Source organism: Azospirillum tabaci (assembly GCF_014596085.1).
In the GTDB taxonomy this organism is placed as follows: Bacteria; Pseudomonadota; Alphaproteobacteria; order Azospirillales; family Azospirillaceae; genus Azospirillum; species Azospirillum tabaci.
In genome coordinates, this window is record NZ_JACCJY010000004.1 from 1 (window position 1) to 56016 (window position 56016).

Below are 56016 nucleotides of genomic sequence, written 5' to 3' on the forward strand. Positions count from 1 at the left end.
CCGCGGCGAGCGCAGCGCGTCGCCGGGAAAGCGCGGGTTGCCCGCCCAGACCAGCCCGACCCGCAGCCCCGGCCCGTCCGCCAGCCGCTCGCTCCAGGCGGCGGCGCGGCGCGGATCAGGCTGCAGATAGGGCACGCGGGCGGGGATCGCCTCCAGGCTTGGACAGAACAGGCCGGCCAAGCTCATCAGCGGGATCTGGACGTCGGTTTCGGGCAGGCCGCTCACCCCTGGAAAGTTGGACGCCCGCGGGATCACCGTCACCCGCACCGGGTCGGTGTTGTGCTCCAGCAGGGACAGCAGCGGTCCGTGGGACTCCAGGAAAACGCGCGCCGGTCCGCTCCGCAGAACCGCGTCGAGGAAGCGGACGAACTGGATGGTGTCGCCCAGACCCTGTTCCGCGTGGATCAGGATGGTCCGCCCCGCCAGATCCGAACCGTCCCAGAGCGGCTGGCGGAAGGGCCGGTGCTGCCCGGCCAGGGCCTCGCTGCGCCAGCGCCATTCGTACTCCGCCCAGCCGGCGGCATAATCGCCCAGGCGCAGCAGCAGATGGGCCAGATTCCAGTGGGCGGCGACCAGTTGCGATGCCACGCGCATGGCGCTGTGAAAAGCCTCTTCCGCTTCCCGCGGGCGGTCGAGCTGCACCAGGGCATCGCCACGGACGAGTTGGGCTTCGGCAAGGTCCGGGGCCAGCCGCAGCGCCCGGTCGGCCAGCCGCAACGCCCGCGCGCTCTCCTCCGCTTGGGTCGACAGCGCGCCGAGGTTGGATAGGGCCGGCGCGTGCGCCGGGTTGCAGGCCAGCGCCGCGCGGCCGGCCGTCATCGCCTCCGCCCGCCGCCCCTGGGCGGCCAGCGCCAGCGCCAGCTTGGCGTGGGTCTCCGCCTCCTGCGGAGCCAGGGCGCGCGCCCGGCGGGCCAGCCGTTCCGCCGCCGCCGCGTCTCCTCCGTCGAGCCGGCACAGCGACAGGTTCCACAACGCCAGGGTCTCGGACGGCAGGACGACGAGGATCCCGCGCAGCAGCCGGGCGGCCTCCGCCGCCTGACCGTCGCGGTAGAGGGCGGCGGCGTGGGCGGAGAGGATCGGCACGCCCACCGCCTCCGCCACCGGACGGGTGAGCCGCGCCACCGCCCGCCCGGTCTCCCCCCGCTCCAGAAGCGCCCGCCCCTCCCGCGCCACCGCCCGGTCGGCGAGGTAGCGCGCCTCCAGGCTGTCGGGTTGGAGCGTCAGGAGGCGTTCCAGCGTCAGCAGCGACTCGCCGTGCCGCCCGACGCTGCGGCAGGCCAGGGCGAACTGGAACAGCGCCGCCGCGTGATCGGGCTGGAGCGCCAGCGTCCGCCGCAGGGCAGCCACCGCCCCTTCCCCATCCTCCAGGATCAGCCGGACGCGGGCGAGGTCGTAGCGCAGGCCCGGGTTGTCGGGATCCAGCCCGATCGCCCCCACGAACAATGCCGCCGCCAGTTTCGGCCGGTCCGTCTGGCCGTAGAGCACGCCCAGCAGATGCAGCGCGGTCGCCTGATGGGGATCGGCGTCGAGGATGCGGCCATAGAGGATCTCGGCCTCGGCCAGACGTCCGGCCTCGTGATGGTCGAAGGCGATGGCCAGGGCTTCCGCGATTGTCGCCATGTTTCCGTGCCGGGCCGTGGGAGGGAGCGAAGGAATGGGAGGGAGCGCAGGGTAGCAGAGCTATGGGAAAAGCGCGCGCAGCCGCTCGGCCACGGCGTCCAGCGGCGCCCGCCAGTCCCCCGCCGCCGTCTGCCGGAACAGGCGGGCGGAGGGGTACCAGGGCGAGTCGTCCCGGCCGACCAGCCAGCGCCAGTCCGGCGCGTGGGACAGCAGCAGCCAGACCGGATGCCCCAGCGCGCCGGCCAGATGGGCGGTGGCGTTGTCGATGGTGACGACGAGGTCCGTGGCGGCGATCTGCGCGGCCAGCCCGTCCAGGTCGTCCTTGCGGTCCAGTCCGGGCGGCAACGCGATGGCAATGCCCTCCGCCGCCAGGGCGGCCACGTCCCCCGCCCAATCGCCGTATTGCAGCACCACCATGTCGGCGCCCACGGCGTGCAGCGTGCGCGCCAGATCGGCCAGCGGCACGTTGCGCAGACGCGCCCATTTCGGGTTGGTGGTGTGCCAGGCGATGCCGACCAGGGGCCGCCGGCCCCTCCGCCGAAGCGCCGGCACCCGCGCCGGATCGGCGGTCAGGATCGGGCGGAGCCGGCGGACATCCTCCTCGGCGCGCAGCAGCAGGCGCGGCAGGCCGCCCGACGGGATCTGCGCGGCAATGTCGGGGGCGGATAGGCGCGGGTCCGGCAGCGGGCCGCGCGGCACCACCTCCACCTCCGGCAGCGAGCGGGCGAACAGCGGCGCCAGCCGGGCGTCGCATTCCAGCAGACAGCCGGCCGACGCCCTCGTTGATGATTGCGTCTCCTCCGTTGACGATTGCGTCAACAACGGGAGCAGAGTGGCGAACATCAGCTCGTCGCCGACCCCCTGCTCGCCCCAGACGAGCAGCCGTCCGCCGCCGAGCGGCTGCCCGGTCCACAGCGGCTGCGGGAAGCGCCCGACGGTGCGGCACCAGGGCTCGGCAGTCCAGCGGTCCTCCCAGGCGTCCCAGCCCTCCGCGAAGCGCCCGAGCGCCAGCAGCGCCGAGGCCCGCGCCAGCCGCGCGTCGGCCAGGGCGGGGTCGCGGGCGAGCGCCGCCTCGGCCTCGGCCAGCGCCGCCTCCGGGTCACCGCAGAGCGTGTGGGCGTCGGAGAGATTGTTGCGGATGGGCGCCGACTCCGGCTGGAGCGCCGCCGCCCGCCGCAGGGCGTCCCGCGCACAGTCCGGATCACCCTGCCCCTTCAGCACGTTGGCCCGGTTGTTCCACAGCGCGGCGTCGGCGGGGTCCAGCGCCAGACCGCGCTCATAGGCGCCGCGGGCGGCGGGCAGCGCGCCGCGGTCCTTCCGCCGCGCGCCCAGCTGGTTCCACAACACCGCCCGCTCCGGGTCGAGCCGCAGGGCACGGCGCAGCTCCCCCTCCCCCGCGTCGGGCCGCAGGGCCAGCGCCCCCAGCAGACCGACGTCGTCCGGCGCCAGCAGCGCGGCGATCCGCCGCTGGACCAGCGCCTCGTCCGCCCGGCCCAGCGCGTCCAACGCCTGGGCGCGGTTGATGCGCGGATCGGTCAGCCCCGGCCGAACGGCCACCGCCGCGCGCAGGGCCTGTTCCGCCGCGGCCGGATCGTTGGCGGCCAGCCGGCGCACCGCGAAATTGTTGAGAAGCGCCACGCGCTCCGGATCGAGGGCGGCGGCGCGGGCCAGCGCCTCCGCCGCCGCGTCGAAGCGGCCCAGCGCCTCCAGCAGGCTGCCGTGGTTGGCGTGCAGGTCGGGCTGGCTTCCGCCCTGGAGGTCGGCTCCGGCGATGGCCTGCTCGACCAGCGCGCAGCCCTCCTCCAGCCGCCCGCATTGGGCAAGGAGCAGGCCGCGCAGATGCAGGGCCGGCGGATGGCCGGGAACGGCGTCGAGGATCTGCCCGTAGACCGAGTCGGCCTCGGCGAAGCGCCCCTCCCGCTGGAGGTCGAAGGCGACCAGCAGGGCTTCCTGCAGCGTGGCCATGGTCCCCCCGTCCGTCCCCCATCGTCCACCCGCGGCACGGTGGCGAAGGCGGGCCGCCGGGTCAAGCCCGCAAAAACCGCGCGCCGGGGGTGCGTCACGGCAACGCCCCGGCTGGCGCAAGCCCAGACCGCGCGCTATGTTGCGCGCCATGACCGATCCGCGCACCCCCTCCGCCCCGTCCCAGCCCGCAGCTCCGGCCCAGGCCACCGGCGTGTCCGCCGGGGCCGAAGGGAACTGGTTCGGCTACCGCCCCGTCGACCCCGACGCCAAGTCCGGCCTCGTCCGCGCCGTCTTCGACAGCGTGGCCGGGCGCTACGACCTGATGAACGACCTGATGTCGGGCGGCATCCACCGGCTGTGGAAGGACACGCTGATGGAGATGGTCGCCCCGCGGGCCGACATGACGCTGCTCGACGTGGCGGGCGGCACCGGCGACATCGCCTTCCGCTTCCTGGAGCGCGGCGGCGGGCGGGCCGTGGTCTGCGACATCACCGAGTCGATGGTCCGGGTCGGGCGCGACCGCTCCTACGACCGGAACCTGCTGACCGGCGTGAACTGGACGGTCGGCGACGCCGAAAGGCTGCCCATCGCCTCCCGTTCGGTGGACGCCTACACCATTGCGTTCGGCCTTCGCAACGTCACGCGCATCGACGCCGCGCTTTCCGAGGCGCGCCGCGTGTTGAAGCCCGGCGGAAAGTTCTTCTGCCTGGAGTTCAGCCACGTGGTCCTTCCGGTCCTGCGCGAGATCTACGACGTCTATTCCTTCCAGGTCCTGCCGCGGCTCGGCCGCATGGTGGCGGGGGACGAGGACAGCTACCGCTATCTGGCGGAGAGCATCCGCCGCTTCCCCGAGCAGCAGGCCCTGGTCAAGCGCATCGAGGCCGCGGGCTTCGGCGCGGTGCGCGTGCGCAACCTGACGGGCGGCATCGCCGCCATCCATTCCGGCTGGCGGATCTGACCGGATGCTGTTCCGGACCGCCCGAAACATCGGCCGCCTCTTCGTGATCGGCCGCACGCTGGCGCGCTACAACGCGCTGCCGGAAACGCTGCCGCAGACCGCCCCCGGCTTCGCGCTGTTCTGGCGCTGGGTCGGCAACGCCAAGGAGCCGGGCCGCGTCGGCCAGCGGCTGGCCCGCGCGCTGGCCGACCTGGGGCCGACCTACATCAAGCTGGGACAGCTGCTGTCCACCCGCTCCGACCTCGTCGGCGAGCGGATGGCGCTCGATCTGGCCGAGCTTCAGGACAAGCTGCCGCCCTTCCCCGGCGCCCAGGCCCGCGCCATCGTCGAGGAGGAGCTGGGCGCTCCGATCGGCAAGCTGTTCCGCAGCTTCGACGAGGTGCCGGTCGCCGCCGCCTCCATCGCGCAGGTGCATTTCGCCGTCACCGCCGACGGGCGGGAGGTCGCGGTGAAGGTTCTGCGGCCGGGCATCGAGAACGCCTTCGAGCGGGACATCGACCTGTTCTACTGGCTGGCCGAGCTGGCCGTCATGGTCATGCCCAAGCTGAAGCGGTTGCGCCCGCGCGAGGTGGTGGACACCTTCGCCCGCACCTCCCGCCTGGAGATGGAGCTGCGGATGGAAGCCGCGGCGGCGTCGGAGCTGGGCAACAATTTCAAGGACGACCCCACCTTCAACGTGCCGGCCATCGACTGGGACCGCACGGCGCGCCGCGTCCTGACGCTGGAGCGCATCCGCGGCTTCAAGGTGGACGAGTCGGAAAGGCTCGACGCCGCCGGCTACGACCGCGACGAGATCCTGGCGAAGGCCTCGGCCAGCTTCTTCAACCAGGTGTTCCGCGACGGCTTCTTCCACGCCGACCTGCATCCCGGCAACCTGTTCGTCACCCAGGACGGCAACATCACCGCCGTCGATTTCGGCATCATGGGCCGGCTGGACCGGGCGACGCGGACCTACCTCGCCGACATGCTCATCGGCTTCCTGACCGGCGACTACCGCCGCGTCGCCGTGGTGCATTTCGAGGCGGGCTACGTCCCCCGCCACCAGTCGATCGAGGTCTTCACCCAGGCCTGCCGCGCCATCGGCGAGCCGTTGCAGAACAAGCCGCTGAGCGAGATCTCCGTCGGCCGGCTGCTCGCCCAGCTCTTCGCGGTGACCGAGCAGTTCGAGATGGAGACCCAGCCGCAGCTCCTTCTGCTTCAGAAGAGCATGCTGACGGCGGAAGGGGTGGGCCGCATCCTGAATCCCGACATCAACATGTGGGAGCTGGCGCGCCCGCTGATTGAGGACTGGATGCGCGAGAACCGCGGGCCGGAGGCCCAGATTCTCGACGATCTGGAGGCCGCGGTGTCGACGTTCCGCCGCCTGCCGCGGCTGGTGAACCAGGCCGAACGCGCCGCCGCCGAGCTGGCCGACGGCGGTCTGCGCCTGCACCCCCACTCGATCAAGCACATGCTCGACCGCTGGGTGGAACGCCGGATCAGCGAGCGCATCGCCCTGTGGATCATCGTCGTCCTGCTGACGGTGATCGCGGTCCGGGTTCTGTAGGGCCTTTTCGGCGGCGCGCGGAAGGGGTGCGACCGCGTGCCCCTCCCCCTTGGGCGTCGTTGACCCCGCCGCCGCCCGGCCGGACACTGGAGGCGTCGCAACCGTTCGCGGAGGGAAGCCATGGCCCGCGACGAATTCCAGGCGCTTCTGACCTACATCCGAACCGACCAGCTTCAGCCGCACCGGCCCCGCTCCGGCCCGCTGGAGTCCCCGCCCCCCGTCGTCACCATCGCCCGCGAGCACGGCACCGGCGGCGAGGCGATCGCGGCGAAGCTCGCCGAGTCGCTGGGGGTGTCCTGCTTCGACAAGGAAATCCTCGACGCCGTGGTGGCCACGGCCACCTCCGATCCCGCGCTGATGCGCCAGCTCGACGAAAAGCTGCCGGGACGGGCGGGAATGTTCCTCTACGCCAGCCTGATGGGGCTGCACGACCCGCTGACCGAGTACCAGCGGCTGCTGACCCGCGTGGTCAACGGCATCGCCTTCCGCGGCGGGGTGATCGTCGGGCGCGGGGCGCATCTGCTGCTGCGCGGGGCGCCGCGCTTCCGCGTCCGCATCGTCGGCTCGGACGAGGTCTGCGCCGCGCGGCTGGCCGGCGGCGATCCCGCCAAGGTCGCCGACGCGCTGCACGAGGTGCAGCGGATCAACGCCGCCCGCGCCAAATATTTCAAGCAGTTCTTCAAGATCTCCAACGCCGATCCGCTGCAGTACGACCTGATCGTCAACACCGACCGCTTCGAGGACCTGAACGCCGTCGTGGAGCTGATCCTGCACGCCTACCGGATCCATGATGGGCATGGGGAGGCTCAGCCGCCCTCTTCGATCCACCAGGACTCGACCAGCGGGCCGTAGAGGGGCGTCACCTCCGGGTGCTTCAGCCGCGACCAGCGGGCCATGCGGTCGGCCGGGCTGTGGAACAGCGGCACCATGTAATGGCCCCACAGCAGCACCCGGTCGAGCGCGCGGACGCGGGCCACGAGGTCGGCGCGCGTCCGCGCCTCGGCGATGGAGGCGGCGATGGCGTCCACCGCCGGGTCGCGGATGCCGGGATAATTGCGGCTGCCCGGCTGGTCCGCCGCCTCGGAGCCGTAATAGTAGAGCTGCTCGTTGCCCGGCGAGAGGCTGGAAATCCACCAGCGCAGGGTCATGTCGAAATCGAAATGATCGAGGCGCGCCTGGTACTGGGCGTTGTCCACCGTGCGCACCGTGGCGGCGATGCCCAGCCGCTCCAGCGAACGGGCGTATTCCAGCGCCACCCGCTCGTCCGCCGGATTGCCCAGCAGGATTTCGAAGGCGAAGGGACGCCCCGCCCCGTCCGTCAGCCGCCCGCCGCTCACCCGCCAGCCGGCCTCTGCCAGCAGGCGCAGCGCCTCGCGCAGATTGCCCCGCGCCCCCGCCGGGCCGCTGCCATCGATGTGCGGCAGGGTGAAGGGCTTGATGAACAGCTCCGGCGGCAGGCGGTCGCGGAAGGGCTCCAGCACCGCCAGTTCCTCCGGCCCCGGGAGACCCTCCGCCGCCAGTTCGGAATTCGGGTAGTAGCTCGCCGTGCGGACCAGCGCGCCGTGGAACAGGGTCTTGCCGATCCAGGCGAAATCGGTGGCGAGGCCGAGCGCCTGCCGCACCCGGATGTCCTGGAACGGGGGACGCCGCGTGTTGAAGATCAGCCCGCGGGCGAACTCCGGACGGCGGTGCGGCAACTCCTCCAGCACGACCCGCCCCGCGCGCAGCGCCGGACCATCGTAGCCGGTGGCCCATTTGGCGGGGTCGGATTCCCGCCGCACGTCGCCCTGCCCGGCCAGGAAGGCCTCCAGAGCCACCGAGTCGTCGCGGTAGTAGGTGAAATCCAGCGTGTCGGCGTTGAACAGCCCGCGCCGCGCCGGCAGGTCCCGCCCCCAGTAATCGGCCACCCGCTCGTAGACGATGCGGCGCCCGGCCTCCGCCTGTTTGATCCGGTAGGGGCCGCTGCCCAGCGGCGGGTCGAGCGTCGTGGCGGCGAAGTCCCGCCCCGCCCACCACGCCTTGGCATGGACCGGCATCAGCCCCATCAGCAGCGGCATCTCGCGGTCGAAACGCCCGTCCGGGCCGGGGGCGAAGGCGAAGCGGACGGTGCGCTCGTCCGGCGCCTCGGCGCTCGCCACCTTGGCGTAATACTGGCGGCGGTTCGGCGTGCCGTGGGCGCGCTGCACCTCCAGCGAGAACAGCACGTCGGCGGCGGTCACCGGGGTCCCGTCGTGCCAGCGCGCGGCGGGGTTCAGGCGGAAGACGGCGGCGCTGCGGTCCTCCGGCACCTCCAGGCTCTCGGCCAGCAGGCCGTAGAGCGAAAAGGGCTCGTCCCACGAACGGGTCAGCATCGTTTCGAAGACGAAACCAAGCCCCAGGGCCGGCACCCCCTTGACCACATGGGGGTTCAGCGTGTCGAAACCGCCGGTCACCGCCTGGCGCAGCGTGCCGCCCTTCGGCGCCGCGGGATTGGCGTAGGCGAAATGCGCGAAGCCCGGCGGATAGGCGGGGTTCCCATGCATGGCGATGGCGTGGACAGCCTTCGCGGGGGTTTCAGCCCGTGCCGCAAGGGGAAAAAAGGCGAGACAGAGCAGCGCAAGAAGGATGAGAGGCATGGCGAAGGCTCGTCCCTTTGCCGCACCTGCGCAAGTGGCTTTGACTTATGCCCGCTTCTGCCTAAACTCCGCGCGCGCGGCGCCGGGAGCTTTGGCCCGCGTCCACAACCAAGCGCAACCCGCTTTTGCAGTCGAAGGATGGTTTTCCATGGATCTCAGCAAGGTTCCGGTCGGCAAGAACGCCCCGTGGGACGTGAACGTGGTCATCGAGATCCCGTTGCGCGGCGAGCCGGTGAAGTACGAGATCGACAAGGAGTCGGGCGCGATGTTCGTCGACCGCTTCCTGCACACCGCCATGTACTACCCCTGCAACTACGGCTTCATCCCGCACACCCTGTCGGGTGACGGCGACCCGGTGGACGTCTGCGTGGTCGGCCGCCATTCGGTCATCCCGGGCGCCGTGCTGCGCTCGCGCCCGATCGGCGTGCTGTTCATGGAGGACGAAGGCGGCGAGGACGAGAAGCTGCTGGCCGTTCCGGTCGACAAGCTGCACCCGTTCTACAGCAACGTGAAGTCCTACAAGGACCTGCCGGAGATCACCACCGAGCAGATCGCCCACTTCTTCCAGCACTACAAGGATCTGGAAAAGGGCAAGTGGGTGAAGATCCTGCGCTGGGGCGACGAGCAGGAAGCCGCCAAGAAGATCCAGGAAGGCATCGAGCGCGCCGCCGCCGCCAACAAGGGCCAGCCCGGCCCGGTGGTCTGACGCGCCTCTCGACTGGACGGGTTGCAAGGGCCGGCTCCGCACCGCGGGGCCGGTCCTGCAACGCGGACCGGCCCCGCTTTCTCCCCTCACCCGATCACGGCAGCGACTTCTCCACCGAGGTCACCGCTTCCTTCAGGATCTCCGCGCTGCGCTTCAGCGCCGCGGTCTCCTCGTCCGACATGTCGGGCATCACCGTCTCCAGGACGCCGCCGGCCCCGATCACCCGCGGCAGCGACAGCGCCACGTCCGGCACCCCCAGCACCTCGTCGTTCAGGATGGAGCAGGTCAGCACCGCGCGCTCGTCCCCGGCGATGGCCGCCACGATGCGCGACAGGCCGCCGCCGATGCCGAAGGCCGTGTGGCCCTTGCCGTCGATGATGCGGTAGGCGGCCCGGCGCACGCCCTCGTCGATGGCGGCGCGGTCCTCCGCCGTCAGGGGGCGCTTCAGCCGCTCGGCGCCACGGTCCACCGGCAGGCAGGCCACGGTGGCGCCGGACCACAGCAGGACTTCCGAATCGCCATGCTCGCCCACCACATGGGCGTGCACCGACTTCGGCGTCACCCCCAGCCGGTCGGCCAGCAGCGCGCGGAACCGCGCGGTGTCGAGAATCGTGCCGGAGCCGATCACCCGCGACGGCGGCAGGCCGGAGATGCGGGTGGCGATCTGCGTCATCACGTCCAGCGGGTTGGTCGCCACCAGCAGGATGGCGTCGGGCGCCGCCGCCAGGACCGCCGGGATGATGGCGCCGAAGACCGCCGCGTTGCGCTCCAGCAGTTGCAGGCGCGTCTCGCCGGGCCGCTGCGCCACGCCGGCAGCCAGAACCACCACGCCGGCCCCGGCCAGCGCCTCATAGCCGCCGTGGCGCACCTGGGCGGCGCGGGCGAAGGGCACGGCGTGGGCGATGTCCTGCGCCTGGGCTGCGGCCAGCTTCTCGTTCATGTCGACCAGCACGACCTCGCTGGCCGCACCGCTCATCACCATGGCGAATCCCGCCGTGGCGCCCACCGCGCCGGCCCCGACGATCCCGACCTTCATGGCTCCCGCTCCCTGATTTTCCGTTGAGGGTCAACAGGGTGGAGCATCGCGCCCGCACGCTCAAGCCCCGATGAGCGGCGGGGATATCCGGTGCGGAAGAGGGGCGCGACAAAGGGCGCCTGTACAAAGGTATGACCAATGTGTATGTTGCACCGCAACATGAGCGGCGATCGGTCGCGTTCCCGTCCTGCGATTGCCTCCTTACCGCTGATTGCAAGTCAACGGCCCCGGTCCGATCTCTAGCGGAATGGCGGCTGTTCGAGCCTTGCTGTGTGAGACGAACTCCGGAACCCGGCCATGACCGTTCGCAACCTCGACCGCCTGTTCAAACCCGCGTCCATCGCTTTGATCGGGGCGACCCGAAAGCCGAACACCATCGGCGCCGTGGTGGCCCGCAACCTGTTCAACGCCGGGTTCGACGGTCCGATCATGCCGGTGACCGGCGAACGCGCGGTCGAGGGGGTGCTGACCTACAAGACGGTGGACGAGCTGCCGATCACGCCGGATCTGGCGGTGATCTGCACCCCCGCCGCCACGGTGCCCGCCACCGTCGACGCGCTGGGCAAGCGCGGGACCAAGGCGGCCATCGTCATCTCCAGCGGCTTTTCCAAGGAGCAGACCCAGACCCTGCGCGAGGCGGCGAAACCCCACCTGATGCGCGTCCTGGGCCCCAACAGCCTGGGCATCATGGTGCCGGGACGCGGGCTGAACGCGAGCTTCGGCCATGTCACGCCGAAGAAGGGCGACGTGGCTCTGGTCGCGCAGTCGTCCATGGTGGTGACCTCGATCGCCGACTGGGCGACGGCGCGGGGGATCGGCTTCTCGCACCTGATCTCCATGGGCGACAAGGCGGACGTCGATTTCGGCGACCTGCTGGACTATCTGGCCGGCGATGCCACCGTGCGCGCCATCCTGCTCTACATCGAGAGCATCAGCGACGCCCGGAAGTTCATGTCGGCGGCGCGCTCCGCCGCCCGCCAGAAGCCGGTGATCGTCATCAAGTCCGGCCGCACCGACGAGGCGCTGGAGGCCTCGACCTCCCACACCGGGGCTCTGGCGGTGTCCGACGCCGTCTATGACGCCGCCTTCCGCCGCGCCGGCATCCTGCGCGTCACCGGGCTGGACGAGCTGTTCGACGCGGTGGGCACGCTGGGCACCGGGGCGCCGATCACCGGCGACCGGCTGGCCATCCTGACCAACGGCGGCGGGATGGGCGTGATGGCGACCGACAGCCTGATCCTGTCCGGCGGGCGGCTGGCCCAGTTCGCGCCGGAGACGATGGACGCGCTGGAGAAGGCGCTGGGCGCCGGCAGCGCCCGCAACCCGCTGCGCATCGGCGGCGACGCCCCGCCCAAACGCTACGCCGACGCGCTGAACGCGCTGATGGCCGACCCCAACAACGACGCCGTGCTGGTGCTGAACTGCCCGACCGCGGTGACCGACGGGCTGGCCGCGGCGCAGGCGGTGGTCGACACCATGATCGCCAACAAGACGCGCAAGCACCCGGTGCTGACGAGCTGGCTGGGCGACAACACCGCGGCGGAGGCGCGCAAGCTGTTCGCCGCCAACCGCGTCCCCACCTACGACACGCCCAGCCACGCGGTGCGCGCCTTCCTGCATCTGGTGGAATACCGCCGGAACCAGGAGCTGCTGATGGAGACGCCGCCGTCGGTGCCGGAGGACTTCCAGCCTGACGGCATCACGGTGCGCAAGATCATCTCGCGCGCCATCGCCGAGAAGCGCGACTGGCTGAGCGAGTATGAGGCCAAGCGCGTGCTCGCCGCCTACGGAGTCCCGGTGGTGGACACCCGCCGCGCCGACACGCCGGACGAGGCCGCCCACTGCGCCGAAATGATCGGCGGGCCGCTGGCGCTGAAGATCCTGTCGCCGGACATCACCCACAAGTCGGACGTCGGCGGCGTCGCCCTGCACCTGACCGAGCCGGCGGAGGTCAAGGCCGAGGCCGAGGCCATGCTGGCCCGCGTGCGCGAGGCCGTTCCCGACGCCCGCATCGAGGGCTTCACCGTCCAGGAGATGGCGGTGCGCGCCGACGCCTACGAGCTGATCGTCGGCATGACCGAGAACGAGCTGTTCGGCCCCGTCCTGCTGTTCGGCGAGGGCGGCATCGGGGTGGAGGTGGTGGAGGACTATGCGCTGGCATTGCCGCCGCTGAACATGAAGCTGGCGACGGAGCTGATGGGCCGCACCCGCATCTGGCGCCAGTTGCAGGGCTACCGCTCGCGCGCCGCGGTCGATCTGGAAGCGGTGGCGCTGACGCTGAACAAGATCTCGCAGCTCATCGTCGACTTTCCGGAAATCGCCGAGCTGGACGTCAACCCGCTGCTCGCCGACGCGGAGGGCGTGCTGGCGCTCGACGCCCGCATCAAAGTCGGCGTCCCGGCCCTGCCCGGCGCCAAGCGTCTGGCCATCCGCCCCTACCCCAAGGGGCTGGAGGACCGCATCACCATCAAGGACGGCCGCCAGTTCCTCGTCCGCCCCATCCTGCCGGAGGACGAACCGCTGGTGCACCACATGGTGGCCAATCAGACGCAGGAGGATCTGCGGCTGCGCTTCTTCGCGCCGCTGAAGCGGCTGTCGCACCAGGCCGCCGCCCGCCTGACCCAGATCGACTATGACCGCGAGATGGGTCTGGTCGCCGTCGGGCCGGACCCGGAGACCGGCGACACCATCATGTACGGCGTGGTGCGCATCACCGCCGACCCCGACAACCTGCGCGCCGAATACGCCGTGATGGTGCGGTCGGACATGAAGGGCCAAGGGCTGGGCTACCAGCTGATGAACAAGATCCTGGACTACGCCCGCTCCCGTGGGATCAAGGAGGTCTACGGCGAGGTCCTGCGCGAGAACACCAACATGCTGGGCATGTGCCGCGCCCTGGGCTTCATCCGCAAGGAGAACCTGGACGAGCCCGGCGTGGTGGAGGTGCGGATCGAGCTGGGCGGCGGGCTGGCTGCGGAGTAACCGCGGCTCCCCCTTGGATGGCGCCCCCGTCCGACGCGCACACACTTCTCGCGGCCAACATGGTCGTCGAGTTCGGGAAACGTCTCCGCCGGCCCTGCCGGGCGCGGGTCGAGGCCGGCATCCGCCTGCCCGATCGTGACGATGCCTGGTTCCAGGTCGATGTTGCCGTTCCGGGTGGACCAACGTCGAGCAAGCCGGGAACGATGGCCGCGACGTCATCGGAGGCGGAACGCTGCGCTTCCCCTCGGTCGGGATCGAGATTCCCGTGGCCGTGCTGTATGAGGGCGTCCTGTAGACGCCCTCTCCGCACACAGCGTTACAGCAGCGTTTCCAGGACGCGGTCGGGCGGGGCGTGGCCGTCCGCGAAGGTCTTGATGTTGATGATGACCTTCTCGCCCATGTCGATCCGGCCCTCGATGGTGGCGGAGCCCATGTGCGGCAGCAGGACCACGTTGTCGAGCCGCAGCAGCTTGGGGTTCACCGCCGGCTCATGCTCGAACACGTCCAGGCCGGCACCGGCGATCTCGCCCTTCGACAGCATCCGGGTCAGCGCCGTCTCGTCGATCACCTCGCCGCGCGAGGTGTTGACGATGAAGCAATGCGGGCGCAGCAGCTTCAGCCGCCGCTCCGACAGCAGATGGTAGGTGGCCGGGGTGTGCGGGCAGTTGATGGACACCACGTCCATGCGCGCCAGCATCTGGTCCAGGCTCTCCCAATAGGTCGCCTCAAGCTCCTGCTCGACGTCCGGATAGACGCGGCGGCGGTTGTGGTAATGGATCGACATGCCGAAGGCCCGCGCCCGTCGCGCCAGCGCCTGCCCGATGCGGCCCATGCCGAGGATGCCCAGCCGCTTGCCCTGGATGCGGTGGCCGAGCATTGTCGTCGGCCCCCAGCCCTTCCACTGGCCGGAGCGGACCAGCCGCTCGCCTTCCGCCACCCGGCGGCCGACCGCCAGAAGCAGGGCCATCGTCATGTCCGCCGTGTCTTCGGTCAGGACGCCCGGCGTGTTGGTGACGCTGATGCCGCGTTCCCGCGCCGCCTTCAGGTCGATGTGGTCCACGCCGGTCCCGAAGGAGGCGATGAGGCGGAGCTGCGGCCCGGCCTTCTCGATCACCTCGCGGTCGATCCGGTCGGTGACGGTGGGGACCATCACATCGGCCGCCTGCGCCACCTCGATGAGTTGCGCGTGGGTCAAGGGTTCGTCGTCGGAGTTCAGCCGGGCGTCGAACAGCTCCATCATCCGCGTCTCGATGACGTCGGGCAATTTCCGGGTGACGACGACGAGCGGCTTCTTCTTTTCGGTCATTGGACGGTGCCTCCCCCATTCCGGGCCGACGCTTGTCCTATCAAGCGGCTGGGAAGCTGTCCAGATGGCAGTGACGATTCGGCGCGGCGGTCAGCCTCATGAACAGACCCGCCATGTGACAAGAACCGACGCCGTGCGCCCGCCCGCGCCTAGCGCTTGCCCCCGGCGGCTACCCCTAATTATAGTGCCTCCGACTTAAATCCATCCGATCTCACAGCACGGGGCTGCCGGTGTTGCCGTTGCCGACGACGTCTGCCATCCGCCGCGCTCTCGCCGTTCTGGCGCTGGCCGTCGCAGCCTTGGCGCCGGTCACGCCGTCCACCGCCGACGCCTCGGAAGGCGGGCGGCGCGAGAAGGACCCGACCCACGCGTCGGGCCTGCCGATCCCCCGTTTCGTGTCGCTGCGCTCGGGCGAGGTGAACGCGCGCACCGGCCCCAACGTGCGCTACCCCATCGAATGGGTGTTCACCCGCAAGGAAATGCCGGTGGAGATCACCCAGGAATTCGACACTTGGCGCCGCATCCGCGACTGGGAAGGCAGCGAGGGCTGGGTGCACCAGAGCATGCTGTCGGGCAAACGCAGCGTCGTCATCACCGGCGACATCCGCACCGTCCGCAAGGAACCCCACAGTGACGCCGCCGTCGTGGCCCGCGCCCAGCCGGGCGTGATCGGCTGGCTGCGCAAGTGCAAGGGCGAGTGGTGCGAGGTGGACCTGAAGGGCTATCGCGGCTGGATGACCCGCGGGGAGTTCTGGGGCGCCTACAAGGACGAGACGTTCGAATAACGGGCGGGCAACAGCGCCCTTTACCCGAAATCCCCCGCAAGCTCCGCCCGCACCGCCTCCGGCATCACCGCCATGTGGCCGTACCGGGGATGGCCGATGCCGAGGATCACCTCCGTCCCGGGAGTGCGGAAGGCGGCGATCTGCTCCGGCGTGAAGTCGAAATGCACGAAATGGACGGCGGACGCCTTGCCAGCCTCGTTCGTGCGTTCCACGTCCTCCTCCGGACGGGCCGCGACCGTGTGGCCGGCGAAGCGCAGCGTCACCGTCCGCTCCACCCCGCCCAGCCGGCCAAGCTCGGCGGCGCGCCGCACCGGGTCGGCGATCTCGAACATCACCGTGGCGACCAGTTCCTCCCCCTTGGGGATCAGGCCGTTGTAGGCGCGAAGCTCGCCGTCGATCTGCGCCTCGCCGCCCCGCTCGATGAAGAGCATCTCGTGGACCTGCTGCCACATCGTCTCGTAATTCTCGAAATGGACGAGGGCGTAGGGGCCGACCGCGACGCGGCGTTTCCTCTTCACGGCGACCAGCGCGCTGCGGCGGGCGGCGCGTTCAAGGGCGTAGCGGTCCAGGGGGAGGATGTCGGCGCGGGTGATCTCGGTCCGGCGCACCGTCATGACGACAGCTGGTCCAGCATCCTCTGGAACCGCCCGGCGTGGCTCCGCTCGGCCTTGGCCAGCGTTTCGAACCAGTCCGCGACCTCCTCGAAGCCTTCCTCGCGGGCGGTGCGGGCCATGCCCGGGTACATGTCCGTGTATTCGTGGGTCTCGCCGGCGATGGCGGCCTTCAGGTTGCTCACCGTGTCGCCGATGGGCAGGCCGGTGATCGGATCGCCGGCCTCCTCCAGAAACTCCAGATGGCCGTGGGCGTGGCCGGTTTCGCCCTCCGCGGTGGAACGGAAGACCGCGGCGACCTCGTTGTGACCCTCCACGTCGGCCTTCTGGGCAAAATACAGGTAACGGCGGTTGGCCTGGCTCTCACCCGCGAAGGCCGCCTTGAGGTTCTGCTCGGTCTTCGTGCCCTTCAGCGACATGGCGGCGTTCTCCAGACGGGGTTCTGTCCGGCCCGGCCGCGCGCGGGCGTGGGGCCTCCGGCGGCCGAGCCTCGGCTACGGCTTATGCCATTGCTCCCAAAACGCGTCAATGTTCCGGAAATTCTCCGAAGACCCGGTTGGGAGACGGATTTTTTCCAGCAGCAGCCGTCGGCCGCATGGCCCTCAGCGGTCGTCGCCGCCCTGGTCCGCGCTCAGCCGGACGATCACGTCCACCCGCGCGATGCGCGTGCCCGGCGGGGCCGGCGGCAGATGCTGCACCACCACGTCGTCACCGGGGATGTCCTCCAGCCGGCCCGTTCCTTCCAGGAAGAAATGGTGATGGTCGCTGATGTTGGTGTCGAAGTAGGACTTGCCCGCCTCCACCACCACCTCGCGCAGCAGGCCGGCGGCGGTGAACTGGTTCAGCGTGTTGTAGACCGTGGCCAGCGACACCCGCAGGTCCGCCCCCATCGCCTCAGTGTGGAGTTGCTCGGCGGTGACGTGGCGGTGTTCCCCTTCGAACAGCAGGCGGGCCAGCCCCAGACGCTGGCGCGTCGGGCGGAAACCTGCCGTCTGCAGGCGGTCGAGGGCGCGCTTGAAGGGTCGGGTGCCAGTCATCGTCGTCTGTTCGCCGTGGTTCAGGTCACAAAGTCGAAACGCGAAACGGACCGCGGCGATCCGCCGCAGCCCGCTCACTTTAGAACGATTTCAGGTCAGGGGGCAAGCGCCCCCCGCAAACCCGCGGCCGCCGGCGTCAGTAGCCGGTGGCGATCCGCTCGACCAGCTGCTTCACGGTCGGGATGAACCCGTCCTTGTAGTAGGGGTCCGACGCGAAGCGGAAGGCGTTGTGACCGGCGAACATGAGCTGATTTTCGCAGTCGTCGGTGTGGCTGACCGCCTGGAGGGTCTTCTGGATGCAGTAGGAGCGCGGATCGGCGCGCTTGCCGTTCGTGCCTTCCTCGTTCTGCGCCCAATTGGAGAAGTTGCAGGCCGACAGGCAGCCCATGCAGTCCACCTGGTCGCGATGGATGCGCTCCGCCTGCTCCGGCGTGACGAAGATCACCGTGCTGTCCGGCGTCTTCAGGCCGCTGGTGAAGCCCTGGGACAGCCAGCCCTCGGCGCGGGCCTTGTCCGTCTCGGTCACATAGACCGGACGGCCACGCGGCCCCAGCGGCAGTTCGGCGGAATGCTCGCCCACGGGCTTGGGCAGATAGGCCACTTGACGCTCCGACCGGGCCATCAGGTCCATCAGGAACGGGTTCTTGACGGCGGAGGAATAGAAGCCCGTCGGCGAGAAGCGGTTCAGGAAGACGTCGCCTTCTTTCAGCGTCAGCAGACGCTGCTTCCAGGCGTTGGAGATCGGGCTCTCCTGGGTCAGCAGCGGGCGCGTGCCGAACTGGAAGGCCACCGGGCCGAGGTCGGGGTTGTCGATCCAGTCTTCCCAGTCCGACAGCCACCAGACGCCGCCCGCCATGACGATGGGGGTGTCGTTCAGGCCGAAGCTGTTCAGCATCTGGCGCAGCGCCAGGACGCGGGGGAACGGATCCTCCGGCTTCAGCGGGTCCTCGGAGTTGGACAGACCGTTGTGGCCGCCGGCCAGCCACGGATCCTCGTAGACCACGCCGCCCAGGTTCTCGCGGAATTTGTGGTAGGCGCGCAGCCACAGGGCGCGGAAGGCGCGGGCCGAGGACACGATGGGGTAGTAGTGCACGCCGTAGCGCACCGCGATCTCCGCCACGCGGTAGGGCATGCCGGCGCCGCAGGTGACGCCGTGGATCATGCCCTGCGAGCCTTCCAGCACGCCGTGCAGGATGTGTTCGGCGCCGCCCATCTCCCACAGGACGTTCATGTGGATGCGGCCCTGGCCGTTCGACGTCTCGTGCGCGATGCGCGCCTGCGCGATGCCGCCCTGGATGCCGAACTTGATCAGCTCGTCATGACGTTCGCGGCGGGTTTTGCCGTGATAGACCTGCGGCAGGAGATTCCCGTTCTCGTCGTAGCTGTCGGCGTTCACGCCCGAGAATGTGCCGATCCCCCCGGCCGCCGCCCAGGCGCCCGAGCTTTCCCCGTTGGAGACGGCAATTCCCTTGCCACCCTCGACGAGCGGCAGAACCTCCCGGCCAGACATCAGCAACGGCTTAAGCGCCTTCAACGAAACCTCCAAGACCATGAGAGCGCCCGCGCGTGGGCGCCCGGACAGCGCGACCCGAAAGACGACGAAAAACTCCGCCGGGAGTCCTGCCCCCGACGGCCCGGCCGCCATGAGCGATCTATATATGAGGAAATTTCCGTGCGGACGAGCGGATTCGCGGTGTTAGAAAAAAATCTGTCACGGCGACTTTTCCCCAAACGTCAACCGACGGTCCCAAGGGCAACCGCTTTACGGGAGCGTCTGTTTGGCCAGCTCGGCCGCCAGTCGGCCCGGCGCGTCGGTGAAGACGCCGGCCACGCCCCAGCCGAACAGCGTGCGCGCCCGCGCCGCCTCGTTGACCGTGTAGGCCAGCACCGGGCGCCCGGTGGCGCGGTAGGCGGCGACGCTCTCCGCCGTCTGGCGGTTCTGGTGGACGTTCAGCGTGGCCGCGCCGATGCGGTCGGCGATGGCCGCCCAGTCGGCGGGCGGGTCCCACAGCAGGTAGCCGCGCGGGATGTCCGGCGCCAGATCGCGCGCCACCTCCAGGCAGGGCACCTCGAAGCTGGACACCAGCAGGGGCAGGCCGCCGGGCCACAGCCGCTTCAGCAGATCCAGCGCGGCTTCCGCCGTCGGCACCTCCTGGCCGGGATAGGGTTTGATCTCCAGATTCAGCCCAAGGCCCAACTTGCGGATCAAGCCCAGCGCCTCCTCCAGGGTCGGCACCGTTTCGCCGGCGAAACGGGCGTCGAACCAGGAGCCGGCGTCCAACGCCTTCAGCTCCGCCAGGGTCAGGTCCGGCACCGGACCGGCGCCGCTGGTGGTGCGTTCCAGCGTGTCGTCGTGGATCAGCACCGGCACGCGGTCGCGGGTGAGCATCACGTCCACCTCGACCCAGGCGGCGCCTTGGCGGGCGGCTTCGCGCAGGCTGGCGAGCGTGTTTTCCGGCGCGCTTTCCTTGGCGCCGCGGTGGCCGATCAGGCGGGGAAGAGTCGACAGCATGGGTCCTGCGGGAGTAAGAGCGGGCCTCTCATACTAGGCGCAAAGCGGTGGATCGGGAACGAGCGATGAAGGCAGCCCACAGCGTGACCGATCTGGTGGCCGCCGGGCTGATGACGCCTGCGGCGGGCGAAGCCGTGGCCGCCGTGGCCGACCGCTACGCCATCGCCCTGACTCCGTACCTGTTGGGAGCGCTGGAGAACGCCGCGCCCGGCGATCCCCTGTACGCGCAGTACATCCCCTCCCCCGAGGAGGCGTACACCGCGCCGGAGGAACGCGAGGACCCCATCGGCGACGTGGTGCGCAGCCCGGTGAAGGGCATCGTCCACCGCTATCCCGACCGTGTCCTGCTGAAACCGCTGCACGCCTGCGCGGTCTATTGCCGTTTCTGCTTCCGGCGGGAAATGGTCGGCCCCGGCGGCGAGGCCCTGTCGCCCGAGGAGCTGGACGCCGCGCTCGCGTATGTGCGTACGCATCCCGAGGTGTGGGAGGTCGTGGTGACCGGCGGCGATCCCCTGCTGCTGTCGCCGCGGCGCCTGTCCCACATCGTCCGCAGCCTGTCCGACATCCCCCATGTCGGGGTGGTCCGGCTGCACACCCGCATCCCGGTCGCCGACCCGGCGCGCGTCACGGCGGAGCTGGTCGAGGCGCTGAAGGCACCGGAACTGGCGACCTGGATGGCCGTCCACGTCAACCACGCCAGCGAGTTGACGGAAGAGGCGCGCGGCGCCTTGGCCCGGCTGGCCGATGCCGGCATCCCCTTGCTGGGCCAGACGGTGCTGCTGAAGGGCATCAACGACGACGCGGCGGCGCTGGAGGCGCTGTTCCGGGGGTTGGTGCGCAACCGGATCAAACCCTATTACCTGCATCACCCCGACCTCGCCGCCGGCACCAGCCATTTCCGGCCAACCCTGGCCGAGGGACAGGCGCTGGTGAAGGGACTGCGCGGGCGCGTCTCCGGCCTGTGCCAACCGACCTACGTGCTGGACATCCCCGGCGGGCATGGCAAGGCGCCCGCCGCGCCGGGCTGGGTGCGGCCCGACGGCGAGGGCGGCCCCAACGGCGAAGGTGGATACTTGGCGGAGGATTTCACCGGGGCGACGCACCGCTACCGCGGCTGATCAGCGCGTCCCCAGCCCCGGCCCGAGCCCGAACAGCGGGTCCGGGTTCAGGACGACGCCATGGACGGCGACGATGGAGGCGAAGCCGGTCCACAGCACCAGCGGCATCCAGCTCGCCGCGATGGCGCGGTCGTCCAGCCAGACCAGCAGCACGCAGGTCGAGGCGATGATGAAGTAGGCGATGGTCCAGGCCGCCGCCAGGATCGGGCTTCCCATCGTGAAATAGGCGAATCCGAAGCTGGCGTAGAGCAGCCAAAGCGCCCCCTGCATCCCGATCAGTGCCGGGCGCCAGCGGATCGTCCAAGGCGCGTTCAGCAGCCGGACGCAGCCCCAAAGCTGGATCAGGCTGATGCTGAACCAGACGACGGGAAAGGCCCAGCCCGGCGGCTGCAGCGGCGAGGGCTGATAGCCGGGAAAGGGCTCCCCGCCCCGCTCGAACACGCCATAAGTGTTGGTGAGCAGCCAGAAGACCAGAGCCTGCCACCAGTACACGCGAAAGGGCAGCGGGCCGGTGTCGGTTGCGGGTTCCGTCGGAACGAAGGAGCGGTGGTTCATGCCTTAGGAAATGGCACGGCCCCGCTTGCGGTCAAGCGCGTGGTTGACGCATCCGGCGGAGCGCCGGAACAGCCAAGCCCCCTCGCTGGTTTTCCTCTGGCAGTGCGTCGGGGGAGGAGCGGGCGATGCGGTGGCAGGACGGTCGCGAGAGCGAGAATGTCGAGGACCGGCGCGGCACGCCAGGAAGCGGCGGGTTCCGCACCGGCGGCATCGGCATCCCCATCGGACGTGGCGGCATCGGTATCGGCGGGCTGGCGGTGATCGTGGTGGTCTCGCTTCTGCTCGGCATCAACCCGCTGGACCTGCTGCAAGGCACCGCCCCGCAGGAACAGGCCCGTTACGAGCAATCCGACGCCCCACGCGACGGTGGCGACGACGAGTTGAAGCGCTTCGTCTCCGTCGTCCTCGCCGATACGGAGGACACCTGGGCCGCCCAGTTCCAGCAGATCGGCCGCACCTACCAGGACCCGGCGCTGGTGCTGTTCTCCGGCACCGTGGATTCTGGCTGCGGCTTCGCCCAGGCGGCGATGGGACCCTTCTACTGCCCGCTGGACCGCAAGGTGTACATCGACCTCAGCTTCTACCGCGACCTGCGCGACCGCTTCCGCGCGCCGGGCGACTTTGCCCAGGCCTATGTGATCGCCCACGAGGTCGGCCACCATGTGCAGAACCTGCTGGGCATTTCCGACCGGGTGCAGCAGGCCCAGCGGCAGGCCGGGTCCAAGGCCGAGGCCAACGGGCTGTCGGTGCGGCTGGAGCTTCAGGCCGACTGCTTCGCCGGGCTGTGGGCCAACCACGCCAACCGCGAGCGCCAGATCATCGAGCCCGGCGATGTCGAGGAGGCCCTGACGGCGGCCAGCGCCATCGGCGACGACCGGCTGCAGCGCCAGTCCCGCGGCACGGTGACGCCGGACAGCTTCACCCACGGCAGTTCCGCCCAGCGGGTGCAATGGTTCCGCAAAGGGCTGGAGACGGGGCAGTTGAACGCCTGCGACACGTTCGGGGCGGAGCGGCTTTAGGGGGTCAGACAAAGAAAAAGGCGCCTTTCGGCGCCTTGCCCCCTCCCCGACCCTCCCCCGCTGTCGCAGGGGAGGGGGAAGAGAGGCGCCCTCCCCCGCTGGTGCGAGGGAGGGGGAAACCCAATCATCAGGCGGCGGGGCCGTCCTTCTTGGTCAGGTCTTCGCCGGTGGCCTGGTCGACCTGCTTCATCGACAGCTTCACCTTGCCGCGGTCGTCGAAGCCGATGACCTTCACCTTCACCGAGTCACCCTGCGACACCACGTCCGACACCTTGCCGACGCGCTGCGCCGCCAGCTCGGAGATGTGGACGAGGCCGTCGCGGGAGCCCAGGAAGTTCACGAAAGCGCCGAAATCGACGACCTTCACGACCTTGCCGGTGTAGATCACGTTCATTTCCGGCTCGGCGACGATGCCCTTGATCCAGTCGATGGCGGCCTGGGCGGCCTTGGTGTCCACCGCGGCGACCTTGACCGTGCCGTCGTCCTCGATGTCGATCTTGGCGCCGGTCTGCTCCACGATCTCGCGGATCACCTTGCCGCCGGAGCCGATCACGTCGCGGATCTTCTCCTTCGGGATGTTGATCACGGTGATGCGCGGGGCGTTCTCGTTCACCGCCTCGCGGGCGCCGGTCAGCGCCTTGGCCATCTCGCCCAGGATGTGCAGGCGGCCGTCCTTGGCCTGGCCCAGGGCGATCTTCATGATCTCCTCGGTGATCGAGGTGATCTTGATGTCCATCTGGAGCGCGGTGATGCCCTTCTCGGTGCCGGCGACCTTGAAGTCCATGTCGCCCAGGTGATCCTCGTCACCCAGGATGTCCGACAGGACCGCGAAGCCGTCGTCTTCCTTGATCAGGCCCATGGCGATGCCGGCCACCGGGCGCGGCAGCGGCGCGCCGGCGTCCATCAGCGACAGCGAGGTGCCGCAGACCGTCGCCATCGAGGACGAGCCGTTGGACTCGGTCACTTCCGACACCACGCGGAGCGTGTAGGGGAAGTCTTCCTTCTTCGGCAGCAGCGGGTGGATGGCGCGCCACGCCAGCTTGCCGTGGCCGATCTCGCGGCGGCCCGGCGAGCCCATGCGGCCGGCCTCGCCCACCGAGTACGGAGGGAAGTTGTAGTGGAGCATGAAATGCTCGCGGTACTCGCCTTCCAGCGCGTCGATGATCTGCTCGTCCTGGCTGGTGCCCAGCGTGGTGACGACCAGGGCCTGCGTCTCGCCGCGGGTGAACAGGGCCGAACCGTGGGCGCGCGGCAGCACGCCGACCTCCGACACGATCGGGCGGACCGTCTTGGTGTCGCGGCCGTCGATGCGGCGGCCGGTCTTCAGGACGGCGCCGCGCAGGATGTCGGCCTCCAGCTCCTTGAACTCGGTCGCGATGGCCTGGGTCTCGAAGGACTCGGCCAGGGTCTCTAGCGCCTTCGCCTTGGCGGCGCCGATCTTCTCGTAGCGGACCTGCTTGACCGTCTCGGTGTAGGCAGCCTCGACGTCGGCGCCAACGGTGTCGCGCAGCTTCGCCTTCACGGCGGCGCGGTCATAGGCCGGGGCCGGCAGGTCCCACGGCTCCTTCGCGCATTCCTCGGCGAGGTCGATGATGGCGTCGATGATCGGCTGGAAACCGGTGTGGCCGAACACGACGGCGCCCAGCATGACCTCCTCGGTCAGCTCCTGCGCTTCCGACTCGACCATCAGCACGCCGTCGCGGGTGCCGGCGACCACGAGGTCGAGCGCGGAACCGTCAATGGCGTCCATGGTCGGGTTCAGCACATACTGGCCGTCGATGTAGCCGACGCGGGCGGCGCCGATCGGACCCAGGAACGGGATGCCGGAGATCGTCAGCGCGGCCGAGGTGCCGACCATCGCGACGATGTCCGGATCGTTCTCCAGATCATGGCTCAGCACGGTGCAGATGACCTGCGTCTCGTTGCGGAAGCCATCGGCGAACAGCGGACGGATGGGACGGTCGATCAGGCGGCTGACCAGCGTCTCCTTCTCCGTCGGGCGGCCTTCACGCTTGAAGAAACCGCCGGGAATCTTGCCGGCTGCGAAGGACTTTTCCTGGTAATTGACCGTCAGCGGGAAGAAATCGACGCCCGGCTTCGGCGACTTGGCGCCGACCACCGTGCAGAGGACCGTGGTCTCACCATAGGTGACCAGCACCGCGCCGTCGGCCTGACGAGCGATCTTGCCCGTCTCGAACGTCAGCTTGCGTCCACCCCATTCGATTTCTTTGCGGAAAACTTTGAACATGGATTCTTCCTTCCATCCGACACCTAGGCCCGCCGGATTGCTGGCCTAAGCCGGGGTCATCGGTCGTCGGACCCCGCATGTGAAAACCCAACAAAGGGCAAAACCCGAAAAGGGCTAAAAAATCAAACGGCCGGTCCCGGAAGGTCCGGGCCGGCCGTCTGACTAGAACATGCCTTCGCGAACAACCGAACGTCCCGACCGGCGCGACGCTCCCCGGTGCACCGGAACGCGGTGCGGCGGGTCGAGCGCTGATCGGGACGGATGTTCGGTCACCAGGACGGACGCCTTTTGGAAATCAGCGACGCAGGCCCAGACGCTCGATGAGCGTGGCGTAGCGGCTGTTGTCCTTCTTCTTGAGATAGTCGAGAAGACGGCGGCGCTGGCCGACCATCACCAGCAGACCACGGCGGGAGTGGAAGTCCTTCTTGTGGCCCTGCAGGTGCTCGGTCAGGTTCCGGATGCGCTCGGACAGGATCGCGACCTGGACCTCGGGCGAACCGGTGTCGTTGGTGCCGCGCGAATAGTCCTTAATGAGTTCCTGCTTGCGATCGGGCGTGATCGACATCGGGGTCTCCATCGTTCATAGGTTGAGAACGCGCACCGGACGGACCTCCGCCCCTTCCACGCGCGCCAGCGCCACCGGCTTGCCGCCGAAAAGCGCAATGACGGTGCCATCCCCACCAACATCGCCGCGCAGCGCCGTGAGGCGTTCGCGGTCCTGCCGGGTGAGGAGTGCCACCGTCTGGCCGTGCTTCAGTCGGTGCGCTTCCGCGTCCGTCAGGGCCAGCGCCGGGATGTCGTCCAGCGCGGTCTCGATCGGCAGCAGAAGTCTTTCGACCGCGGCACCTTGCTCCATCGCGGTCAGATCGTCCAGGGAAATCGCCCCGTCCAGCGTGAAAGACCCGACGCGCAGGCGTCGCAGATCGCGGATGTGCCCCACCGTCCCCAACCGTTCGGCGAGGTCGCGGGCGATGGAGCGGACGTATGTGCCCTTGCCGCAATCCACCTCCAGCACCGCGTGGTCGGCGTCCGGGATCTCGATCAGATCCAGCCGGTCGATGCGGACGGTGCGGGGGGCGATGTCCACCACCTCACCCTCGCGGGCGATGTCGTAGGCGCGCTCGCCGTTGATCTTGAGCGCGCAGTATTGCGGCGGGATCTGTTCGACGAAGCCCAGGAAACCGGGCAGAGCGGCGCGGATCGCCTCGGCGTCGGGACGCACCGCGGAGGTTTCCACCGCCGAGCCCTCGCGGTCGTCGGTGGTCGTGCGGGTGCCCCAGGCCACGGTGAAGCGGTAGGTCTTCTCGCCGTCCATGGCGTAGGAGACGGTCTTGGTCGCCTCGCCCAGCGCGATGGGCAGGATGCCCGTGGCGATGGGGTCCAGCGTGCCGCCGTGCCCGGCCTTTTCGGCGTTCAGATGGCGCCGCACCTTGGACAGCGCCTGCGTCGAGGTCATCCCCGCCGGCTTGTCCAGCACGATCCAGCCGTGGATCGGTTCGCCCTTGCGCTTACGAGCCACGGCGCCCCTCGCCCTCGCCGCCGTTGCCCTCATCCTCGTCGTCGTCGTCCTCGTCGTCGAGATCATCGGGATCGAGGTCGTCGTCGTCGAGGTCGTCCGTCTCGTTCTCGTCCTCCTCGTCCCAGCCGTCGTCCTCGTCGTCATGATCGTCGTCGCCGTTCACACGGTCGGCGAGCGAGCGGTAGCCGACGTCGCGGGCAACCGCCGGGCTGTGCAGGATGGCGTCGATGCGCCCGGCGTAGTCGAAGGAGGTGTCGGCCTCGAAGCTCAGCGTCGGGGCGTGGCGCAGGTTGATGGCGCGCGCGATCTGGCCGCGCAGGAAGGGTGCGGCGCGGCGCAGGGCCGACAAGGTCTCGTCCATCGGGCCGCCGCCGAGCGGGGTGACGAAGGCGGTGGCGTTGCGCAGGTCCGGGCTGATCCGGACCTCGGTCACCGTGACGTTCAGTTCCGCCAGTTCGGGGTCGTGGAAGTCACCGCGCCGGAACAGCTCCGCCAGGGCGTGGCGAATCTCCTCGCCGACGCGGAGTTGGCGCTGGGACGGCGGCTTTCCGGCCAGATCGTGTTTCTTTCTCATGCTGTCGATCCCGAATGCGGTGCGAGAGGGATCTGTCCCTCCGCGAAAACACGACAAGGGCGCATGGGCGCCCTTGTCATCTGTAACGTCATCTGTAACCGGTCCGTGAGCCGGGATGCGGCGGCGGGCTTACAGCTCGCGCGCCACCTCCTCGATCTCGAAGGCCTCGATGATGTCGCCGGCCAGGATGTTGTCGTAGTTCTCGAAGGCCATGCCGCACTCGTAACCCTCGCGCACTTCCTTGACCTCGTCCTTGAAGCGCTTGAGCGTCTTGAGCGTGCCCTCGTGAATGACGACGTTGTCGCGCAGCAGGCGGCAGCCGGCGCCGCGCTTGACGGTGCCCTGGGTGACCATACAACCGGCGACCTTGCCGACCTTGGTGATGTTGAACACCTCGCGGATCTCGGCGTAGCCGATGAAACGCTCGCGCAGGGTCGGCGACAGCATGCCGGTGAGGGCCGCCTTCACGTCGTCGATCACGTTGTAGATGATCGAGTAGTAGCGGATCTCGACGCCGTCGCGCTTGGCCATGTCGCGGGCCTGCGGGTTGGCGCGGACGTTGAAGCCGATGACCATCGCGTTGGAGGCGTTCGCCAGCGTGATGTCGGACTCGTTGATCGCACCCACCGACGCGTGCAGCACGCGGACCTTGACCTCGGTGTTCTCCGCCGTGAGCTTCTCCAGGGCGTTGGAGATCGCTTCGATGGAGCCCTGCACGTCGCCCTTGATGACGACCGGCAGTTCCTTGGCCTCGCCGGCCTGGATGCGGCTGAACATGTCCTGCAGCGAGCCGCGGGCCGACGCCGCGTTGGCGGCTTCGCGCTTCTTGCGCTGGCGGAACTCGGCGATCTCACGGGCGCGGGCTTCCGACTCGACGACGGTGAAGTCGTCGCCGGCGAGCGGCGTGCCGTTGAGGCCAAGCACCTCGACCGGGCTGGCCGGGGCGGCCTGCTCAACGCTCTGGCCGCGGTCGTTGACCAGGGCGCGGACACGGCCCCACTCCGACCCGGTGACGAACACGTCGCCGACCTTCAGCGTGCCGCGCTGGACCAGCACGGTGGCGACCGAACCGCGGCCGCGCTCGAGCTTGGCCTCGACCACGACGCCCTCGGCGGTGCGCTCCGGGTTGGCCTTCAGCTCCAGGATTTCCGCCTGCAGGAGGATGGCCTCCTCCAGCTTGTCCAGGTTGCGCTTGGCCTTGGCCGACACTTCCACGGTCTGGATGTCGCCGCCCAGCTCTTCCACCACCAACTCGTGCTGGAGCAGTTCCTGGCGGACACGCTCCGGCTTGGCGTCGGGCAGGTCGATCTTGTTGATGGCGACGATGATCGGAACCTTCGCGGCCTTGGCGTGATGGATCGCCTCGATCGTCTGCGGCATGACGCCGTCGTTCGCGGCGACGACCAGCACCACCACGTCCGTGACGTTGGCGCCGCGGGCGCGCATCTCGGTGAAGGCGGCGTGGCCCGGCGTGTCGATGAAGGTGATCTTCGCACCCGACTCCAGCTGAACCTGATAGGCGCCGATGTGCTGGGTGATGCCGCCGGCCTCGCGGCTGACCACGTCGGTCTGACGCAGGGCGTCGAGCAGCGAGGTCTTGCCGTGGTCGACGTGGCCCATGATCGTGACGACCGGGGGACGCGGCATCAGCGCCGTCTCGATGTCGTCGTTGCCGCGCAGGCCGACCTCGACGTCCGCCTCGGACACGCGGCGCACGCGGTGGCCGAACTCGGCGATGATCAGCTCCGCCGTGTCGGCGTCGATCGTCTGGTTGATGGTGGCCATCACGCCCATGCGCATGAGCTGCTTGATCACGTCCGCGCCGCGTTCCGCCATGCGGTTCGCCAGCTCCTGGACGGTGATGACCTCGGGCAGCACGACGTCGCGGGTCACTTTCTGCGTCTCCTGACGGCTCATCTGACGGAGCCGCTCGCGCTCACGGGCACGGCGGACGGCGGCCAGCGAGCGCGTGCGCTCACCACCCTCGTCGCTCAGCGCCTGCGAGACGGTCATCTTGGAGCCCTTGCGGCGGTCGGCGCCCGGAGCGGCCTTGCGGACCGGAGCCGGCGCCGGGGCCTTCTTGTTCCCGGGCTTGCCGCGGCGGTCGTCCTCTTCCTCGCCGAAGCGGGGAGCGGCCGGAGCGCCCGGACCACGGGCGGCCGGAGCCTCCGTGGTGGCCGCGGTGCGCGGACCGGCGGCGCCGGCGGCGGGACGGGCGCCCGCACCCTGCGGACGGGTCTGTTCGGTGTCCTTGCGCTTGGCCTCCTCGGCCTCCTTGCGCTTGGCTTCCTCTTCCTGGCGGCGGCGCTCGGCCTCCTGGGCCTTGGCGCGCTCCGCCTCCTCGATGCCGCGCAGCTCGGCCAGCTCGCGCTGGCGCAGAGTCTCGGCGTCGAGAATCTCCGGCTCCTCCTCGACCACCTGGGCCGGCTGGGACGCCTCCTCCTCGGCGGCGCGGGCGGCGGCCTCGGCGGCCAGGACGGCGGCCTCGGCCTCCTCCTCGGCGCGGCGGCGGTTGTCTTCAGCCGCCCCCTGCAGGGCGCGGATGCGCGCCTCGCGTTCCTGGTTGGTCAGTTGACGGACGGCGCCGCCGCCACCGCCGCGCTGGCGCTGGCCCGGCACACCGCGGACGGGGATGCCCTGGGCGGCCTGACGCGCGGCGGCGCCGCCGTCGGCCACGCCCGGAAGGGCGCCCTTCTCCACGGCCCGCTTACGCTTGACCTCCACGGTCACGGGCTTCGACCGGCCATGGGAGAAGCTCTGCCGGACCTGGGTCTCGACCGGCTTCTTCAGCTCCAGCTTCCCTTTGCCGGAGCCGGAGAGGTGCAAGACTTTCTTTTGGTCCTGGTCGTTGCTGTCGGTCATCGGTTCCCGAATGGTCAGACGTTGCTTACGTGGCCGGCCGGCGGAGAGCCGGCGACAAAGCCTTTGATACCCTTGAGACGCGCGGAGTCGCGGGCCAATCCCTTGGCCAGCTTCCCGCGCGCCACCACCGCGTGCACGGCGTTTTCCCGTCCCAGGGCCGCGGCCATCGCCGCGGCGTCGAACAGGTCCACGACCGGCATGTCCGGCGCCAGCGCTGTGATCTTGCCCCGCTGGTCGGGCGAACCATCGCTGGCCTCGACCAGCAGATAGGGCGGTCCGGCGCGTCCGACCTGGTTGGTCTTCAGCGCCTCGCGCACCTTTTCGTATCCGGCCAGGGCCTGCCCGGCCCGGCGCGCCAGCCCGAAGGCATCCAGGCACCGCCGCTCCAGCAGCCTCTCCAGCCGCTCCGCCAGATCGGGCGGGACGCGCACCGCGCGCCGCGCCGCCTTGGCGAACATGTTCTTTGCCACAGCCTTCGTGAAGGCCGCCTTGTCCCCCGACAGCCAGAGGCCGCGGCCCGGAAGCCGTTCCTCCAGATCGGGCACGATCTCGCCGTCGGGTGATACCACGAAACGGATCATGCCGTCCTTCGGCTGCACGGTTCCGGTGGCGATGCAGCGGCGCAGCGGACCTTTTTCCAGGTCCGCCGGCAGCAGCGCCTCCCCTTCGACCGGGAGGTCGTCCGGTTCACCGTCCGCCGGAGTCTGTTCGTTCCTGTCGCTCAGCCCAACCATCCGTACCGTTTGTGCGTCCTAAGTCCCGGCTCAGCTCTGCGCCGCCTGGTCGTCGGTGGAGGGTTGCGCCGCGGTGGGCGCGCCTTCCTCGCCGTCGAACCAGTGGGCACGGGCGGCCATGATGATCTCGTTGGCCTCGTCTTCCGTCGGGGCCTCCTTGCCGAGAATGTCGCGCAGCTCGTCCGCTGCGAGGTCGGCAAGGTCGTCCATCGTCTTCACACCGTTCTCGCCCAGCTTCACCAGCAGGGTCGGGCTGAAGCCGGTGACTTCCGCCACCGCGTCCTCGACGCCGAGCGCCTGGCGCTTCTCGGTCATGCGGACGTCCTGCTCGTCGAGGAAGTTGAGGGCGCGCTGCTTCAGCTCCTCCGCCACATCCTCGTCGAAGCCTTCGATCTCGGCCAGCTCCTCGGTCTCGACGTAGGCGATCTCCTCCACGGAGGTGAAGCCTTCGGCGACCAGGAGATGGGCGATCACGTCGTCCACGTCCAGCGCTTCCATGAAGAGCTGCGAGCGGGTGCGGAATTCGTCCGAGCGGCGCTCCGACTCCTCCTGCTCGGTCAGGATGTCGATGTCCCAGCCGGTGAGCTGGGTGGCGAGGCGCACGTTCTGGCCGCGACGGCCGATGGCCAGCGACAGCTGGTCGTCGGGCACCACCACCTCGATGCGGCTGTTGTCCTCGTCCATCACGACCTTGGCGACCTCGGCCGGGGCCAGGGCGTTGACGATGAAGGTCGCCGGCTCCTGGTTCCACTGGATGATGTCGATCTTCTCGCCCTGCAGCTCGCCGACGACCGCCTGGACGCGGCTGCCGCGCATGCCGACGCAGGCGCCGACCGGGTCGATGGAGCTGTCGTTGCTGATCACCGCGATCTTGGCGCGCGAGCCCGGGTCGCGGGCCACCGCCTTGATCTCGATGATGCCGTCGTAGATCTCCGGCACTTCCTGCGCGAACAGCTTCGCCATGAACATCGGATGGGTGCGCGACAGGAAGATCTGCGGGCCGCGCGCTTCCTCGCGCACGTCGAAGATGTAGGCGCGCACGCGGTCGCCGTTCTTGAAGTGCTCGCGCGGCAGCAGCTCGTCGCGGCGCAGGATCGCTTCGGCGCGGCCCAGATCGACGGTGACGTTGCCGTACTCGACGCGCTTGACCAGACCGTTGACGATCTCGCCGGTGCGGTCCTTGTACTCGTTGAACTGGCGCTTGCGCTCCGCGTCGCGGACCTTCTGGACGATGACCTGCTTGGCCGTCTGGGCGGCGATGCGGCCGAAGTCGATGGGCGGCAGCGGATCGACCAGGAAGTCGCCGACCTGGGCGCCGGGCTTGCGGCGCTGGGCGTAGGCGAGGGTCACCTGGGTCGCCTCGTTCTCCACCGCCTCGACCACCTCCAGGTGGCGGGTCAGGTGGATGTCGCCCGTCTTGCGGTCGATGCGGGCGCGGATGTCGTGCTCGTGGCCGTACTTGGAGCGCCCGGCCTTCTGAATCGCCTGCTCCATCGCCTCCAGGACCTCGTCCCGGTCGATGTTCTTTTCGCGGGCAACCGCGTCAGCGACTTGCAGCAGTTCCATCCGTCACACTTCCTGGACTGGCGTTTGTTCTTCGAGTGAAGCCCGGAGCGGCCGTCAACCCTGGCCCTGGCTGGCGCGGATCAGTTCATCCGTCAAGACCAGCTTGGCGCGCAGGATGTTGTCGAACTCCAGCCGGGCGGCTCCCTGTTCCGATTCGATGCACACGAGGCCGTCTTCGACGCCCTTCAGCATGCCCTTGAAGCGCTTGCGGCCATCGACGGCGAGCCGGGTCTCCAGCTTGGCCTCGAAACCGGCGAAACGCTCGAAATCCTTCAGACGGGTCAGCGGCCGGTCGATGCCGGGCGAACTGACCTCCAGCGTGTAGGCGCTCTTGATCGGATCTTCAACGTCGAGCACCGCGGAGATCGCGCGGCTGATGTCGGCGCAGTCTTCGACCGTCATGGGCGCGCCGTCGGCGCGTTCCGCCATGACCTGCAGAACCATGCGCTGCCCACCGGTCAACTGCACACGCACGAGTTCGTAGCCCATGGCCTCGACCGACGGCGTGATGATCTGCTCGATACGACCGGTTGCTTCCATTCCACCTGACCCGCCCCCGCGGTCTCCCCTGGCACAGCGCCCTGGGACCAACACGGGGATTCCATACGCTGATAAAAAAATAAGTGGGCCAAGGCCCACCCGCAAAGCGTCCCGCCGGCCCGGTTTCCCGAGCCGCCGATCCGTATGGGTTCATGCGGTGAATATAGACATTCCGGAGCAAGCCGCAAGCGCTTTTCCGCAAGGTCCTATGCCAGGCGCTTGGTGGGCGGGTCCGGCGGGGGTAAAGTCCCAGGCAAAGCCAAGGCTTTGGCGACCCTTAGCCACGCGCAGCGTCCTGAGGAGGTATGGCACCGTGATCCTCGAAACGGCCCTCCTGGCGGTCAAGCCCGGCCAAGGTCCCGCCTTCGAACGGGCGATGGCCGAGGCGCAGCCCCTGATCGCCGCGACTCCCGGTTTCCTCGGGCTGGAGGTGCGGCCGTGCCTCGAGGCGCCGGACCGCTACCTTCTGCTCGTCCGCTGGGACCGGCTGGAGGACCACACCGAAGGCTTCCGCGGGTCCGACCGCTACGCCCGCTGGAAGGCGATGCTCCACCATTTCTACGAGCCGTTCCCGGTGGTGGAGCATTATGGGGAGCCGGTGGTGTCTACCCCCGCGCCTTGCGGATGAAGCGCAGGAAGACCGGCTTGCGCCCGGCCTCGATGGCCTTTTCCTCATAGCGGGTCGGCGGCCAGTCCGCCGGGCGATGGCGCCAGTCGGACGGGCCGCGCGCGGTCCATTCGAAATCCGGGTGCCGCACCGTGTGCTCCAGCATCCAGCGCACCAGCCCCATGTCGTCGCTGGCCAGACGCAGTTCCGCCCCGTCCTTCAGCACGCGCGCGAGGCGCGGCAGGTTGTCCGGGCCGATGAACCGGCGTTCCCAATGGCGCTTCTTCGGCCAGGGATCGGCGAACAGCACGAAGGCGCGCCCGATGGAGGCGTCCGGCAGGGCGTCGAGCAGCGGGCGGGCGTCGTCCGGCAGGATGCGGACGTTGTCCTGAACGCCCTCGTCATCGACCAGCTTGAGCAGGCCGGCCACGCCGTTGATGAAGGGCTCGGCCCCGAGCACGCCGACGTCGCGGTTGTTCGCCGCCTGCCACGCCATGTGGTGGCCGCTGCCGAAGCCGACCTCCAGCCAAACGTCGCGCATGGGGTTGGGAAACAGGGCGTGGGGGTCGATCCGGTCGCCCGGCTGCGGCGCCGGGATTTCCAGCGACGGCAAAAGCCCATCGAGAAGTTCGGTCTTGCGCTTGCGGAGCGGGCGCCCCTTGCGCCGCCCGTAGAGCCTTTTGGACGAGTCCAGGAAGGAATCGGTCATTGTAACAGCAGGGTCCCAAAACGAGTGCAGGGGCCGCACGGCCCCTGCATCCCGGACCAACGGGTCCGGTCTTGGAAGAAGCCGGTCTTAGAAGAAGGCGGCGCGCAGATCGTTGACGAGGTCGGTCTTCTCCCAGGAGAAGCCGCCGTCGGCCTCCGCCTCGCGGCCGAAATGGCCGTAGGCGGCGGTGCGCGCGTAGACCGGCCGGTTCAGGCCCAGATGCGTGCGGATGCCGCGCGGGGACAGGTCGACCAGCTTCTGCAGGACTTCCGACAGCCGATCCTCGTCCACCTTCCCCGTGCCGTGGGTGTCGACATAGACCGACAGCGGCTTCGACACGCCGATGGCGTAGGAGAGCTGGATCGTGCAGCGCTCGGCCAGGCCGGCGGCGACCACGTTCTTGGCGAGGTAGCGCGCGGCGTAGGCGGCGGAACGGTCGACCTTGGTCGGGTCCTTGCCGGAGAAGGCGCCGCCACCGTGCGGGGCCGCGCCGCCGTAGGTGTCCACGATGATCTTGCGGCCGGTCAGGCCGGCGTCGCCGTCCGGGCCGCCGATGACGAAGCGGCCGGTCGGGTTGACGTAGAAGTTCGCCTCGTCGCACATCCAGCCCGCCGGCAGGCAGTTGATGACGTGCGGCCGGACGATCTCGCGCACCTCTTCCTGGGTCAGACCGTCGGCATGCTGGGTGGAGACGACCACCGCGGTGGCGCGCACCGGCTTGCCGTTCTCGTACTGCAGCGTCACCTGGCTCTTGGCATCGGGGCCGAGCTGCGGGGCGGCGCCGGAGTGGCGGGCCTCGGCCAGCGACTTCAGGATGGCGTGGCTGTAGTAGATCGGCGCCGGCATCAGAGCCGGCGTCTCGTTGCAGGCGTAGCCGAACATGATGCCCTGGTCGCCGGCGCCCTCGTCCTTCTCACCCGCGGCGTCGACGCCGACCGCGATGTCGGCGGACTGCGAGTGGACGAAGCACTTGACGTCCATCTTCTCCCAATGGAAGCCGTCCTGCTCGTAGCCGATGTCCTTCACCGCGGCGCGGGCGACCTGGACCAGCATGTCGGGGGTGATGCTCTCCGGCCCACGCACCTCACCGGCCAGCACGATCTGGTTGGTGGTCGCCAGCGTCTCCACCGCCACGCGGGCGTAAGGGTCGTGCGACAGGTACAAATCGACGATGGCGTCGGAGATGCGGTCGCACACCTTGTCCGGATGGCCTTCGGACACGGACTCGCTGGTGAACACGTAGTTGAGCTTGGCCACGGCGAACCTCGGCAATGGACGGGGGCTATTTTACAGAATATTTGGGGATGACCGGCGCAGCACCCACGGAAAGCCAGTCATTTGCCGTATGTGACAAGGTTTGCGTTCCAGGTCAAGCGATCTCCCCGGGGTTGGAGGAGAGGCACGGAAATTCGCCTAAAAAAAACTTTGGGGAACGGGCCGGAGGGCCGCGTTCCCCAATCTTCCTGCCGTCCGGATTGCTTCCGGTTGCTCGGCTCGGGTCTCTGAACCGTATTATTCGGCCGCTTCGACCATGCCGGAATTGGCGACGGCCTTGGTCAGCTCGAACAGGCGCTTGCGGACCGACGGGTCGTTGATGCGGTAGTAGGCGCGCACCAGCTCCAGCGTCTCGCGCTTGGCCATCGGATCCGGCTCGTAGCCGCCCGAACGCTCCTCGAAACCGGCGGCGCCGCCCTCGTCGTCGTCAACCGGGGCCGCGGCGGCTTCCGCCGGCATGTCGTCGAAGAAGAAGGACACCGGCACGTCCAGCACGCGGCTCAGATCGAACAGGCGCGACGCGCCGATGCGGTTGGCGCCGCGCTCGTACTTCTGCACCTGCTGGAAGGTCAGGCCGATGGCCTCACCCAGCTTTTCCTGGCTCATGCCCAGAAGGGTCCGGCGCAACCGGACGCGGGAACCGACGTGAACGTCGATCGGGTTCGGCTTTCCCGTCTTGGGACGGCCGGCAGTGGCCCGGCGGCCCCGCGCTGGCGTTGCTTGCATTGCTCTAATTCCCTGAAACAGTTGTGCAACCTTGATACGACATATCCATGTATGCAGTCAAGGCCGCCCGAGCGCTCCCGATGCGCGTGATTGAAAAAAGAGTCTCGGTTGCGCTAACTGCGATGTCGTGCGCGCAGGCCGACCGCGAAACAGGTCAAAAGAAGCAACCCAAACGCGCTGTCGCCCACCTTCCCGTAGAGAGTGGGGGTGGGCAGCGCTTCCGGCAAGGCCGCGTCGACCACACCCCTGTGACCAAGCGGCAGCATGGCTGTGACGCGGCCGTGGGGGTCCACCACGCCGGAGATGCCGGTGTTGGCGACGCGGACCAGCGGCATCCCCTCCTCCACCGCGCGGGTCCGGGCGATGGCGAAATGCTGATACGGGCCGGCGGTGTTGCCGTACCAGGCGTCGTTGGTCAGATTGAGCATCCAGCGCGGCCGTTCGGCGCCGTCCGCCACGGCGGGCAGCACGGCGCCGGGGAAGATCACCTCGTAGCAGATCAGCGGGCTGACCGGCGGCAGGCCCTTGAGATCGAGCGACACCGGTCCCGGCCCGGCGGAGAACTCCGCCCCGTTGCCGGCGATCGCGCCGACCGGCAGCCAGCGGCGCAGCGGCATGTATTCGCCGAAGGGGACGAGGTGGAACTTGTCAAAGCGCCCTGTCACCGCCCCGCTGCCGTCGACCGCCGCCAAGCTGTTGTAATAGAGCGGCTCGCCCTCCGGCCCGGCTTCCATGCGCGGCACCCCGGTGATGAGCAACCCGCCGGGCGGGGTGACCGAGCCCAGCGCTTGGCGCAGGCGGGCGTCCTGGTCAAGGAACAGGGGCACCGCGGTCTCCGCCCAGATCACGTGGGTGATCGGCTCGGCGGTCGCGGATTCCGTGGAGGGGGCCACGGAGAGTTCCATCTGCTGCTGGACGTTGCGCACCCGCTCGCCCGCCGCCCATTTCAGCCGCTGGTCGATGGCCGGCTGGACGAGCCGAAGCCGCACGCCGGGCACCGTCGCGTCGGACGCCCCGGCCAGACGCAACCCGCCCCAGGCGCCCAGCGCCGCGAACAGCGCCAACCCGGCGGCCAGCGCGCCCCAGGCGCGGCGGCGCGGCACCGCCGGATCGGCCAGCCCCGCCGGCAGCGACGCCACCAACACGGTCAGCAGGCTGAGCCCATAGATGCCGATCAGCGAGACGCCCTGCAGAACCGGCAGGACGCCCGTCCAGCCATAGCCGATGAGATTCCACGGGAACCCGGTGAAGACATGGCCGCGCAGCCATTCGAACAGCGCCCAGGAGGCGGCAAACAGGACCAGCCGCCCCAGCCCCCTGCCCTTCAGCGTCCAGGCCAGCAGCGTGGCGCAGCCGGTGAACATCGCCAGCAGGATCGGCAGGCCCGCCGCCGACAGCGGCAACGCCCACCAGAAGCGCTCGATGTCGGTGAACAGCGCCGCGCTGATCCAGTAGAGGCCGAGCAGGTGATGGCCGAAGCCGAAGAACCAGCCGACCGCGAAGGCCTGCCGCTTGGTCCCTGCCCCGTCGAGCAACCAGAGCAGACCCGGAAAGGCGATCAGCAGCAGCGGCACCGCGTCGGCCGGCGGCAGGGCCAGCGTCGCCAGCCCGCCGAAGCCCGCCGCCGCCAGCAGCCGGCGCCAACCGGTCAGCCCGGCCAGACCCGCGGACAGGCGGCCCAGCCGGGCTGGGGTGGTCGTTATATCGGTGACGGTCAAGGGGTGACACTCCGGATGCGGGTGGGCCGGTGACGGCTGTCGGGACGGGGGACGGTCTGGAAACGGAATCGCCACGAGGGCGCGAAGACACGAAAAGGGCCACAAAGACGCTCTCCGCTTCGCCCGTGATCCCGGGGGTGCGGTAGAGCCTCTTTGTGCCGTCTTTGTGTCCTTCGTGTCTTCGTGGTGAAAAACCCTGCGGGGCTTACCCGACCTCGGCCAGGGCGGAATTCTCGGCCGGCGCGGTGCGGACGCGCAGTCGCTTGATGCGACGGGGGTCGGCCTCGACGATCTCGAACTCCAGGCCGGAGGGGTGGGTCAGCGTCTCCCCGCGGCCCGGCACCCGCCCGGCCAGCGACACGACGAGACCGCCGAGCGTGTCGATGTCCTCGCGCTCCTCCTCGGTCAGGAAGGCGCCGACACGGTCCTCGAAATCCTCAATGGAAACGCGGGCGTCGGCGATGATCGATCCGTCGGGGCGTTCGACGAAGTGGGGAGTCGCCTCCTCGTCGTGTTCGTCCTCGATCTCGCCGACGATCTCCTCGACCAGATCCTCGATGGTGACGAGGCCGTCGATGCCGCCGAACTCGTCGACCACCAGCGCCATGTGCTGGCGCTTCTGGCGCATCTGCACCAGCAGGTCGACCACCGGCATGCTGGGCGCGACGATGCTGAGATCGCGCACGATGTCCTTGAGTTCGACCGGTGTCCGGCTGGCCATCGCCACCAGCACGTCCTTGATGTGGACCATGCCGACGACGTCGTCGAGCGTTTCACGGAACACCGGCAGGCGGGAATGGGCTTCCTCCGCCATGCGCTGGACCAAGGCGGGAAACGGTGTGTCCACCTCCACCGCCACAATGTCCGCGCGGGGCACCATCACGTCGTCGACGGTGCGGTCGCGCAGCTTCAGGATGTTGGCAAGCAGGGCGCGCTCGCCCGCCCCCAGCGATCCCTCGCCGCTGTCCTGATCCTCGATCAGTTCCTCGATCGTGGCACGCAGGGTGGCGTCGTCGCGCCCCCCCAGGACGGTCCTCATCCACCCGCGAAACAGGTGGCCCAAGGATTGTTGATCTTCGGCCCCGTCTTCACGGGGCGTTCGACTGTCGGAAATCTCGCTCATCGGTCCGGCGGTTGTTCGTCCAAATTCGGCTCCCCGGGCGGAGAGCGCGTGGCGGCGTACGGATCGGCGATGCCGAGGGTGGCGAGCACGTCGGTTTCGAGCTGCTCCATCTCCTCGGCCTCGTCATCCGTCTCGTGATCATACCCGAGCAAATGAAGAACGCCATGCACCACAAGGTGGGTCATATGGTCCGAAGGGGTTTTACCCTGCTCGGCGGCTTCGCGGGCGACGGTCTCCCAAGCCAGGATCACGTCGCCCAGCATGACCGGCGCGTCTTCGCCCAGTTCGGGCTCCTCCGCTTCGGTCAGGGCGAAGGACAGCACGTTGGTCGGCTTGTCCTTGCCACGGTATTCCCGGTTCAGCCGGTGCACCAGCGCGTCGTCGGCCAGCACGACGGACAGTTCCGCCGGGCCCTCCTCCTCGTCGTAAGTGACGGCGAGCGCGGCGAGCGCCGCGCGCTCGCACAGCCACTCGGCGTTCTCCGCCCAATCGCCCGCTTCACGTGAAACGGCGACATCGACGGCCATCACGGTGTTCCCTCCGCAGCCGGCCCGCCGTCATCCGCGGCGGCCCGCCGGGGGGCGGGCTTGCGCTGGCCATCGGTGCGGTCGCTTGCGGCGCGGGTCCCCTCGGCACGGTCATAGGCGCGGATGATCCGGGCGACCAGCGGGTGGCGCACCACGTCGGCGGCGGTGAAATGGACGAAGCGGATGCCCTCCACCCCTTCCAGGATGTCCAGCGCCTCGCGCAGGCCGGACTTGGTGCCGGCCGGAAGGTCGGTCTGCGAGATGTCGCCGGTGACCGCCATGCGGCCCCCCTCGCCCAGGCGGGTGAGGAACATCTTCATCTGCATCGGCGTGGTGTTCTGCGCCTCGTCCAGGATGACGAAGGCGTTGGCGAGCGTGCGACCGCGCATGAAGGCGAGCGGCGCGATCTCGATCTCACCGGACTCCAGCCGCTTCTTCACCTGCTCCGCCGGCAGCATGTCGTGCAGCGCGTCGTAGAGCGGGCGCAGATAGGGATCCACCTTCTCCTTGAGGTCGCCGGGCAGGAAGCCCAGACGTTCCCCCGCCTCGACGGCGGGGCGCGACAGGATGATGCGGTCCACTTGGCCCGTGGTCAGCAGCGCCACCGCCTGCGCGACGGCGAGGTAGGTCTTGCCGGTGCCGGCCGGGCCGAGCCCGAAGACCATCTCGCTTTCCGCCAGCGCCTGGAGATAGGCCGCCTGCATGGGGGAGCGCGGGGTGATGGCCCCCTTGCGGCGGGTGCGCACCGCGACCTCGCCCCGGCTGAGCGTCGCCAGATTCTGGTCGCGCACGGCACCGCCGACGCCGGTCGCCATGCGGACGGCGGCGTCCACCTCGCCGGTGCCGACGGTCATGCCGCGCTTCAGCCGCTCATAGAGGGCGTCGATGGCCGAACGGGCGGCTTCCGACGATTCCGCCGGACCGGCGATGGTCAGCGTGTTGCCGCGGGAAATCAGGGAGACGCCCAGCTGGTTCTCGATGCGGGCGAGGTGGCGGTCATGCTCCCCGTACAGCATCGGCAGCAGCCGGTTGTCGTCGAAATTCAGATCAATGCGTTGATCGGGGCGCTGGTCAGGGCGCTGATCGGGCAAGCCGTTCAAACGGTCGCCTCCACGGGTTGCGTGCCGGTGGCGGAGCTGCGGTATTCACCGGTCGCCACGCTGCCGGCAAGGCTGTTCGGATGGGCGGCGTCGATGCGCACCTCCACGATGCGGCCGAGAAGCCGCTCGGTGGCGTCGGCGTGCACCGACTGCAGATAAGGGCTCTTGCCCAGAAGCTGGCCGGCGCGCTTGCCCACGCGGTCGAAGAGGACCGGCACGGTGCGCCCGACGAAGCTCTGGTTGAAGGCCTGCTGCTGCGCGTTCAGCAACTGCTGAAGCGCGGCCAGACGGGCGTCCTTGACGTCCTCCGGCAATTGGCCATGCTCCAGCGCCGCCGGCGTGCCGGGACGCGCGCTGTACTTGAAGGAATAGGCCTGGGCGTAGCCGACGTCGGTGACGAGGCGCAGGGTCGCCGCGAAGTCGGCGTCGCTCTCGCCGGGGAAGCCGACGATGAAGTCGCCCGACAGCGCCAGATCGGGCTTGGCGGCGCGCAGCCGGTCGACGATGCGGCGGTAGTCGTCCGCCGTGTGCTTGCGGTTCATCGCCGCCAGCACGCGGTCCGACCCGGCCTGCACCGGAAGATGCAGGTAGGGCATGAGCTGCGGCACCTCGGCGTGGGCGCGGATGAGGTCGTCCTCCATGTCACGCGGGTGCGAGGTGGTGTAGCGGATGCGCTCCAGCCCGTCGATGTCCGCCAGTTCGCGGACCAGCCGCCCAAGGCCCCAGGTCGTGCCGTCCGGCCCCTCCCCGTGCCAGGCGTTGACGTTCTGGCCGAGCAGGTTGATTTCCCGCGTGCCGCCGGCGACGAGGCGCCGGGCCTCCGCCACGATCTGGGCGCCGGGGCGCGAAAACTCGGCGCCGCGGGTGTAGGGCACCACGCAGAAGGTGCAGAACTTGTCGCAGCCCTCCTGCACCGCCAGGAAGGCGGAGACGCCCTGGCTGGCGCTCTCGTCCGGAAGGAAGTCGAACTTGGACTCCACGGGGAAGTCGGTGTTCAGCACGCTGCCCGTCTTGCGGCTGGCCTTCGCCACCATCTCCGGCAGGGTGTGATAGGTCTGCGGTCCGAACACCATGTCCACGAAGGGGGCGCGGGCCACGATCTCCTCGCCCTCGGCCTGGGCGACGCAGCCGGCGACGGCGACGATCATCCGGCCATCGCCGGCCTCGGCCTTGACGTCCTTGAGCTGGCGCAGGCGACCCAGTTCCGAGAACACCTTCTCGGAGGCCTTTTCGCGGATGTGGCAGGTGTTGAGGATCACCATGTCGGCGCCGTCCGGCTCGTCCACCGGCCGGTAGCCCAGGGGTGCCAAGACATCCGCCATGCGGGCGGAGTCGTAGACATTCATCTGGCAACCCCAGGTCTTGATGAAGAGCTTCTTACTCAACGATCCCTTCCACAGCACTGAACGATCCGACCAACCGCGATCTGGGCCAACCGCGATCTTGACCAATACAAAAACGCGCGCCTGGACGGCACCGGTCCGAGCGGCGCAATCCGGCGCGCGACCCGCCGCGTCGCGGCATCGCACCCTGTCGATATGGTAGCACGAGTGCGGGAAAACGAGTCAATCGTGCCCGCAGGCCGACCATTCATTTCGCGGCCCATTCCGCGGCCCATTCCGTGGTGTGGAAAGTTTCCGTCACGGAACGACGGGGGGCGGCGGCTTTCCGGACACCGCGCGCTCCACGCCCCGGGCGACGGCACGCTGGCAATGGTCGGCCAGGGCCTTGCGGCTGGAGAAGCCCTCGATGGTCACGGGGGGATGGAACTCCACCTCCACCGTCATGCGGCCCAGCGTGAAGACCGTCCACAAATGCGGGGCGAGATCCATGTCGCCGTACCACGCGTAACAGGGACGGAAGGCGATCCCCATCGGGATGCCGTCCAGCCGCGTCGGCGCGATGCTGACCGGCTGCACGGTCAGCGGCCGGTCCCCGATGCGCCGGGCGGCCACCGCGAACAGCGCCGTCTTGAAAGGGAGCGTGCGGTTGCCGTCGCTGGAGGTGCCTTCGGGGAACAGGATCAGGCTGTCGCCGGCGTCCAGCCGGGCACCCAGCTCGTCCCGCTGCTTCTCCACGCCGGCGCGGGCCTTGCGCTCCACGAAGACGGTCTGCTGGAGCTTCGCCAGCGCTCCGAAGAAGGGCCAGCCGGCCACCTCGCTCTTCGCCACGAACGACCCTGGAATGACCGACCCCAGCACCGTGATGTCGAGGTAGGAGGAATGGTTGGAGACGAACAGCACCGGCCCGTCCGTCGCGCGCTGGCCACGCACCACGACCCCGATGCCCAGGATGGCGGCGCAGACCCGGTGATAGAACTGCGGTATCCGGAAGCGCAGCGGCGAGCGCACAGCGACGGCCAGCGCCTGCACCGGAACCAGCAGGAGCGTCCACAGCAGATAGACCGCCAGACGCAGGCCGCCACGCACCGGCGATCCCAGAGGGCGCGCACCGGTTGCATCCACCGCCGTCATGCCACCCGTCTCCTGATGCAATCGCGGGTCACGCGATCTGGGCGTCGCGGCTGCGCCGCTCATAATGCTTGGAGTATTTGTTGGTGATCAGGTCCGTCTTCACCACGATCGACACATCGGTGGTGTTGAACTGGTGATCGATCACCGCGCCGTCGCCGATGAAGCCGCCCAGCCGCAGATAGCCCTTGATCAGCGGCGGAAGAACAGTCAGCGCGCGCTTCGGGTCGATCCGGTCGCGGGGCATCAGATCCATGCCGATGTAGCGTTCCGGCAGGGCCACGGGGCGCAGCTCCTCCGGGGCCAGATGGAAGTGATGGAGATAGGCGAGCGGCTCGGCCATCGCCACCGGGTCGGTGCCCGGCAGGCTGGCGCAGCCGAACATCACCGCGATGTCGTGATGGAAGACGTAGGCCGCGATGCCGCGCCACAGAAGCTGCATGCTGCTGCCGCGCGTGCGGTAGGCGGCGTCGACGCAGGACCGCCCCAGCTCCAGGATCTCCCCCGGATAGCTGACCAGCCGCCCGATGTCGTATTCGTCGCTGGAATAGAAGCGCCCGGCCTTGGCCGCCGCCGGACGGCGGATCAGCCGGTAGGTGCCGACCACGGACTCCGGGCCGTCGCCGCGGGCGTGGTCGATGACCAGCAGATGGTCGCAGATGGTGTCGAAATCGTCGAAGTCGCGATGGCGCGCGGCCATGTCCGGCGACGGCACCGCCGACATCTCCTCATAGAAGACGCGGTAGCGCAGTGCCTGCGCCCAGTCGATCTCGGCGGCGCTTTCGGCCAGCCGCACTTCGAGGGAGCCCATGCGCAGATCCGAAGAGCTGCCCTGGTCCGTGCCTGTATCAGCCATACTCGACGCTTCGCTGGCGTTGTTCGGGTCGCGGCAACCGTCGGTTCCCCTTCCGGAGACCCGTCGGGCACGGAACAGGGATAACACGAATGGCCGGCTGCCGGTCAACCGCAACGTGACGAACCCGCCCCCGGCGAGCCCGGACTCCGGGCAAGCCACAAGGTCCGGCCCCGGCGAACGGGGACGGCGGCAAGGCGGGACAGTAATGATCACGCGGGAAGGAAGAAAAGATCACATCCGGGCGATGGGGTTCCGGGGCGGACCGAACAGCGGCGGTCCGCCGGACACCAACGCACAAGCCCGATGGGATGGACCTTAGGCCGCGCCGCGGCGGGCGCGGGTGCCGAGACCGATCTGCTTGGCCAGCGAGCTGCGCTGGCGGGCGTAGTTCGGGGCGACCATCGGATAGTCGGCCGGCAGGCCCCAGCGGTCACGGTATTCCTCAGGCGACATGTCGTAGGCCGTCTTCAGATGGCGCTTGAGCATTTTCAGCTTCTTGCCATCCTCCAGGCACACAATGTAGTCGGGAGTGACGGACTTCTTGATGGGCACCGCGGGCTGCGGACGCTCCTCCGTCGCAACCGGCTCGGTCCCGACATTCGCGAGTGACTTGTACACCTGCTCAATCAGCGTCGGAAGATCGCCGAGAGCGACTGTATTGTTCGAGACATGCGCCGCCACGATCTCCGTGGTCAGAGACAACAGCGCGTTGGAAGGGTTACCATTGCTCATGTAAGCTTGCTCCGCAGCTTGGCGTTCCTCTCCATATAAAGAGGTTTGTGGCCGCGTGCAATATCCATCCTTTGCTCTTAAAGAGGAAGCAGTGTACGAAAAAAAATCTCCGGATTTGTTTTTGGACATCACCACCGAGGTGTGCCCGTTAACCTTCGTCAAGACCAAGTTGTCGGTGGAGCGCATGGCGGCCGGGCAGACGCTTGAAGTCCGGCTGAACGCTGGCGAGCCCTTGGAGAACGTGCCCCGATCCTTAGCCGAACTGGGCCACTCCATTCTCGCCGTGACGCCCGAAAATCCGGATGAGCCGGACGGAGTGCACCGCCTGCGGATTCAGAAAGGTTAATGTTTATTCGTCGGTGTACGAATACCGCAACACCAGGGCGGCAACCCTTCCGTCCGCTCTGCGGTAATAGCCGGGACGACGGCCGACGGCAAAGAAACCACAGGATTTATACAGGGATTGCGCCATACCATTGTCTTCGGCGACTTCAAGGAACAACGCGGTGGCGCCCAGCGCCCGCGCGCCGTCCAGCGCCGCCGCGACCAGACGCCGCCCGGTGCCCTGCCCCCGCGCGTCGGCACGGACGCCGACGGCGATGATCTCGCCATCCTCGGCGGCGACCCGCGCCAGCAGGAAGCCGACCGGATCGTCGCCCTCATCGCCATCCCGCAAGGCCAGCACGGAGAAGAAGCCGGGCTGGCCGATCAGGCCGGCGACGGCCTCGCTGCCCCAGGGATCGTCGGGAAAGCAGCCCTGCTGCAAGGCCGCGATCACCGCGGCGTCGGCGAGGCCGGCGGTCTGAAGACGGACCGGATGGGACGTCTCGGGCGGAACCGCCGTCATGCCGTCTTCCGTGGGAGGGACACGTCGGGCGGGCGCAGGTAGAAGGGCTGGGCCGGCAGCCCGACCTCCCGCCGGGCGCCCAGGGCGGCGACCACGGCGGCGTCGGGCGTCCCGGTCCCGGCGGCGAAATGGAGGTCGGCACGTCCCTCCAGGAGCGGGCGCAGCGCGGCCGCCCCGTCCCCGGCGACCAGCAGCGGCCCGGTTCCGGTCTCGGTGGCGAGCAGCCCGTCCAGCCAACCCGGCACCGCGGCGGGATCCAGCATCGCCGGTTCGCCGAACGGCGTCAGGTCCGGACGGAACAGCTGCAGGAACGGCTCGGTGCGGCGGGAGTCGACGGCGACCAGCACGGTGCGGCCCTCCCGCTCCGCCTCCGGCAAGCCGTGGGCGATCGCGTCGAAGCTGGTGATCCCGACCACCGGCAGCCCGGCGGCCAGGGCGAAGCCGCGCGCCGCGGCCAGCGCGATGCGCAGCCCGGTGAAGGCGCCCGGCCCGACGGTCACGGCGATGCGGTCCAGCGCGTCGAAGGCGCAGCCGGCCTCCGCCAGCGCGGCCTGCGCCAGCGGCACCAGCGCTTCCGCCTGCCCGCGGGCCATCGGCTCGCGCCGCCGTACGGTGACGGCACCGTCGTCCCACAGCGCGGCGGAACAGCCGGAGGTCGCCGTGTCCAGTCCCAGAACTCTCATCGCCTCACACGCGTCGTCAGATCCGCCATCTTCAAAGCCCCACTTCAAGCCTGGGTCAAGAGCGTGATAGACAGCCCCGACCTTCCCTGACGGCATGGATCATGCTCACACCCATCGCGCCACCGGACTTCGACGTCGACATCGAACTTCTGTACGCCACGCCGGACAACCTGACCGGGGTGCCCATCTATCGGTTCCCGCATTGCTTGCTGCACCCCGATGCGGCGGTGGCGCTGCGCGCGGCGATCCGGCTGGCGCGCGGCATCGGCTGCCGGTTGCGGCTGTACGATGCCTTCCGCCCGGTCGAGGCGCAATGGGCCTTGTGGCGGGCGCTGCCCGATCCTTCCTACATCGCCGATCCGTCGGGCGGCTCCACCCATTCCCGCGGCATCGCGGTGGACCTGACGCTGGCCGACGGGACCGGGCGCCCGCTGGACATGGGCACCGGCTTCGACGACATGACCGAGCAGTCCCACCATGGCCGCACCGACCTGACCACCGAGCAGCAGCGCAACCGCGCCGCTCTTCTCGGCGTCATGACGGCGGCGGGCTGGCGGCATTACAGCTGCGAGTGGTGGCACTATCAACTGCCGGACGAGCAGCGCTACCCTCTGCTGACCGACGCGGCCCTGGGTGGCCTGATGATGGGCTGATCCCTGACGATCCGGCCTCCGGACGATGGGTCCGCGACCGGATGTCATAGGGCCTAATGTCACAGGGGTTGTTGCAAGGCTGCATCACGAAAGCGCCCGAAGCACGGCGTGTGTGTTGCGGACTTGTTCCCGGCGGCGTGCCTGTGCCACACCAGCCGTGGCGCAGCCCGGACCCTCCGTCCGGCCGCGCGACCGTTTCGGACCCACGACAGGCCACCATGCCGTTCCGCCGCGCCGCCACCGTGTTCGCCGTGGCCGCCGCCTGGGCCTTCCAGGCCCTGGCGGGAAGCCCCGGCATCGCGGCGGACGGAACGGCGAGCACCGCCGTCGTCTTCGCCTACGACCGGTTCGGCGAGGACCAGACCCCATCCATCAGCATCCGGATCGACCAGTTCGAAGCCCATCTGGACGAGCTTCAGGACAGCGACTACCAGGTCCTGCCCCTGCCCCGCATCCTGGAGGCGCTGCGCAGCGGCGCACCGCTGCCCGACCGGACGGTGGCGATCACGATCGACGAGGCCAGCCGCTCCGCCTTCCGCGAAGCGTGGCCGCGGCTGAAGGCGGCGGGTCTTCCCTTCACCCTGTTCGTGGCGACCGACGCCATCGACCGTGGGTCGCCCGCCCACATGAGCTGGACGGAGGTGCGGCAGCTCGCCGCCGCCGGGGTCACCCTCGGCGGGCTCGGCGCCTCCACCCAATCGCTGGTGTCCCGCCCCGCCGACGAGGTGAAGGCGGAGCTGCGCCGCATGGCCGACCGGCTTCAGGCGGAGACCGGCCAACGCCCCACCCTGTTCGCCTACCCGCAGGGCGAGGTGTCGTCGGCGGTGCGGACCATCGTGACGGAGCAGGGCTTCGCCGCCGCCTTCGGCCAGCAATCGGGCGTTCTGCACCCGCAGGCCGACCGGGCGGCCCTGCCCCGCTTCGTGATGAACGAGAGTTTCGGCAGTGTGGACCGCTTCCGGCTGGCCGCCAGCGCGTTGCCCCTGCCGGTGACCGACCTGACGCCCGACGATCCGCTGCTGGCCGTCAACCCGCCGTCGATCGGCTTCACCGTGTCGGACGAGGTCGGCGACATCGCGCGGCTGGCCTGCTTCGCCGCCGGCCAAGGCCGCACCACGCTGGAGCGCGTGACGGAGGACCGGGTGGAGGTGCGCATCCGCGACCCCTTCCCGCCGGGCCGCACGCGCGTGAACTGCACCCTGCCGGGCCCCGAAGGGCGCTGGCGCTGGCTCGGTATGCAGTTCGTGGTTCCGGAATAGGCGCAGAGACACGCCGGCGGGCGCGGTCCGTCTGTTCCGACCGCGCCCGTCCGGTGGGATGCCGTCAGCGGACGGCGCGGACCTCGACCACCTCGGGGATGTAGTGGCGCAGCATGTTCTCGATGCCGGCCTTCAGCGTGGCGGTGGAGCTGGGGCAGCCGGAGCAGGCTCCCTTCATCTCCAGATACACCACGCCCTCCTCGAAGCCGTAGAAGGTGATGTCGCCGCCATCCTGGGCCACCGCGGGACGCACGCGGGTGTCCAGCAGCTCCTTGATCTGGGTGACGATCTCGTCGTCGTCCGCGCTGGCGGCATGGCCGTCGCCGGCCGCCTCTTCCAGAAGCACCGGGCGGTTGGCGGTGAAATGCTCCATGATGACGCCGAGGATCGACGGCTTCAGCAGGAACCACTCCTTGTCACCGGCCTTGGTGATGGTGACGAAATCGGCGCCCAGGAACACGCCCTGGACCCCGTCGATCTCGAACAGCCGCTGGGCCAGCGGCGAAGCGGCGGCAACATCGCGGGACGGGAAGTCCGCGGTGCCGCGTCCGAGCACGTCACGCCCCGGCAGGAACTTGAGAGTCGCCGGGTTGGGCGTCTGCTCGGTCTGAATGAACATGGTGATATCCTCCATCGGCGCCGAACAACACTGGCGGCGTAGGCGAAACTTGGGCAGAATCCGCCGACAGATCAAGCATCGCATCTTTATGGTTATCGATCCGTGAGCATGGCACCGCCCGCGGCCACCGCACCGTCTACACCTGCGGCCCCATTCATCGACGACGCCGCGCGGGAAGTCGTCGAATGGCTGTTGCTGGAAGGACGGCACGCACCCGGCTTCGAGCCGATGATGGACCGCTTCTGCCGGCGCCTGATGGCGTCCGGCGTCCCGCTGTTGCGTGTCGTCTGCGCGCTGCCCCTGCTGCACCCGCAGATCCGCACCATCGCCTTCTTCTGGCGCCGCAACGCCGAGCAGGTGGAGACCACCACCCGCGCACACGGCACGGAAAACAGCACCGAATATCTGACCAGCCCCTTCGCCACCCTGATCGAGGACGGGGCCGACGGCCTGCGCTATCGGCTGGAGCAGATGGAGCCGCCCTGGCCCTACCCGGTCTTCGCCGAGCTGCGGGCGCAGGGGGCGACGGACTATGTCGCCATGACCGTGCTCTTCGCCGGGGGGCGGCGCAACGTGCTGAGCTTCACCACCGATCGGCCCGGCGGCTTTTCCACCGCCGATCTGGCGCTGGTCGACGCGGTGCTGCCGGCGCTGGGCGCGGTGCTGGAGACGCTGGCGCTGCGGCGGCTGGCGACGACGGTGCTGGACACCTATGTCGGCCACCGCACCGGCGCGCGCATCCTGTCCGGCGACATCCGGCGCGGCACCGGCGCCAACGTCCGCGCGGTGCTGTGGTACTGCGACCTGCGCGGCTTCACCTCGCTGGCCGACCGGCTGCCGCGCGAGGAGCTGATCGCGCTGCTGAACGGCTATTTCGAGATCATGGGCGGCGCCGTGGAAAGCCGCGGCGGCGAGATCATGAAGTTCATCGGCGACGCTATGCTGGCCATCTTCCCGCTGGAGGAGGGCGACCCGACCGGGGCCGCCGCCTGCACCAAGGCGCTGGACGCCGCGGAGGAGGCCCTGACCGACATGGCCGCCCGCAACGCCGAGCGCTCCGCCTGGGGCCAGCCGACCCTGCGCTGCGGCATCGCCCTGCACATGGGCGAGGTCATGTACGGCAACATCGGCTCCGCCAACCGTCTGGACTTCACCGTCATCGGCCCGGCGGTCAATCTGGTCAGCCGGATCGAGGGGCTGTGCAGCCGGCTGGAGCGCAACGTCCTGACCTCCGCCGAGGTGGCCGAAGCCTGCGCCAGCCGCCTCGTCTCGGTCGGCTGGCACCCGGTGAAGGGGCTGAACGACCCGATCGAGGTCTATGGGCTGAAGGAGAGGACAGGGACCGATGAATAGGGCGCTGCAACGAACCCTCGGTCGCCGGACTTGAGCGGTCCCGATCCCTCCCCCGCCCGCCCGTCCCTCCGCTCCTTCGCGCTGGTGGCCGCCGCCTTCTCCGCGGGCTGGTCGCTGATGATGATGGAGATCCTCGGCGGGCGGCTGATGGCGCCGCATTTCGGCTATTCGGTCTATCAGTGGGGCGCCGTCATCGGCGTGGTGATGACCTTCATGGCCGCCGGCTACTGGACCGGCGGGCAACTCGGCGACGGGCCGAAGGCGGTGCCGGCGCTGCGCGCCGCCCTGCTGGCCGGGGTCGCCGCGGCGGCGCTGACTCCCTGGCTGGGCAAGCCGATGCTGACCGACGCCGCCGGCCGCTTCAACGCGGTGGAGGGGTCGGTCGTCGGGGCGGCGCTGATCCTAGGGCTGCCGTCCTTCGCGCTGGCCATGGTGTCGCCGATCTGCGCGGGCTTGAGCAGCCTGACGGGTGCGGCGGCGGCGGGGCGGATCTACGCGGTCGGCACGCTGGGCAGCATCGGCGGCACCTTCTTCGCCTCCTTCTACGCGATCCCGCAGGTCGGGGTGTCGGCGGGCTACGCCCTGGCGGCGGTGCTGCCGGCGCTCGCCTGCCTGTTCATTCCGGGTGGGAAACGGGTGGCCGCCGCCGCGGCCTTGGCGATTCCCCTGGCCTGGGCCGCCGGCCATGGTGAGGGGCAGGGCTTCGCCCTCTACCGCGAGACGCCGCACAACACGATCATGGTGCAGGAGGACGCCGAGCAGATCCGCCTGCATCTGAACGTGGCCTGGGCCACCCAGTCGCGGCTGCGCAAGGACGGCGGCCCGACCGGCCTCTATTACGACCTGTTCGCCGCCGTCCCGGCCCTGGGACACGGCACGCGCGTCCTGGTGCTGGGGCTGGCCGGCGGGGCCGCCGCCAAGGAAATCCTCGATTCCTGGCCCGGCGCCGACGTCCTGGGGGTGGAGCTGGACCCCGCGGTGGTCGAGGTGGCGCGCGAGAAGTTCGGCCTGCGGCCGGAGGTGCGCGTTGCCGTGGAGGACGCCCGCCGTCATGTCGAGCGGTCGCCGGAGCAGCACGACGTGGTGATCGTCGATCTCTACTCGACCGCCTTGATCCCCTTCTTCACGGCGACCAGGGAGTTCTTCACGGCGGTGGAGCGCCGGGTGGCGCCGGGCGGCGTGCTGGTCATGAACGTCGCCTCCCCCATGGACCGCGACGCTCTGGTCGGGCCGCTGGCCGCGACGCAGGGCGCCGTCTTCCCGTCGGTGTACGTCGCCGACGCCGGGCGCGGGAATTACCTGCTGATCGCCACGAAGGAGGCGCGTACGCTTGAGGATCTGAGCGTACAACTGCGCGCCGCTCCGGCGGGTGCCGCGTACGCGGCCTCGCGCATCCTGGAGACGCTGGCCCCGGCCGAACTGGCCGGGCACCCCGTGCTGACCGACGACCGGTCCGACATCGACCAGCGCAGCCTCGCCGCCCTCTACGGGCGCTGATGCCTTACGTGATGGCGTCCAGCGCGTCGATGCCGATGCCGCCCGGCACGATGGTCAGCGGAATGCGCATCTTCGCGAGGCCGCGGTTGGTGAAGTAGGAGATCAGCGGCCCCGGCCCTTCCGGTTCGACGCCGGCGGCCAACACGAGGATGGAGATGCTCGGCTCCTCGTCGATCAGGGCCAGCACCTCGTCGCGGCGGTTGCCTTCACGCACATACAGGGCCGGCAGGGTGCCGGTCAGGCGGTTCACGTCGCGGGCGAGCTTCTGCAGCTTCTGCTCCGCCTCCGCACGCTGCTCCTCGCGCATCAGGTTCTCCAGGGCCAGCCACTGCTGCACCTCGCCCGGCTCGATGACGTAGAGCAGCGCCACCTTGCCCCCCGACTTGCGGGCGCGCAGGCAGGCGTAGCGCAGGGCGAGCTGAAGCTCCGGGCTCTCGTCCACCACGACCAGGAAGATGCGGACCGGCGGCTTGGCCACGGCCTCCGGTTCGGGAGCGACCGGGCCGGTCGCCGTCGGATCGTTTGCCGTCGGATCGTTCACCGTCGGATCGGTCGCAATCGGATCGGACATCGGTCACACCCTCCGGAAGATGGCGCCGGCCAGCCAGCCGGCGGCGATGGCGCCAATCACCGCGGCAACACCGTAAATCATCGGCTGGTTGCGCGCAAAGTCGTAGATTTCCGCGCTGAAGCCGACCTTGGACACCACCAGCGGCGTGGTCTGGGCGCTGACCACCTCGCCGTCGCGAATCAGCAGCGCTTCCACATTGTACAGGCCCGTCGGCACGTTGGCCGGGAAATAGATGTTGGTCCGGAACAGCCGCTCGCCGAGAAAGGCCACCTGCCCCAGGGTGATGCCGTACAGCCCGGCCCGCTGCTTGTTGCGGATCAGGGCGGAGCGGAACAGGGCGAGCTGGTCCGGGGCCAACTGCTCGCGCGGGCCGAGCTGGAGGTTCGGCAAACCGATCTGGTGACGTTCCAGCACCGGGCGGCCGACGAACTGGTCCAGCGGGCGGTTCGTCGCGACCATGTAGTAGCCCGGCACCTGCTCGAACCGCACGCTGCGCGCGTTGATCCAGATGCCGGCGATGCGCTCCTTGCGGCGCACCGTCACCGGGGTGCGCGGGCCGGTCACCACGATGGCGACGTCGCCCGCCCCGTCGGTGGTGCCGAACAGCACGACCTCCGTCCCGGTGAAGCCGGTGGTGATGGCGATCAGATGGCTCGACAGGTCGGCGACGAGCTGCTGCGCCCACACCGTGGCGGCCAGGAACACCCCCGCCAGAAGCCCCGCCAGCCCGCCGGCGACCCGGACGGACCACAGCCGCCCGGCGCCCTTGCGGACAGCGCTCACGACATCCTCGTCGAGATGGTGAAGACGTCGTTCGGCTCGACCACCAGATCGAAGGCGAGCTTCAGCGCCACCGCGACCACCAGCGAGGCCAACAGCAGGCGCGCCTGCTCGCCGCGCAGCCGGCCGCCGGCCTTGGTGCCGAACTGCGCGCCGACCACCCCGCCGATCAGCAGCAGCAACGCCAGCATCACGTCCACCGTCTGGTTGGTCGCCGCCTGGAGCAGCGTCGCCATGGCCGTGGTGAAGATGATCTGGAACAGCGAGGTGCCGGCCACGAGGCCGGTCGGCATGTTCAGCAGATAGATCATCGCCGGCACCAGCATGAAGCCGCCGCCGATGCCCATGATCGCCACCAGCATCCCACCGACCGCCCCGATCCCGGCCGGCAGCAGGGCGGAGATGTAGAGCTTGGAGCGCTGGAACCGCATCTTCAGCGGCAGGCCGTGCAGCCACATGTGGCGGTGCAGCTTGCCCCGCTTGGCGGTGGGGGCGCGGCGGCGGATCAGCGCGCGGCTGGCCTCCACCATCATCATCGTGCCGATGGTGCCCAGGAAGAAGACGTAGGACAGCGTGATCGCCGCGTCGATCTGGCCGATCCGCTGCAATATGGAGAAGATCCAGACGCCGACCACCGTGCCCACCATGCCGCCCAGCAGCATGACGACGCCGAGCTTCACGTCCACGTTGCCGCGGCGCCAGTGGGCGAGCACGCCCGACACGCTGGCGGCGACGAGCTGGTTGGCCTGGGTGCCCACCGCGATGGCGGGCGGAACGCCGATGAAGATCAGCAGCGGCGTCATCAAAAAGCCGCCGCCCACCCCGAACATGCCGGACAGGAAGCCGACGAGCCCCCCCATGCCGAGCACGAGCAGGGCGTTGACCGACATCTCGGCGATCGGCAGATAGACTTGCATGGGGGCGGAGCCGGCGGACGGGAAGGTCCGCCAGCTTATACCGTACAGGCGCTGTTCCGGCAATTAGGCCGGAACGCCCGCGTCCTTCAGCAGATCCGGCAGCAGATCGGCCAGCACGACGTCCGGGCGGGCGCCGACATGGCTGATGATCTCCGCCGCAGCCAGCGCGCCGATGCGGCCGCAGACGGCCGGAGACATCCCGCGGGTGAAGCCGTAGAGGAAGCCGGCGGCGTAGAGGTCGCCGGCCCCCGTGGTGTCGACCACGCGGGCCACCGGGGCCGCCGGAACCTCGACCACCTCGCCGCCGGAGACGATGACGGCGCCCTTCTCGCTGCGCGTCAGGGCGGCGGTCTTGCCGAGACGCTTCACCGCCTCCAGCGCGTCCTCGAAGCGGTCGGTCTTGTAGAGGGCGGTGATCTCATGCTCGTTGGCGAACAGGATGTCGACATGGCCCTCGACGAGGTCCAGGAACTCCGCGTGGTGGCGGTGGACGCAGAAGCTGTCGGACAGCGAGAGCGACACCTTGCGCCCGGCGCCGTGGGCGGTGGACGCCGCCTTGCGGAAGGCCTCCTTGGCGCGGGGCGGGTCCCACAGATAGCCTTCCAGATAGGTGACCTGCGAGTTGGCGATCAGCGCCTCGTCGATGTCCTCCGGCCCCAGCTCCACGCAGGCGCCGAGGAAGGTGTTCATGGAGCGCTGGGCGTCCGGCGTCACCAGGATCAGGCAGCGCGCGGTCGGGGCGCCGCCGTGGCCGGCCGCCGTCTCGAAATGCACGCCGGCGGCGCGGATGTCGTGGCGGAAGACCTGGCCGAGCTGGTCGCCGTGGACCTTGCCGATGTAGGCCCCCTTGCCGCCCAGCGAGGCGATGCCGGCCATGGTGTTGCCGGCGGAACCGCCCGAAACCTCGATGCCCGGACCCATGCGGCTGTACAGCGCCTCGGCGCGGGCGGCGTCGATCAGCGTCATCGCGCCCTTCTCGATGCCGTTGGCCGTGAGGAAGGCGTCGTCGGCATGGGCGATCACGTCGACGATGGCGTTGCCGATGCCGGTGACGTCGAATTCGGCCGTGGCCATGGGCGCTCCTTGGAAAGGCTGGGGAAATGCGGTGTCTGGACCGCTGAACAAAACCGGGCGCGAGTATAGCGGCCCGCCTTCACTTCTCAAGCGCGGCGCAAGGCCCCCTGGAATGGAACGGCCCGCCGTCGTAGATAAGCGTCGCCCGGCCACAACGGCCCCATAGAAAGAATCCGTATGATCCGCGCGCTGCTTCTCGCCATCGGACAGCTTTCCGACCCGGCGTCCCGCCGCGTCGTGTGGATCGGCGTGCTGTCCGCCATCACCGCCTTCGCCCTGTTGGCCGGAGCCGTGTGGTGGGCGCTGTTCCATACGGCGCTGACCGACTACGCCTGGGTGGACGGGGTGCTGGACGTGCTGGGGGGGCTGGCCGTCCTGCTGCTGGCCTGGGTGCTGTTTCCCGCTACGGTCGGCATGGTGTCCAGCTTCTTCCTGGACGAGGTGGTGCAGGCGGTGGAGCGGCGCCACTATCCCCAGTTGCCGCCGCCCCGCCAGACCGGCCTTGGTGAAGAACTGCTGACCGCGCTGCGCTTTTTCGCCATCGTCCTGCTGGTCAATCTGTTCGCCCTGCCCCTGTATCTGATGGTGCCGGGGTTGAACCTGCTGATCTTCTACACCGCCAACGGCTATCTTCTCGGCCGCGAATACTTCGAGATGGTGGCGATCCGGCGGATGGGACGGAAGGAGGCGGGGTTTCTGCGGCGCTCCAATCCGTTGAAACCATTTTTGGCTGGCGCGGTAATTGCCTTTCTTTCGACAATTCCTTTCGTCAACCTGCTGGTGCCGGTGATCGCGAGCGCCTTCATGGTCCATGTCTACCATTCCATGACGGGGTCCATGACGGGCCTTCCGCGCCGGGAAGGGCCGTGACGGACCGCTGTGCGGCGCGGTCCCGACCGTGCACCAAAGCCCACTTGCGGCCGGCCGGATGACCGTGTTACCCCGGCAGGGTGGTCTTTTGGCTGCTGTCGATCGGGCCCGGTCATGCGACGCCGCTTCCGATGACCCGACTTCAATGACCTGCCAACCTTCACGACCTGACTGACCTGGGGATCAACGTTCATGCTGTTCGGACGAAAGAATCCGCCCGTCGGTGCGCCGAAGACCCAAAGCGCCGACCCGGCCATCCCGGCCGCACCGCAGGCGGGCGCTGCCGAACCCGCGGCGGTGTCGCCGCTCGCCTCCCTGAGCAACCCGTCCGCGACGAGCACGCCTTCCGGCCCGCCGGCCGGCCCCACCCCGGCCGCCCGCACGCCGCAACCCGAGCCGATTTCCTCCAAGGGACCCGAGATGAACACGAGCACCCCGAAGCCGCCGGCCGGCGCCCCGATCCCCGGTTCGAGCTACAAGCCGACGGACATTCCGCGCCGCACCGTCGATCTGCCGGGTGCCGCGCCGCGTCGTCCCGAGGGTTACGGCGCGCCGGCCGCGGCTCCCGCAGCCGCCGCCGCTCCGGTCGCCCCGGCCCCGGCGCCCGCCGCTCCGCTGGCCAGCGACCAGCGCCG

General features: G+C 69.4%; 53 protein-coding genes (1 of these 53 only partly in view). 16 read left to right on the plus strand and 37 right to left on the minus strand.

Going from position 1 to position 56016, the window contains the following annotated elements; all coding sequences use genetic code 11:
• Positions 1-1620, minus strand: a 1620-nt coding sequence (locus H0B54_RS06815; RefSeq protein ID WP_188259744.1) for a tetratricopeptide repeat protein, incomplete at its 3' end; no start/stop codon positions are given.
• Between the two features lie 60 nt (positions 1621-1680).
• Positions 1681-3585, minus strand: coding sequence for a tetratricopeptide repeat protein (locus H0B54_RS06820; protein ID WP_188259745.1), 1905 nt, complete (start codon positions 3583-3585; stop codon positions 1681-1683).
• 148 nt (positions 3586-3733) lie between these two features.
• Between H0B54_RS06820 and H0B54_RS06825 the strand changes: the two genes are divergently transcribed.
• The 3 genes from H0B54_RS06825 (at position 3734) to H0B54_RS06835 (ending at position 6941) form a co-directional block, all read left to right on the plus strand.
• Entirely contained in the window at positions 3734-4543 is an 810-nt protein-coding gene (locus tag H0B54_RS06825) for a class I SAM-dependent methyltransferase (RefSeq protein ID WP_246472384.1), read from the plus strand.
• A 4-nt stretch (positions 4544-4547) separates the two neighbouring features.
• Positions 4548-6089 (plus strand): 2-polyprenylphenol 6-hydroxylase, encoded by a 1542-nt coding sequence (gene ubiB, locus H0B54_RS06830; RefSeq protein WP_246472385.1) that lies wholly within the window; start codon positions 4548-4550, stop codon positions 6087-6089.
• 120 nt (positions 6090-6209) lie between these two features.
• Positions 6210-6941, plus strand: a complete 732-nt coding sequence (locus tag H0B54_RS06835; protein ID WP_188259746.1) for a cytidylate kinase-like family protein — start codon at positions 6210-6212, stop codon at positions 6939-6941.
• On the opposite strand, the gene H0B54_RS06840 is transcribed toward H0B54_RS06835, so the two are convergent.
• Positions 6896-8704, minus strand: a complete 1809-nt coding sequence (locus H0B54_RS06840) for an extracellular solute-binding protein (RefSeq protein ID WP_188259747.1) — start codon at positions 8702-8704, stop codon at positions 6896-6898. The genes H0B54_RS06835 and H0B54_RS06840 overlap by 46 nt on opposite strands.
• Positions 8705-8852: 148 nt before the next feature.
• On the opposite strand from H0B54_RS06840, the gene ppa reads away from it, so the two are divergent.
• On the plus strand, positions 8853-9410 hold the full coding sequence (ppa, locus tag H0B54_RS06845) for an inorganic diphosphatase (protein WP_094301459.1): 558 nt from the start codon (positions 8853-8855) through the stop codon (positions 9408-9410).
• Positions 9411-9504: 94 nt separating this feature from the next.
• Here ppa and H0B54_RS06850 read toward each other — a convergent pair whose 3' ends face one another.
• Complete coding sequence (locus H0B54_RS06850; RefSeq protein WP_188259748.1) at positions 9505-10446, minus strand: L-lactate dehydrogenase; 942 nt, start codon at positions 10444-10446, stop codon at positions 9505-9507.
• A gap of 297 nt (positions 10447-10743) precedes the next feature.
• Between H0B54_RS06850 and H0B54_RS06855 the strand changes: the two genes are divergently transcribed.
• Positions 10744-13428: a bifunctional acetate--CoA ligase family protein/GNAT family N-acetyltransferase gene (locus tag H0B54_RS06855; RefSeq protein ID WP_188259749.1), complete on the plus strand. Its 2685-nt coding sequence runs from the start codon at positions 10744-10746 to the stop codon at positions 13426-13428.
• Between the two features lie 316 nt (positions 13429-13744).
• On the opposite strand, the gene H0B54_RS06860 is transcribed toward H0B54_RS06855, so the two are convergent.
• Positions 13745-14734 carry a 2-hydroxyacid dehydrogenase gene (locus H0B54_RS06860; RefSeq protein WP_188259750.1) on the minus strand — a complete coding sequence of 330 codons (990 nt, stop codon included), beginning with the start codon at positions 14732-14734 and terminating at the stop codon, positions 13745-13747.
• A 230-nt stretch (positions 14735-14964) separates the two neighbouring features.
• On the opposite strand from H0B54_RS06860, the gene H0B54_RS06865 reads away from it, so the two are divergent.
• A complete protein-coding gene (locus tag H0B54_RS06865; protein WP_094301455.1) occupies positions 14965-15519 on the plus strand; it encodes an SH3 domain-containing protein in 555 nt (184 codons plus the stop codon).
• A 20-nt stretch (positions 15520-15539) separates the two neighbouring features.
• Here H0B54_RS06865 and H0B54_RS06870 read toward each other — a convergent pair whose 3' ends face one another.
• The 5 genes from H0B54_RS06870 to H0B54_RS06890 form a co-directional block, all read right to left on the minus strand.
• Complete coding sequence (locus H0B54_RS06870; protein WP_188259751.1) at positions 15540-16133, minus strand: DUF3501 family protein; 594 nt, start codon at positions 16131-16133, stop codon at positions 15540-15542.
• On the minus strand, positions 16130-16549 hold the full coding sequence (locus H0B54_RS06875; protein WP_014238831.1) for a rubrerythrin family protein: 420 nt from the start codon (positions 16547-16549) through the stop codon (positions 16130-16132). Before H0B54_RS06875 ends, H0B54_RS06870 begins: the two co-directional genes overlap by 4 nt.
• Positions 16550-16732: 183 nt before the next feature.
• Positions 16733-17167 (minus strand): iron response transcriptional regulator IrrA, encoded by a 435-nt coding sequence (gene irrA, locus H0B54_RS06880; protein ID WP_094301453.1) that lies wholly within the window; start codon positions 17165-17167, stop codon positions 16733-16735.
• Between the two features lie 136 nt (positions 17168-17303).
• Positions 17304-18701, minus strand: a complete 1398-nt coding sequence (locus H0B54_RS06885) for an NAD(P)H-dependent flavin oxidoreductase (protein ID WP_246472387.1) — start codon at positions 18699-18701, stop codon at positions 17304-17306.
• 228 nt (positions 18702-18929) lie between these two features.
• Positions 18930-19679 (minus strand): glycerophosphoryl diester phosphodiesterase, encoded by a 750-nt coding sequence (locus tag H0B54_RS06890; protein ID WP_188259753.1) that lies wholly within the window; start codon positions 19677-19679, stop codon positions 18930-18932.
• A 65-nt stretch (positions 19680-19744) separates the two neighbouring features.
• On the opposite strand from H0B54_RS06890, the gene H0B54_RS06895 reads away from it, so the two are divergent.
• Positions 19745-20797: a lysine-2,3-aminomutase-like protein gene (locus H0B54_RS06895; protein WP_188259754.1), complete on the plus strand. Its 1053-nt coding sequence runs from the start codon at positions 19745-19747 to the stop codon at positions 20795-20797.
• Here the strand turns inward: H0B54_RS06895 and H0B54_RS06900 are convergent, their stop codons facing one another.
• The gene (locus tag H0B54_RS06900) at positions 20798-21352 is read right to left on the minus strand and encodes a TspO/MBR family protein (protein ID WP_188259755.1); all 555 of its coding nucleotides are present in this window, start codon (positions 21350-21352) and stop codon (positions 20798-20800) included.
• A 125-nt stretch (positions 21353-21477) separates the two neighbouring features.
• Between H0B54_RS06900 and ypfJ the strand changes: the two genes are divergently transcribed.
• On the plus strand, positions 21478-22371 hold the full coding sequence (ypfJ, locus tag H0B54_RS06905; RefSeq protein ID WP_188259756.1) for a KPN_02809 family neutral zinc metallopeptidase: 894 nt from the start codon (positions 21478-21480) through the stop codon (positions 22369-22371).
• Positions 22372-22498: 127 nt separating this feature from the next.
• Here the strand turns inward: ypfJ and pnp are convergent, their stop codons facing one another.
• The 8 genes from pnp to rimP all read right to left on the minus strand — a co-directional run bounded on the left by pnp (position 22499) and on the right by rimP (position 32414).
• A complete protein-coding gene (pnp, locus tag H0B54_RS06910; RefSeq protein ID WP_094301448.1) occupies positions 22499-24619 on the minus strand; it encodes a polyribonucleotide nucleotidyltransferase in 2121 nt (706 codons plus the stop codon).
• A gap of 295 nt (positions 24620-24914) precedes the next feature.
• A complete protein-coding gene (gene rpsO / locus H0B54_RS06915; protein ID WP_035670129.1) occupies positions 24915-25184 on the minus strand; it encodes a 30S ribosomal protein S15 in 270 nt (89 codons plus the stop codon).
• Between the two features lie 15 nt (positions 25185-25199).
• Positions 25200-26138: a tRNA pseudouridine(55) synthase TruB gene (gene truB, locus H0B54_RS06920; RefSeq protein WP_188259757.1), complete on the minus strand. Its 939-nt coding sequence runs from the start codon at positions 26136-26138 to the stop codon at positions 25200-25202.
• Positions 26128-26712 (minus strand): 30S ribosome-binding factor RbfA, encoded by a 585-nt coding sequence (gene rbfA / locus H0B54_RS06925; RefSeq protein WP_188259758.1) that lies wholly within the window; start codon positions 26710-26712, stop codon positions 26128-26130. The genes truB and rbfA overlap by 11 nt, the downstream gene beginning before the upstream one ends.
• Positions 26713-26841: 129 nt before the next feature.
• Positions 26842-29574 carry a translation initiation factor IF-2 gene (gene infB, locus H0B54_RS06930; protein WP_188259759.1) on the minus strand — a complete coding sequence of 911 codons (2733 nt, stop codon included), beginning with the start codon at positions 29572-29574 and terminating at the stop codon, positions 26842-26844.
• A gap of 14 nt (positions 29575-29588) precedes the next feature.
• Positions 29589-30308: an RNA-binding protein gene (locus tag H0B54_RS06935; RefSeq protein ID WP_188259760.1), complete on the minus strand. Its 720-nt coding sequence runs from the start codon at positions 30306-30308 to the stop codon at positions 29589-29591.
• A 30-nt stretch (positions 30309-30338) separates the two neighbouring features.
• Complete coding sequence (gene nusA / locus H0B54_RS06940; protein WP_094301443.1) at positions 30339-31874, minus strand: transcription termination factor NusA; 1536 nt, start codon at positions 31872-31874, stop codon at positions 30339-30341.
• Between the two features lie 54 nt (positions 31875-31928).
• Entirely contained in the window at positions 31929-32414 is a 486-nt protein-coding gene (gene rimP / locus H0B54_RS06945) for a ribosome maturation factor RimP (protein ID WP_094301442.1), read from the minus strand.
• A gap of 313 nt (positions 32415-32727) precedes the next feature.
• Here rimP and H0B54_RS06950 point away from each other — a divergent pair, with 313 nt between their 5' ends.
• Positions 32728-33042: an antibiotic biosynthesis monooxygenase gene (locus H0B54_RS06950; protein WP_188259761.1), complete on the plus strand. Its 315-nt coding sequence runs from the start codon at positions 32728-32730 to the stop codon at positions 33040-33042.
• Here the strand turns inward: H0B54_RS06950 and trmB are convergent.
• The 11 genes from trmB to H0B54_RS07005 all read right to left on the minus strand — a co-directional run bounded on the left by trmB (position 33020) and on the right by H0B54_RS07005 (position 44258).
• The gene (trmB, locus tag H0B54_RS06955) at positions 33020-33730 is read right to left on the minus strand and encodes a tRNA (guanine(46)-N(7))-methyltransferase TrmB (RefSeq protein WP_094301440.1); all 711 of its coding nucleotides are present in this window, start codon (positions 33728-33730) and stop codon (positions 33020-33022) included. The genes H0B54_RS06950 and trmB overlap by 23 nt on opposite strands.
• Before the next feature lie 87 nt (positions 33731-33817).
• Positions 33818-34987, minus strand: a complete 1170-nt coding sequence (metK, locus tag H0B54_RS06960; RefSeq protein ID WP_094301439.1) for a methionine adenosyltransferase — start codon at positions 34985-34987, stop codon at positions 33818-33820.
• A gap of 255 nt (positions 34988-35242) precedes the next feature.
• Positions 35243-35731, minus strand: a complete 489-nt coding sequence (locus H0B54_RS06965) for a helix-turn-helix domain-containing protein (protein WP_094301438.1) — start codon at positions 35729-35731, stop codon at positions 35243-35245.
• A 113-nt stretch (positions 35732-35844) separates the two neighbouring features.
• Positions 35845-37449 (minus strand): apolipoprotein N-acyltransferase, encoded by a 1605-nt coding sequence (lnt, locus tag H0B54_RS06970; RefSeq protein ID WP_188259762.1) that lies wholly within the window; start codon positions 37447-37449, stop codon positions 35845-35847.
• A gap of 205 nt (positions 37450-37654) precedes the next feature.
• Positions 37655-38572: a hemolysin family protein gene (locus H0B54_RS06975; protein ID WP_172428292.1), complete on the minus strand. Its 918-nt coding sequence runs from the start codon at positions 38570-38572 to the stop codon at positions 37655-37657.
• Complete coding sequence (ybeY, locus tag H0B54_RS06980; protein ID WP_188259763.1) at positions 38569-39099, minus strand: rRNA maturation RNase YbeY; 531 nt, start codon at positions 39097-39099, stop codon at positions 38569-38571. Before ybeY ends, H0B54_RS06975 begins: the two co-directional genes overlap by 4 nt.
• Entirely contained in the window at positions 39099-40190 is a 1092-nt protein-coding gene (locus H0B54_RS06985; protein WP_188259908.1) for a PhoH family protein, read from the minus strand. Before H0B54_RS06985 ends, ybeY begins: the two co-directional genes overlap by 1 nt.
• A 5-nt stretch (positions 40191-40195) precedes the next feature.
• Complete coding sequence (gene miaB / locus H0B54_RS06990; protein ID WP_188259764.1) at positions 40196-41584, minus strand: tRNA (N6-isopentenyl adenosine(37)-C2)-methylthiotransferase MiaB; 1389 nt, start codon at positions 41582-41584, stop codon at positions 40196-40198.
• Positions 41585-41839: 255 nt separating this feature from the next.
• Positions 41840-42673 carry a lysophospholipid acyltransferase family protein gene (locus H0B54_RS06995; RefSeq protein ID WP_188259765.1) on the minus strand — a complete coding sequence of 278 codons (834 nt, stop codon included), beginning with the start codon at positions 42671-42673 and terminating at the stop codon, positions 41840-41842.
• A 28-nt stretch (positions 42674-42701) separates the two neighbouring features.
• Positions 42702-43526 carry a GNAT family N-acetyltransferase gene (locus tag H0B54_RS07000; RefSeq protein ID WP_188259766.1) on the minus strand — a complete coding sequence of 275 codons (825 nt, stop codon included), beginning with the start codon at positions 43524-43526 and terminating at the stop codon, positions 42702-42704.
• Positions 43527-43841: 315 nt separating this feature from the next.
• Positions 43842-44258 carry a Ros/MucR family transcriptional regulator gene (locus H0B54_RS07005; RefSeq protein ID WP_014238866.1) on the minus strand — a complete coding sequence of 139 codons (417 nt, stop codon included), beginning with the start codon at positions 44256-44258 and terminating at the stop codon, positions 43842-43844.
• A gap of 55 nt (positions 44259-44313) precedes the next feature.
• Here H0B54_RS07005 and H0B54_RS07010 point away from each other — a divergent pair, with 55 nt between their 5' ends.
• The gene (locus H0B54_RS07010; RefSeq protein WP_247894941.1) at positions 44314-44604 is read left to right on the plus strand and encodes a sulfurtransferase TusA family protein; all 291 of its coding nucleotides are present in this window, start codon (positions 44314-44316) and stop codon (positions 44602-44604) included.
• A 3-nt stretch (positions 44605-44607) separates the two neighbouring features.
• Here the strand turns inward: H0B54_RS07010 and H0B54_RS07015 are convergent, their stop codons facing one another.
• Positions 44608-45105 carry a GNAT family N-acetyltransferase gene (locus H0B54_RS07015; protein ID WP_188259767.1) on the minus strand — a complete coding sequence of 166 codons (498 nt, stop codon included), beginning with the start codon at positions 45103-45105 and terminating at the stop codon, positions 44608-44610.
• Complete coding sequence (gene tsaB / locus H0B54_RS07020; protein WP_188259768.1) at positions 45102-45788, minus strand: tRNA (adenosine(37)-N6)-threonylcarbamoyltransferase complex dimerization subunit type 1 TsaB; 687 nt, start codon at positions 45786-45788, stop codon at positions 45102-45104. Before tsaB ends, H0B54_RS07015 begins: the two co-directional genes overlap by 4 nt.
• A 101-nt stretch (positions 45789-45889) precedes the next feature.
• Between tsaB and ddpX the strand changes: the two genes are divergently transcribed.
• Positions 45890-46441 (plus strand): D-alanyl-D-alanine dipeptidase, encoded by a 552-nt coding sequence (ddpX, locus tag H0B54_RS07025; RefSeq protein WP_094301428.1) that lies wholly within the window; start codon positions 45890-45892, stop codon positions 46439-46441.
• A gap of 218 nt (positions 46442-46659) precedes the next feature.
• Complete coding sequence (locus H0B54_RS07030; RefSeq protein ID WP_188259769.1) at positions 46660-47700, plus strand: polysaccharide deacetylase family protein; 1041 nt, start codon at positions 46660-46662, stop codon at positions 47698-47700.
• A gap of 64 nt (positions 47701-47764) precedes the next feature.
• Here the strand turns inward: H0B54_RS07030 and H0B54_RS07035 are convergent, their stop codons facing one another.
• Positions 47765-48319, minus strand: coding sequence for a NifU family protein (locus tag H0B54_RS07035; RefSeq protein WP_094301426.1), 555 nt, complete (start codon positions 48317-48319; stop codon positions 47765-47767).
• 108 nt (positions 48320-48427) lie between these two features.
• Between H0B54_RS07035 and H0B54_RS07040 the strand changes: the two genes are divergently transcribed.
• Positions 48428-49672 (plus strand): adenylate/guanylate cyclase domain-containing protein, encoded by a 1245-nt coding sequence (locus H0B54_RS07040; RefSeq protein WP_188259770.1) that lies wholly within the window; start codon positions 48428-48430, stop codon positions 49670-49672.
• A 30-nt stretch (positions 49673-49702) separates the two neighbouring features.
• Positions 49703-51169, plus strand: a complete 1467-nt coding sequence (locus H0B54_RS07045) for a fused MFS/spermidine synthase (RefSeq protein ID WP_188259771.1) — start codon at positions 49703-49705, stop codon at positions 51167-51169.
• Positions 51170-51173: 4 nt separating this feature from the next.
• Here the strand turns inward: H0B54_RS07045 and H0B54_RS07050 are convergent, their stop codons facing one another.
• The 4 genes from H0B54_RS07050 to H0B54_RS07065 all read right to left on the minus strand — a co-directional run bounded on the left by H0B54_RS07050 (position 51174) and on the right by H0B54_RS07065 (position 54511).
• On the minus strand, positions 51174-51740 hold the full coding sequence (locus H0B54_RS07050; RefSeq protein WP_246472388.1) for a universal stress protein: 567 nt from the start codon (positions 51738-51740) through the stop codon (positions 51174-51176).
• Positions 51741-51743: 3 nt separating this feature from the next.
• On the minus strand, positions 51744-52523 hold the full coding sequence (locus H0B54_RS07055; protein ID WP_149165364.1) for a TIGR02186 family protein: 780 nt from the start codon (positions 52521-52523) through the stop codon (positions 51744-51746).
• Complete coding sequence (locus H0B54_RS07060) at positions 52520-53437, minus strand: sulfite exporter TauE/SafE family protein (protein ID WP_014238878.1); 918 nt, start codon at positions 53435-53437, stop codon at positions 52520-52522. The genes H0B54_RS07055 and H0B54_RS07060 overlap by 4 nt, the downstream gene beginning before the upstream one ends.
• 63 nt (positions 53438-53500) lie before the next feature.
• Positions 53501-54511 carry an adenosine kinase gene (locus tag H0B54_RS07065; RefSeq protein WP_188259772.1) on the minus strand — a complete coding sequence of 337 codons (1011 nt, stop codon included), beginning with the start codon at positions 54509-54511 and terminating at the stop codon, positions 53501-53503.
• Positions 54512-54688: 177 nt separating this feature from the next.
• Between H0B54_RS07065 and H0B54_RS07070 the strand changes: the two genes are divergently transcribed.
• Together H0B54_RS07070 and H0B54_RS07075 are read left to right on the plus strand one after the other, a co-directional pair.
• Positions 54689-55381, plus strand: coding sequence for an EI24 domain-containing protein (locus H0B54_RS07070; RefSeq protein ID WP_188259773.1), 693 nt, complete (start codon positions 54689-54691; stop codon positions 55379-55381).
• A 192-nt stretch (positions 55382-55573) separates the two neighbouring features.
• Positions 55574-56016, plus strand: the 5' portion of a protein-coding gene (locus H0B54_RS07075; RefSeq protein ID WP_188259774.1) for a bactofilin family protein. It continues 397 nt past the right edge of the window; the window shows 443 of its 840 coding nt (coding positions 1-443); it begins with the start codon at positions 55574-55576; the stop codon falls past the right edge of the window.

What these genes read in the sequence shown, in the direction of transcription:
- H0B54_RS06820 (WP_188259745.1), bottom strand. Translation starts at nt 3,585, where the DNA reads ATGGCCACGCTGCAGGAAGCCCTGCTGGTCGCCTTCGACCTCCAGCGG.
- H0B54_RS06825 (WP_246472384.1), top strand. Translation starts at nt 3,734, where the DNA reads ATGACCGATCCGCGCACCCCCTCCGCCCCGTCCCAGCCCGCAGCTCCG.
- ubiB (WP_246472385.1), top strand. Translation starts at nt 4,548, where the DNA reads ATGCTGTTCCGGACCGCCCGAAACATCGGCCGCCTCTTCGTGATCGGC.
- H0B54_RS06835 (WP_188259746.1), top strand. Translation starts at nt 6,210, where the DNA reads ATGGCCCGCGACGAATTCCAGGCGCTTCTGACCTACATCCGAACCGAC.
- H0B54_RS06840 (WP_188259747.1), bottom strand. Translation starts at nt 8,704, where the DNA reads ATGCCTCTCATCCTTCTTGCGCTGCTCTGTCTCGCCTTTTTTCCCCTT.
- ppa (WP_094301459.1), top strand. Translation starts at nt 8,853, where the DNA reads ATGGATCTCAGCAAGGTTCCGGTCGGCAAGAACGCCCCGTGGGACGTG.
- H0B54_RS06850 (WP_188259748.1), bottom strand. Translation starts at nt 10,446, where the DNA reads ATGAAGGTCGGGATCGTCGGGGCCGGCGCGGTGGGCGCCACGGCGGGA.
- H0B54_RS06855 (WP_188259749.1), top strand. Translation starts at nt 10,744, where the DNA reads ATGACCGTTCGCAACCTCGACCGCCTGTTCAAACCCGCGTCCATCGCT.
- H0B54_RS06860 (WP_188259750.1), bottom strand. Translation starts at nt 14,734, where the DNA reads ATGACCGAAAAGAAGAAGCCGCTCGTCGTCGTCACCCGGAAATTGCCC.
- H0B54_RS06870 (WP_188259751.1), bottom strand. Translation starts at nt 16,133, where the DNA reads ATGACGGTGCGCCGGACCGAGATCACCCGCGCCGACATCCTCCCCCTG.
- H0B54_RS06875 (WP_014238831.1), bottom strand. Translation starts at nt 16,549, where the DNA reads ATGTCGCTGAAGGGCACGAAGACCGAGCAGAACCTCAAGGCGGCCTTC.
- irrA (WP_094301453.1), bottom strand. Translation starts at nt 17,167, where the DNA reads ATGACTGGCACCCGACCCTTCAAGCGCGCCCTCGACCGCCTGCAGACG.
- H0B54_RS06890 (WP_188259753.1), bottom strand. Translation starts at nt 19,679, where the DNA reads ATGCTGTCGACTCTTCCCCGCCTGATCGGCCACCGCGGCGCCAAGGAA.
- H0B54_RS06895 (WP_188259754.1), top strand. Translation starts at nt 19,745, where the DNA reads ATGAAGGCAGCCCACAGCGTGACCGATCTGGTGGCCGCCGGGCTGATG.
- H0B54_RS06900 (WP_188259755.1), bottom strand. Translation starts at nt 21,352, where the DNA reads ATGAACCACCGCTCCTTCGTTCCGACGGAACCCGCAACCGACACCGGC.
- ypfJ (WP_188259756.1), top strand. Translation starts at nt 21,478, where the DNA reads ATGCGGTGGCAGGACGGTCGCGAGAGCGAGAATGTCGAGGACCGGCGC.
- pnp (WP_094301448.1), bottom strand. Translation starts at nt 24,619, where the DNA reads ATGTTCAAAGTTTTCCGCAAAGAAATCGAATGGGGTGGACGCAAGCTG.
- rpsO (WP_035670129.1), bottom strand. Translation starts at nt 25,184, where the DNA reads ATGTCGATCACGCCCGATCGCAAGCAGGAACTCATTAAGGACTATTCG.
- rbfA (WP_188259758.1), bottom strand. Translation starts at nt 26,712, where the DNA reads ATGAGAAAGAAACACGATCTGGCCGGAAAGCCGCCGTCCCAGCGCCAA.
- infB (WP_188259759.1), bottom strand. Translation starts at nt 29,574, where the DNA reads ATGACCGACAGCAACGACCAGGACCAAAAGAAAGTCTTGCACCTCTCC.
- H0B54_RS06935 (WP_188259760.1), bottom strand. Translation starts at nt 30,308, where the DNA reads ATGGTTGGGCTGAGCGACAGGAACGAACAGACTCCGGCGGACGGTGAA.
- nusA (WP_094301443.1), bottom strand. Translation starts at nt 31,874, where the DNA reads ATGGAACTGCTGCAAGTCGCTGACGCGGTTGCCCGCGAAAAGAACATC.
- rimP (WP_094301442.1), bottom strand. Translation starts at nt 32,414, where the DNA reads ATGGAAGCAACCGGTCGTATCGAGCAGATCATCACGCCGTCGGTCGAG.
- trmB (WP_094301440.1), bottom strand. Translation starts at nt 33,730, where the DNA reads ATGACCGATTCCTTCCTGGACTCGTCCAAAAGGCTCTACGGGCGGCGC.
- H0B54_RS06965 (WP_094301438.1), bottom strand. Translation starts at nt 35,731, where the DNA reads ATGCAAGCAACGCCAGCGCGGGGCCGCCGGGCCACTGCCGGCCGTCCC.
- H0B54_RS06975 (WP_172428292.1), bottom strand. Translation starts at nt 38,572, where the DNA reads ATGAGCGAGATTTCCGACAGTCGAACGCCCCGTGAAGACGGGGCCGAA.
- ybeY (WP_188259763.1), bottom strand. Translation starts at nt 39,099, where the DNA reads ATGGCCGTCGATGTCGCCGTTTCACGTGAAGCGGGCGATTGGGCGGAG.
- H0B54_RS06995 (WP_188259765.1), bottom strand. Translation starts at nt 42,673, where the DNA reads ATGACGGCGGTGGATGCAACCGGTGCGCGCCCTCTGGGATCGCCGGTG.
- H0B54_RS07000 (WP_188259766.1), bottom strand. Translation starts at nt 43,526, where the DNA reads ATGGCTGATACAGGCACGGACCAGGGCAGCTCTTCGGATCTGCGCATG.
- H0B54_RS07005 (WP_014238866.1), bottom strand. Translation starts at nt 44,258, where the DNA reads ATGAGCAATGGTAACCCTTCCAACGCGCTGTTGTCTCTGACCACGGAG.
- H0B54_RS07015 (WP_188259767.1), bottom strand. Translation starts at nt 45,105, where the DNA reads ATGACGGCGGTTCCGCCCGAGACGTCCCATCCGGTCCGTCTTCAGACC.
- tsaB (WP_188259768.1), bottom strand. Translation starts at nt 45,788, where the DNA reads ATGAGAGTTCTGGGACTGGACACGGCGACCTCCGGCTGTTCCGCCGCG.
- ddpX (WP_094301428.1), top strand. Translation starts at nt 45,890, where the DNA reads ATGCTCACACCCATCGCGCCACCGGACTTCGACGTCGACATCGAACTT.
- H0B54_RS07030 (WP_188259769.1), top strand. Translation starts at nt 46,660, where the DNA reads ATGCCGTTCCGCCGCGCCGCCACCGTGTTCGCCGTGGCCGCCGCCTGG.
- H0B54_RS07035 (WP_094301426.1), bottom strand. Translation starts at nt 48,319, where the DNA reads ATGTTCATTCAGACCGAGCAGACGCCCAACCCGGCGACTCTCAAGTTC.
- H0B54_RS07040 (WP_188259770.1), top strand. Translation starts at nt 48,428, where the DNA reads ATGGCACCGCCCGCGGCCACCGCACCGTCTACACCTGCGGCCCCATTC.
- H0B54_RS07050 (WP_246472388.1), bottom strand. Translation starts at nt 51,740, where the DNA reads ATGTCCGATCCGATTGCGACCGATCCGACGGTGAACGATCCGACGGCA.
- H0B54_RS07060 (WP_014238878.1), bottom strand. Translation starts at nt 53,437, where the DNA reads ATGCAAGTCTATCTGCCGATCGCCGAGATGTCGGTCAACGCCCTGCTC.
- H0B54_RS07065 (WP_188259772.1), bottom strand. Translation starts at nt 54,511, where the DNA reads ATGGCCACGGCCGAATTCGACGTCACCGGCATCGGCAACGCCATCGTC.
- H0B54_RS07070 (WP_188259773.1), top strand. Translation starts at nt 54,689, where the DNA reads ATGATCCGCGCGCTGCTTCTCGCCATCGGACAGCTTTCCGACCCGGCG.